The sequence below is a fragment of the Sulfurivirga sp. genome (genome assembly GCF_015490265.1).
In the GTDB taxonomy this organism is placed as follows: Bacteria; Pseudomonadota; Gammaproteobacteria; order Thiomicrospirales; family Thiomicrospiraceae; genus Sulfurivirga.
In genome coordinates, this window is sequence record NZ_WFYD01000035.1 from 1 (window position 1) to 41,338 (window position 41,338).

Annotated in this window: 38 protein-coding genes; 13 read left to right on the forward strand and 25 right to left on the reverse strand. The window is 64.3% G+C overall.

Features of this window, described 5'->3' with window-relative positions:
* The coding region (locus tag F8K16_RS02530) for a sulfite exporter TauE/SafE family protein (RefSeq protein ID WP_294946510.1) at nt 1-572 on the forward strand (572 nt) is incomplete at its 5' end.
* Here F8K16_RS02530 and msrA read toward each other — a convergent pair.
* From msrA to F8K16_RS02545, 3 genes are read right to left on the reverse strand one after another with little or no spacing between them, the layout of a single operon-like run.
* Nucleotides 558-1,037 carry a peptide-methionine (S)-S-oxide reductase MsrA gene (msrA, locus tag F8K16_RS02535; protein WP_294946512.1) on the reverse strand — a complete coding sequence of 160 codons (480 nt, stop codon included), beginning with the start codon at nt 1,035-1,037 and terminating at the stop codon, nt 558-560. The genes F8K16_RS02530 and msrA overlap by 15 nt on opposite strands.
* Before the next feature lie 4 nt (nt 1,038-1,041).
* A complete protein-coding gene (locus F8K16_RS02540) occupies nt 1,042-2,481 on the reverse strand; it encodes an NAD(P)H-hydrate dehydratase (protein WP_294946514.1) in 1,440 nt (479 codons plus the stop codon).
* The gene (locus F8K16_RS02545; protein ID WP_294946516.1) at nt 2,478-3,245 is read right to left on the reverse strand and encodes an undecaprenyl-diphosphate phosphatase; all 768 of its coding nucleotides are present in this window, start codon (nt 3,243-3,245) and stop codon (nt 2,478-2,480) included. The genes F8K16_RS02540 and F8K16_RS02545 overlap by 4 nt, the downstream gene beginning before the upstream one ends.
* Nucleotides 3,246-3,364: 119 nt before the next feature.
* On the opposite strand from F8K16_RS02545, the gene merA reads away from it, so the two are divergent.
* From merA to F8K16_RS02585, 8 genes are all read left to right on the forward strand, one after another.
* On the forward strand, nt 3,365-4,744 hold the full coding sequence (gene merA / locus F8K16_RS02550) for a mercury(II) reductase (protein WP_294946518.1): 1,380 nt from the start codon (nt 3,365-3,367) through the stop codon (nt 4,742-4,744).
* Nucleotides 4,745-4,989: 245 nt separating this feature from the next.
* On the forward strand, nt 4,990-5,343 hold the full coding sequence (locus F8K16_RS02555; RefSeq protein WP_294946520.1) for a hypothetical protein: 354 nt from the start codon (nt 4,990-4,992) through the stop codon (nt 5,341-5,343).
* 120 nt (nt 5,344-5,463) lie between these two features.
* Nucleotides 5,464-7,383, forward strand: coding sequence for a copper resistance system multicopper oxidase (locus F8K16_RS02560; protein ID WP_294946522.1), 1,920 nt, complete (start codon nt 5,464-5,466; stop codon nt 7,381-7,383).
* An 11-nt stretch (nt 7,384-7,394) separates the two neighbouring features.
* A complete protein-coding gene (locus F8K16_RS02565; RefSeq protein ID WP_294946524.1) occupies nt 7,395-8,099 on the forward strand; it encodes a copper resistance protein B in 705 nt (234 codons plus the stop codon).
* A 14-nt stretch (nt 8,100-8,113) separates the two neighbouring features.
* The gene (locus tag F8K16_RS02570; RefSeq protein WP_294946526.1) at nt 8,114-8,593 is read left to right on the forward strand and encodes a cytochrome c; all 480 of its coding nucleotides are present in this window, start codon (nt 8,114-8,116) and stop codon (nt 8,591-8,593) included.
* Between the two features lie 46 nt (nt 8,594-8,639).
* The gene (locus tag F8K16_RS02575; RefSeq protein WP_294946528.1) at nt 8,640-10,148 is read left to right on the forward strand and encodes a multicopper oxidase domain-containing protein; all 1,509 of its coding nucleotides are present in this window, start codon (nt 8,640-8,642) and stop codon (nt 10,146-10,148) included.
* A 35-nt stretch (nt 10,149-10,183) separates the two neighbouring features.
* On the forward strand, nt 10,184-10,393 hold the full coding sequence (locus tag F8K16_RS02580; protein ID WP_294946530.1) for an SHOCT domain-containing protein: 210 nt from the start codon (nt 10,184-10,186) through the stop codon (nt 10,391-10,393).
* Nucleotides 10,394-10,397: 4 nt separating this feature from the next.
* Nucleotides 10,398-12,419: a copper-translocating P-type ATPase gene (locus tag F8K16_RS02585; protein ID WP_294946532.1), complete on the forward strand. Its 2,022-nt coding sequence runs from the start codon at nt 10,398-10,400 to the stop codon at nt 12,417-12,419.
* Between the two features lie 179 nt (nt 12,420-12,598).
* On the opposite strand, the gene F8K16_RS02590 is transcribed toward F8K16_RS02585, so the two are convergent.
* From F8K16_RS02590 to def, 18 genes are all read right to left on the reverse strand, one after another.
* A complete protein-coding gene (locus F8K16_RS02590; RefSeq protein ID WP_294946535.1) occupies nt 12,599-12,910 on the reverse strand; it encodes a DUF3240 family protein in 312 nt (103 codons plus the stop codon).
* Nucleotides 12,907-15,993, reverse strand: coding sequence for a CusA/CzcA family heavy metal efflux RND transporter (locus tag F8K16_RS02595; protein WP_294946595.1), 3,087 nt, complete (start codon nt 15,991-15,993; stop codon nt 12,907-12,909). The genes F8K16_RS02590 and F8K16_RS02595 overlap by 4 nt, the downstream gene beginning before the upstream one ends.
* A complete protein-coding gene (locus F8K16_RS02600; protein WP_294946539.1) occupies nt 15,986-17,113 on the reverse strand; it encodes an efflux RND transporter periplasmic adaptor subunit in 1,128 nt (375 codons plus the stop codon). The genes F8K16_RS02595 and F8K16_RS02600 overlap by 8 nt, the downstream gene beginning before the upstream one ends.
* Nucleotides 17,114-17,115: 2 nt before the next feature.
* Complete coding sequence (locus F8K16_RS02605) at nt 17,116-18,324, reverse strand: TolC family protein (protein WP_294946541.1); 1,209 nt, start codon at nt 18,322-18,324, stop codon at nt 17,116-17,118.
* Nucleotides 18,325-18,386: 62 nt separating this feature from the next.
* Nucleotides 18,387-19,724 carry a sensor histidine kinase gene (locus F8K16_RS02610; protein ID WP_294946543.1) on the reverse strand — a complete coding sequence of 446 codons (1,338 nt, stop codon included), beginning with the start codon at nt 19,722-19,724 and terminating at the stop codon, nt 18,387-18,389.
* Nucleotides 19,714-20,388 (reverse strand): response regulator transcription factor, encoded by a 675-nt coding sequence (locus tag F8K16_RS02615; protein ID WP_294946546.1) that lies wholly within the window; start codon nt 20,386-20,388, stop codon nt 19,714-19,716. The genes F8K16_RS02610 and F8K16_RS02615 overlap by 11 nt, the downstream gene beginning before the upstream one ends.
* A 241-nt stretch (nt 20,389-20,629) precedes the next feature.
* A complete protein-coding gene (locus F8K16_RS02620) occupies nt 20,630-20,896 on the reverse strand; it encodes a hypothetical protein (RefSeq protein ID WP_294946548.1) in 267 nt (88 codons plus the stop codon).
* A 192-nt stretch (nt 20,897-21,088) separates the two neighbouring features.
* Nucleotides 21,089-21,661 carry a bifunctional 2-polyprenyl-6-hydroxyphenol methylase/3-demethylubiquinol 3-O-methyltransferase UbiG gene (locus F8K16_RS02625; RefSeq protein ID WP_294946551.1) on the reverse strand — a complete coding sequence of 191 codons (573 nt, stop codon included), beginning with the start codon at nt 21,659-21,661 and terminating at the stop codon, nt 21,089-21,091.
* Between the two features lie 4 nt (nt 21,662-21,665).
* The gene (locus F8K16_RS02630) at nt 21,666-23,117 is read right to left on the reverse strand and encodes a TrkH family potassium uptake protein (protein ID WP_294946554.1); all 1,452 of its coding nucleotides are present in this window, start codon (nt 23,115-23,117) and stop codon (nt 21,666-21,668) included.
* Nucleotide 23,118: 1 nt separating this feature from the next.
* A complete protein-coding gene (gene trkA / locus F8K16_RS02635) occupies nt 23,119-24,534 on the reverse strand; it encodes a Trk system potassium transporter TrkA (protein ID WP_294946556.1) in 1,416 nt (471 codons plus the stop codon).
* Nucleotides 24,531-25,880 (reverse strand): sigma-54 dependent transcriptional regulator, encoded by a 1,350-nt coding sequence (locus F8K16_RS02640; protein ID WP_294946559.1) that lies wholly within the window; start codon nt 25,878-25,880, stop codon nt 24,531-24,533. Before F8K16_RS02640 ends, trkA begins: the two co-directional genes overlap by 4 nt.
* A complete protein-coding gene (locus F8K16_RS02645; RefSeq protein WP_294946561.1) occupies nt 25,877-28,027 on the reverse strand; it encodes an ATP-binding protein in 2,151 nt (716 codons plus the stop codon). Before F8K16_RS02645 ends, F8K16_RS02640 begins: the two co-directional genes overlap by 4 nt.
* Nucleotide 28,028: 1 nt before the next feature.
* A complete protein-coding gene (locus F8K16_RS02650; protein ID WP_294946563.1) occupies nt 28,029-28,628 on the reverse strand; it encodes a DUF4390 domain-containing protein in 600 nt (199 codons plus the stop codon).
* Nucleotides 28,603-29,901, reverse strand: coding sequence for a 16S rRNA (cytosine(967)-C(5))-methyltransferase RsmB (gene rsmB, locus F8K16_RS02655; protein WP_294946566.1), 1,299 nt, complete (start codon nt 29,899-29,901; stop codon nt 28,603-28,605). The genes F8K16_RS02650 and rsmB overlap by 26 nt, the downstream gene beginning before the upstream one ends.
* Nucleotides 29,898-30,176: a DUF2442 domain-containing protein gene (locus tag F8K16_RS02660; protein WP_294946567.1), complete on the reverse strand. Its 279-nt coding sequence runs from the start codon at nt 30,174-30,176 to the stop codon at nt 29,898-29,900. The genes rsmB and F8K16_RS02660 overlap by 4 nt, the downstream gene beginning before the upstream one ends.
* On the reverse strand, nt 30,173-30,478 hold the full coding sequence (locus tag F8K16_RS02665) for a DUF4160 domain-containing protein (RefSeq protein ID WP_294946568.1): 306 nt from the start codon (nt 30,476-30,478) through the stop codon (nt 30,173-30,175). The genes F8K16_RS02660 and F8K16_RS02665 overlap by 4 nt, the downstream gene beginning before the upstream one ends.
* Nucleotides 30,479-30,481: 3 nt before the next feature.
* The gene (fmt, locus tag F8K16_RS02670; RefSeq protein WP_294946570.1) at nt 30,482-31,405 is read right to left on the reverse strand and encodes a methionyl-tRNA formyltransferase; all 924 of its coding nucleotides are present in this window, start codon (nt 31,403-31,405) and stop codon (nt 30,482-30,484) included.
* Entirely contained in the window at nt 31,402-31,896 is a 495-nt protein-coding gene (gene def, locus F8K16_RS02675; protein WP_294946572.1) for a peptide deformylase, read from the reverse strand. The genes fmt and def overlap by 4 nt, the downstream gene beginning before the upstream one ends.
* Nucleotides 31,897-31,942: 46 nt before the next feature.
* Here def and dprA point away from each other — a divergent pair, with 46 nt between their 5' ends.
* From dprA to F8K16_RS02695, 4 genes are read left to right on the forward strand one after another with little or no spacing between them, the layout of a single operon-like run.
* Complete coding sequence (gene dprA / locus F8K16_RS02680) at nt 31,943-33,034, forward strand: DNA-processing protein DprA (protein ID WP_294946575.1); 1,092 nt, start codon at nt 31,943-31,945, stop codon at nt 33,032-33,034.
* Nucleotides 33,035-33,090: 56 nt separating this feature from the next.
* On the forward strand, nt 33,091-35,490 hold the full coding sequence (gene topA / locus F8K16_RS02685) for a type I DNA topoisomerase (RefSeq protein WP_294946578.1): 2,400 nt from the start codon (nt 33,091-33,093) through the stop codon (nt 35,488-35,490).
* 11 nt (nt 35,491-35,501) lie between these two features.
* On the forward strand, nt 35,502-35,972 hold the full coding sequence (locus tag F8K16_RS02690) for a hypothetical protein (RefSeq protein WP_294946580.1): 471 nt from the start codon (nt 35,502-35,504) through the stop codon (nt 35,970-35,972).
* Nucleotides 35,965-36,375, forward strand: coding sequence for a hypothetical protein (locus F8K16_RS02695; RefSeq protein WP_294946582.1), 411 nt, complete (start codon nt 35,965-35,967; stop codon nt 36,373-36,375). The genes F8K16_RS02690 and F8K16_RS02695 overlap by 8 nt, the downstream gene beginning before the upstream one ends.
* Nucleotides 36,376-36,417: 42 nt before the next feature.
* On the opposite strand, the gene F8K16_RS02700 is transcribed toward F8K16_RS02695, so the two are convergent.
* The 4 genes from F8K16_RS02700 to F8K16_RS02715 all read right to left on the reverse strand — a co-directional run.
* Nucleotides 36,418-39,222 (reverse strand): EAL domain-containing protein, encoded by a 2,805-nt coding sequence (locus F8K16_RS02700; RefSeq protein ID WP_294946584.1) that lies wholly within the window; start codon nt 39,220-39,222, stop codon nt 36,418-36,420.
* Between the two features lie 126 nt (nt 39,223-39,348).
* Nucleotides 39,349-39,798, reverse strand: a complete 450-nt coding sequence (hisI, locus tag F8K16_RS02705; protein WP_294946587.1) for a phosphoribosyl-AMP cyclohydrolase — start codon at nt 39,796-39,798, stop codon at nt 39,349-39,351.
* Entirely contained in the window at nt 39,795-40,880 is a 1,086-nt protein-coding gene (locus tag F8K16_RS02710) for a 3'-5' exonuclease (RefSeq protein ID WP_294946589.1), read from the reverse strand. The genes hisI and F8K16_RS02710 overlap by 4 nt, the downstream gene beginning before the upstream one ends.
* A gap of 119 nt (nt 40,881-40,999) precedes the next feature.
* Nucleotides 41,000-41,338, reverse strand: a 339-nt coding sequence (locus tag F8K16_RS02715; protein ID WP_294946592.1) for a superoxide dismutase, incomplete at its 5' end; no start/stop codon positions are given.

The window sequence follows — 41,338 nt, forward strand, 5'->3', positions numbered from 1 at the left end:
AGTCATCCGAATATGACTGGCGTTTCGCCGCCTTCATCCTCGCCTGCGGTGTGCCGGGGGTCATCACCGGCGCGCTGGTGATCCTCTCCATTCCCGACCGCATCTCGCAGCTGGCGCTGGGCGTGCTGACCCTGGGGCTGGGGCTCTACTCCGCCTTCAAGCCGCAGCTGGGGCTGGAGAGCGCTCCGCGCAACCGCCATGCACGGGGCATGCTGATCGGCGGATTGGTGCTGTGGGCCATCGGTGCGCTCAATGGCTCGCTGACCTCCGGAACCGGTCTGTTCGTCACCCTGTGGCTGGTGCGCTGGTTTGGGCTGGACTACAGGACGGCCGTCAGCTACACGCTCATTCTGGTGGGGATCGTGTGGAATGGTACAGGCGCATTGACATTGGGGTTGCAGGGCGCGATCCGTTGGGACTGGCTGCCGGCGTTGATCGCCGGCTCGCTGCTGGGCGGCTATCTGGGCGCGCATCTGTCTATCGTACGCGGCAACCGGCTGGTCAAGCAGGCGTTCGAGGTGATGACCGTGCTGGTGGGGCTGGCGCTGATGCTGCGCTCAGTGGCAGCCTGAGGTGATGCCCCGGCGGGCGAAGTATTTCTGGTGATAGTCTTCCGCCGGCCAGAAGGTATGGCGTGCGGCATCATCGATCTGGGTGACGATGGCGCGAGAAAAGTGGGGCGTCCAGCGGGTGATGGCCTGTTCCGCCAGCATGCGCTGCACCGGCGAGGTGGTGAAAATGGCGCTGCGGTACTGGGTGCCCACATCCGGCCCCTGCCGGTTCAGCTGGGTGGGGTCGTGCATCTGGAAGAAGAGATCCAGCAGGCGCGTGTAGTCCACTTCCGTGGGATCGAACACCACCCTGACCGTTTCCGCATGGCCGGTGGTGCCGGTGCACACCTGTTCATAGGTGGGGTGATCCACATGGCCGCCCATGTAGCCAACGGTGGTTTCCAGCACACCGGGCGTCTGGTCAAAGCGCAATTGCACGCCCCAGAAGCAGCCGGCGGCAAAGTAGGCGGTTTCGGTCCGTGTCATGGCGCTATCCCGGCAGGTGTTGAATGAACGGCAAAAGCTGGGTCGGATCCAGCCCCAGCCGGCCATGCCGCGCGGTGGCCAGATCGCCGGCGGCGGCGTGCAGGCAGACGCCGCTGCGGGCGGCGTCGGCGGGTGACAGGCCCTGCGCCAGCAGTGCGGTGATCACGCCGGTGAGCACATCGCCCATGCCGGCGGTGGCCATGCCCGCATTGCCCGCGCCGCAGATGTAGGTATCCGTGCCATCGTCAATGACTGTTCCGGCCCCTTTGAGGACAATAACCCCGCCGAAACGCCGTTGCAGCGTGCGGGCCGTGCTCAGACGGTCGCCCTGTACCTGGGCGGCGGTGGTGCCCAGCAGACGGGCCGCTTCGCCCGGATGGGGTGTCAGAATCCAGTTGTCGCTGCGCGAAGGCGTGTCGGCCAGCAGCGTCAGGGCATCGGCATCCAGCACTCGGGGGCCGTCCCAGTGGAGCACCTGCCGGAACAGTTTTCGGCTCCAGTCGCTGCGGCCCAGTCCGGGGCCGATGCCGACCGCATCCGCCTGATCCAGCGGCAGGCTGTCCGCCCCGTGCAGCAGCAGGGCCGGCTGGCGCGCCAACAGCAGGGCATGGTGCGCCGCGTCCGAGACCACGCGCACGTAGCCTGCGCCTGCGCGCATGGCCCCTTCCGCCGCCAGCGTGATGGCGCCCGGGTAGTCCGGTGCGCCGCCGATGAGCAGCGCCGTGCCCGCCGTTCCCTTGTGGGCGAAGGCGGGCCGTGCGGGGCGGGGGCAGTCACGCCAGTCCGTCAGGTAGGCCCGGGGCGGGCAGGTGGCGTAGATGTCCGCCGGTACGCCGAGATCATGGAAGTGAATCTGCCCGCACAGTTCGCGGCCCGCCTCCATGTGCAGGCCCATCTTGTGGCCGATGAAGGTGGCGGTATGGGCCGCCTTGACCGCCACGCCCAGCACCTGCCCGCTGTCGGCATGCAGGCCGGAAGGGACATCCAGCGCCAGCACCGGGGTGGCGCTGGCGTTGATGGCCTGGATGGCCTCGGCGTAGTCGCCTTCAATGGGGCGGTCCAGCCCGGTGCCGAACAGGGCGTCCACGATCACGTCCGCCTCATTCAGCAGGCCAGCATCGAAGGGCAGGCCGCCCAGCCCCAGATCGGACAGTTCATGCAGCATGGTGAGCGCATCGCCGCGGATGCGGCTGACCTGCCCCAGCTGCATGATGTGCACTTCCAGCCCGGCCAGATGGGCATACTGCGCCAGGGCAAAGCCGTCACCGCCGTTGTTGCCGGTGCCGCACACTACCACGACCTTGCGTGCGTGGGGAAACTGCCTCCGCAGCACCTCAAAGGCGAAGAAGGCGGCCCGTTTCATCAGCAGCACGCCGGGCAGGCCTTGCTCCATGGCGAGGCGGTCGAGGGTGCGGCTCTGTTCGGCGGTGTAGAGCGGGGTCATCGGTAGAGCACCAGCAGCAGGAGGCCGAACAGGATGCGATACCAGCCGAAGGCGCGGAAGGTGAAGCATTCAAGGAAGGTGAGAAACAGCTTCATGGTCAGCCATGCCACCACGAAGGCGACCACGAACCCCACCGCCAGCGGGGCAAAGCCGGTGGCGGCGAAGTCCTCATAGTGGCGCAGGAAATCGAAGCCGGAGGCCGCCGCCAGCACCGGCAGCGCCAGCAGGAAGGAGAACTCCGCCGCCGTCTTGCGGTCCAGCCCCACCGCCAGCGCGCCAATGATGGACGCCCCCGCGCGGCTGGTGCCCGGAATCAGCGCGAAGGCCTGAGCGATGCCGATCCAGAAAGCCTGTCGCAGGCTCACCTGCTCGATGTCCCGCGTGCGGTGGGTGCCTTCGGTGTAGAGCGCCTCGGCAATCAGGAAGATGACCCCGCCGATGATGAACATCCACGCCACCACGGTGACGGAAAACAGTTCTTTAATCTGGTGATGAAACACCAGCCCCAAAAGCCCGATGGGCACGAAGGCCACGGCAATCTTGATCCACAGCGGCAGGTGCGCCGGGGAAAACTTGTCGCGATAATGGCTGATGACCGCCAGAATGGCGGCCAGCTGGATGATGACTTCGAATGCCTTGTTGTCGGCGTTCTGGGGCAGACCAAGCCAGTCGGCCACCACGATCAGATGACCGGTGGAGGAGATGGGCAGGAATTCCGTCAGCCCTTCGATGAGGCCCAGAATAGCGGCTTGAATGAGATCCATGTCACACTCCTTGGCGAATGACAGGATTATGGCAGGGGTCCGGGTCCATGACAATTGGAGGAAAGCACATGAGCAGCTGTTGCAGTGGAGCGGCCTGTCGGGCTGATGAAAAGACTGTCGTGATCATCGGCAGCGGGTCGGCCGCCTTTGCCGCCGCCATCGAACTGGCCGAGGCGGGCCGGCAGGTGGTGATGGTGGAGCGCAGTCCCATTATCGGCGGCACCTGCGTCAATGTGGGCTGCGTGCCTTCCAAGATCATGATCCGCCAGGCGGAGGTGGCTCATTTGCAGGCTCAGCCCCCCTTTGCCTCCATCACCGCCTGTGCCTCCCAGGTCGATCATGCAGCCCGGGTGGGTGAACTGCGGGCGAAGGTGGAGGCCCTGCGGGAGCAGAAATACCACCACATGCTGGAGATCTATCCGCAGATCAGCCTCAGACAGGGTGAGGCGCGGCTGAGGGACGCCCACACTGTGGAGATCGATGGGCCGGAAGGACGAGAGACGGTCAATGCCGGCCATATCCTCATCGCCACTGGCTCCCGTCCCCATGTGCCGGATCTTCCGGGCTTGAATGAGACCCCTTTCTGGACCTCCACCGAACTGCTGTTTGCCGAAGAGCCACCTGAACATCTGCTGGTGCTGGGGGCGGGCGTGGTGGCACTGGAGCTGGCTCAGGCTGCCGCTCGGCTGGGCAGCCGGGTCACACTCATCGCCCGCAGGCGGCTGCTGTCACACCTGCCGCCTGAGGTGGACGAAACCTTGCGTGCCGCATTGGCGGAGGAGGGCATCGAGGTGATCACCGGTTCGCCGCGGCGGGTCGATTACGCCGCCGGTCATTTCACTGTTGAGATGGAAAGTCATCAGCTCATTGGCGACCGCCTGCTGGTGGCCACGGGGCGGGTGGCCAATACCGACGGTCTCAATCTGGCGGAAGGAGGTGTGCGAACGGATGAACATGGTGCCATTGAGGTGAATGAACACATGCAGACCAACGTGCCCGGCATCTACGCCGCCGGTGACTGCACCACCCTGCCACGCTTCGTCTATGTAGCCGCGGCAGGTGGCAAGACCGCCGCGCGCCATATGCTGGGCGACTGCTGCGCCCGGCAGGATCTCGCCGTGCTGCCACAGGTGGTGTTCACCGACCCGCAGGTGGCCACGGTAGGGCTGACGGTGGAGCAGGCGGCCGCGCAGGGCATTGAGGCGGACAGCCGCCGGCTGCCGCTGGAGCAGATGCCCCGTGCTCAGGCCCAAGGCAGCCGTCACGGTTTCGTGCAGCTGGTGGCCGAGCGGGGCGGCGGTCGGCTGCTGGGGGCGCAGATTGTCGCCCCGCAGGCGGGCGAGATGATTGAAGCGGCGGCGCTGGCATTGCGGGCAGGCATGACGGTGCGCGATCTGGCCGGTGAACTGATGCCTTATCTCACCTGGGCGGAAGGGCTGAAGCTGTGCGCCCAGACCTTCTTCAAGGATGTCAGCCGCCTGTCCTGCTGCGCTGGATGATGGGGTCTCCCCCATTTTTGCAGAGTCGGGTTTTCGGCCGCACTGGCAGCAGCTGAAAATGGCAGGGAAAAAGCCGAAAAACAGCCATTACAAGCCGATCGAATGGGGTCTCCCCCATTTTTACTGGATCAATTTCCAGCCGCGCTTCAAGTGGCCGAGAAAAACCTTGCAAAACGGTGCCTGCGGCGTTATAAACAGGGTGAGGCCGCTGAAAAGCGCCGAATTTCCACGGACACGGTGTTGCCATGCGCAAGTTTCTGATTCTTCTGCTGCTCTCTCTGCTGCCCTTTGTGGCCGGGGCGGGGGAGCAGGTGCGCGCAGTATCCAATGCAACACCGGCGCATGCTGCCATGCAGATGGGCAAGGCTGCCCATGACATGGCCTGCTGTGACGGCCATACCACGCAGTGCGCTACCCATGACTGTGATCAGGGGTGTGACGCCAGCTGCTTTCTCACCCACTGCACTTCCAGCGCGCACGTCATCATGCCGATGGCTATGGCCGTGCCTGAGCTGGTGGCCCGGTCCATCGCGCCTGTACTGATCGAATCCTTCCATTCCGTTGCCGCCATTCCCGTCACCCCGCCTCCGCGGGTCTGAACCTTCCGTTGATTTTCCGCAGGATCAGTGTGTCCGTCTGATGCGCATCCCGTGCGTCCGACGCATCTGATCCGCACATGAAACCCTCTTGAATCAACCGCATGACGGAAGGAGTGCACCATGAAAGACAAGTATCTGTCCCGTCGCCGCTTCATCACTGGCGTGGCGACCGGCATCACCGCCAGCGTGCTGGGTATGCGCATTCCCAGTGTGTTCGCCGGAGAAATGACCCACCGCGGCCATCACGGCATGGGCATGCGCCCCATGGCCCGCAGCGCCCCGCGCATTCTCAATGGTGAGCATGACATGGGCCCCGCCGACATTCTCACCGGCACCGAGTTCCATCTCACAATCGACCGCACACCGGTCAATATCACCGGCAGGAAGGCCTGGGCCACCACCGTCAATGGCCGGATTCCGGGGCCGGTGCTGGTATGGCGCGAAGGGGATGAGGTGACGCTGCATGTGACCAATAACCTGGATGAGGACACCTCCATCCACTGGCACGGCATCATCCTGCCCTACGACATGGACGGTGTGCCTGGTGTGAGCTTCCCGGGCATCAGGCCGGGTGAGACCTTCACCTACCGCTTCAAGGTGCAGCAGAGCGGCACCTACTGGTATCACAGCCATTCCGGCTTTCAGGAGCAGACGGGCCATTACGGCAGTATCGTCATCCTGCCGAAGGAGCCGGAGCCCATCGACTATGACGTGGACTACGTGATCCAGCTGTCCGACTGGTCGGACGAGGATCCGGAGACCATCTACGCCCATCTGAAGAAGAAGTCGGACTACTACAACATCAAGGAGCGCACGGTGTTCGACTTCTTCCGCGAAGTGCAGGAGAAGGGCTTTTCCAAGGCCTGGGCGGATCGGAAGATGTGGAACGAGATGCGCATGTCCGACCGGGATCTGTCGGATGTGACCGGCTATACCTACACCTATCTGATGAACGGCGCCAGCCCGGCGGCCCATTTCCGCGCCCTGTATCAGCCGGGGCAGAAGGTGCGCCTGCGGGTGATCAACAGCTCCGCCATGACCTTTTTCGACTTCCGCATTCCGGGGCTGAAGATGACCGTGGTGGCCGCTGACGGTCAGCTGGTCAAGCCGGTGACGGTGGACGAGTTCCGCATCGGCGTGGCGGAGACCTACGACATCGTGGTCGAACCCGGGGATGAAGGCCCCTATCCCATCTTCGCCCAGGCCATCGACCGCACCGGCTATGCGCTGGGGTCGCTGACCACCGATCCGAAACGGCTGGCCAAGGCCCCGCCCATGGATCCGCTGCCGGTGCTCACCCATGCCGACATGGGCATGGCCATGCACGGCATGAACCACAGCGGCATGGACATGAAGCAGGGTGGCCACGGCATGGGCGGCATGCGGCACGACGGCATGCAGATGAAACACGACATGCCGGGCATGAAGCATGAGATGGGCGCCATGAAACATGGCATGGACATGGGCGATGAAAAGGTCATTCCCATGGACATGAACCCCGAGCTGCCGCAGGCCGATCTGCCCATCAGGAAGGGGCCGCACACCACCATGTGGGTGCAGAACCCGCAGTACCGGCTGGACGATCCGGGCCCCGGCCTGCGCAACAACGGCCGACGCGTGCTCACCTATGCCGATCTGAAGAACTACTACCCCACTGCCCACTGGCCTAAGCCGGAGCGGGAGATGGTGCTGCATCTGACCGGCAACATGGAGCGCTACATGTGGTCCATCAACGGCATTCCCTATGAGGAGGCCGATCCGCTGGAGTTCATCTACGGCGAGCGGCTGCGGGTGACCTTCATCAACGACACCATGATGAACCACCCCATGCACCTGCACGGCATGTGGTCGGATCTGGAAACGGGCGATGAGAACCACATTCCGCGCAAGCACACGGTCATCGTCCAGCCCGGCGCCAAGCTTAGCATCCGCGTCAATGTGGATGCGCCCGGCCGCTGGGTGTTCCACTGCCACCTGCTCTACCACATGGGTGGCATGTTCCGTGAAGTGACCGTGGTCGACATGAAGCGCAAAGCATAAGGAGGTTCATCATGAAACGGCATATTCAGGCATTCATCACCGGCGTCACCCTCATGGCCGCATCCCCCGGCAGCTGGGCCATGAAGACGGCTGACCCCTTCCTGGTCAAGTTCATGGCCGACAAGCTGGAAGTGGCCAATGACGCGGACAACACCAAAAGCTGGGACGTGCAGCTGTGGGCCGGCAAGGACTGGCACAAGCTGTGGCTCTATTCCGAAGGTGAGTCGGCAAAGGGTCAGACAGCGTCAGAGAACATGCTCGCCTACAGCCATCCCATCGCCCCCTTCTGGGACGCCCAGATCGGCTTTGGTCGGGACGAGGCGCCCGGGGCCAGCTACAACTGGGGTGTGGTGGGCGTCAACGGTCTGGCGCCCTACTGGTTCGAGACCCGCGCCCATCTGCTGGTGGGCGAGGATGGCACCGCAGGGCTGCGGGCCAGTGCTGAGTATGAGGCGCTGCTGACCCAGTTTCTCATCCTCACCCCGGAGGTAGCAGTATCCGCCTACAGCGGCGACATTGAAAAGATGGGCATAGGCAGTGGTCTGTCCAGCCTGTCTTTCGGCCTGCGGCTGCGCTATGAGATCCGCCGTGAGTTCGCCCCCTATGTGGGCGTGCAATGGTCGCAGACTTACGGCAAAACCGCAGACTTCCGCCGTGCGGAAGGTGAAAAGACGGGCGACACCACCCTTGTGGCCGGTGTGCGCATCTGGTTCTGAAAGGAGGGAATGACATGAATACAAAGCTACATACACTCACGCTGGCCACTCTTCTGGGGGCTTCCACAGTTTTTGCAGGCGGCAGTCATGATGGCGGCCATGGCGACAGCCACTGGACGGCACCGCCCGAGGCCCAGAAGTTGCAGAACCCCATGCACAGGACGAAAGACACGCTCAGTGTCGGGCGCAAACTGTTCGGACAGAACTGCGCCAGTTGCCATGGCCCATATGGTGAGGGAAATGGCCCCGCAGCCGCCAGCCTGAACCCAAAGCCCGCCAACCTGCGTGCCATGGCCGGGCAGCATCCGGATGGGGATTTCTTCTGGAAGATTGCCAATGGGCGTGGTTCCATGCCCGCCTTCAAGGGACGGTTGACGGACGCGCAGATCTGGCAGCTGGTGACTTACATCCAGTCGTTGCCATTTACCGCGCCGCAGAAACCGTCACCCTTTGACCTCAATCATGGGCATGAAATGAAAAAAGGACATCACTGACCATCAGGCCGCCGTCGGGCGGCCTTTTTGCAGGAGCCGAGAGAACATGAAAAGAAGAGACCTGATCAAACTCCTGGCCACCGGTGCTGTGATGCCGGCAGCCTCACAGGCCATGAGCGGCATGGGGCCCATGATGATGGGCGGGCCGGGTGGCATGATGGGGGCGCGCATGCACCGCACCGCCCTGACCCCCGTGTCCGGCCAGCCGTTGCCGATTCCGCCTCTTTATGAGGGAGACATGAAAGCGGGCGTGCGCCACTACCGCCTCACCATCGGTGAGGCGGAGCTGCCCCTGTTTGCGGACGCCATCACGGAGAGCTGGGCCGTGCAGGTACCCGGGACGGCACTGCCGTTTCTCGGGCCGACACTCGTGCTCAATCGGGGCGAGCAGGTGGCCCTCTCATGGCGCAATCATCTGGATACGGCCACCACCATGCATGGGCACGGCATGCATGTGCCGGGCGAAGCCGATGGCGGCCCCCATCAGTTGATTTTGCCAGGTATGGACTGGACGGCCCGTTACCGGGTGGAGCAGCCCGCCTGCGCCAACTGGTATCACCCCCACCGCATGGGGATGACCGCCGAGCATGTCTATCGGGGGCTGGCGGGACTGCTGCTGATTCGGGACGGGTCTGAGGAGGCGCTGAATCTGCCCCGCACCTACGGTGTGGATGACATTCCGCTCGTGGTGCAGGACCGGGTCTTTGACGCCGCCGGTCAGATTCATTACCGCCCCACCATGCACGATGTGCGCCGGGGCTGGTTCGGGGATGTGCTGCTGACCAATGGCGCGGTATCGCCAGTGTTCACCGCCCGGGCGGGACTGCTGCGGCTGCGCCTGCTCAATGGCAGCAACAGCGAAATCTGGCGCTTCACGCTGGACGATGGCAGCGTCATGCAGGTGATCGCCGGGGACAACGGTCTGATTGACCGGCCCATGCCGGTGCGCAGCGTCATGCTCAGCCCGGGCGAGCGGGCAGAGGTGGTGCTGGATCTCAATGGACGGGCCGGTCAGCGCCTGCGTCTGCGGGTAGAAGGTCTGATTGCCGGGCTGCGCAAAGATGCGTTGCGCATTGAAGTCGGCAAGCGTCCCGCGCCGGTCAGCCAATTGCCTTCAAGCCTGACAGCCCCTGATCCCGTACCGGCACCTTTGGCGGAACTGCCGCGTCGCCACTTCACTCTGGGCGGGATGATGAACCTGACCATCAACGGCGCCAGCATGGACATGGACGTGATCAATGAGCGGGTGCCGCAAGGCCGCTGGGAAGTCTGGCAGGTGCGCAATGAAGGCATGGGCATGATGCGCATGATGGGCATGCATCACAACTTCCATGTCCATGGCGGCAGTTTCCGTCTGCTGGCCCGCAATGGAAAGGCGCATTTCGCACCCCATGAGCGGGGGCTCAAGGATACCGTTCATCTGGCACCAGGGGATGAGGCCACCCTGCTGGTGCGCTTCCGCCACGCCGCGCCGGACAGCTCGCCGTTCATGTACCACTGCCACTTCCTCGAGCATGAGGACGCCGGCATGATGGGGCAGTTCACTGTTGCATAGGGGGCGTAGAAATGGAGTTTCACGGGTTTGGATTCATGGGCATCTGGGGCTTTCTGTTCTGGATTGTCATGTTCGTGGTCATGTTCTATCTGCTGCGTCTTTTGCTGTCTCCCTTTTTACCGCAGGGGCGTACCAGGCGGGACGAGCGGGAGGAGGCGCTTGCAATCCTGAAGAAGCGCTTTGCCCGAGGTGAAATTGACGAGGAAGAATTTATCCGGCGCAAGCGCGCACTGGAGGAGGAATAGGGCTATGAGTACGCACACCCACGAACACCACGGGCATGACAGCAGAACACAGCATGCTGTGCATGAGCATGTCGGACACGACCATGCCGCCCACATGCACGATTTTCGCCGGCGTTTCTGGTGGTCCCTGCTATTGACGCTGCCCGTGCTGGCGCTCAATGAGGATATCCAGCGCACTTTGGGATTCACCCTGTCAGCACCGATGTGGGTGGTGCCGACACTGGCTACGGTACTCTATCTTTACGGAGGAAAGCCATTTCTCACGGGCGTCTGGTCGGAGTTGAAAGCCCACAATCCAGGCATGATGACCCTGATCGCCGTGGCTATCACTACCGCCTGGGCTTACAGCATGGCGGTGGCGGCAGGAGTGACCACCGGCAAGCCGTTCTTCTGGGAACTGGCCACACTGATCGACATCATGCTGCTGGGGCACTGGATCGAGATGCGTTCAGTGCTGGGGGCGGCCAGTGCGTTGGAGGCGCTTTCCCGTCTTATGCCTGCAGAAGCCACGCGCCTGCGTCCGGACGGTGAACTGGAAACCGTGCCGGTCAGTGCGCTGCACAAAGGGGATCGCGTGGTCGTGCCGCCCGGTCAACGCATTCCCAGTGATGGCGTGGTGGTTGAAGGACGCTCCAGCGTGGATCAATCCATGCTGACGGGGGAGTCTCAGCCCGTGCCTGTGGGTGAAGGCGTGGAAGTCGTCGGCGGCTCGGTTAATCAGGAGGGGCTGTTGACTGTCGAAGTGACTCGCTTGGGTGAGGAAAGTTTCCTCGCTCAGATGAAGACGCTGGTCGAAGCAGCGCAACAACGCCGCTCACGCACACAGGACTTGGCTAATCGAGCGGCCCGATGGCTGACAGGTATTGCGTTAGCCAGTGGTGGTTTGAGTCTTGCAGGATGGACTCTGGCAGGAGCACCTCTGGCCTTTGCCGTGGAGCGGGCGGTGACGGTCATGATCATTGCCTGTCCGCACGCGCTAGGGCTGGCGGTGCCGCTTGTGGTGGCCGTTTCCACCGCGCGCGCCGCGCAACAGGGGTTGCTCATCCGTGACCGTAATGCTTTTGAGCAAGCGCGGCATCTGGATGTGGTGGTCTTTGACAAGACCGGCACGCTGACCCAGGGCGCCTTTGCGGTGACGGATGTGATCAACCTGTCTGCAGAACATGATGAGCAGACATTGCTTCAACGTGCGGCGGCATTGGAGCAGACTTCAAACCACCCGGTGGCGAAAGCACTGGTGCAGGCTTGGAGCAGGCCGCTGCCAAGTGTGGGCGAGTTTGAGCAGCTGCCTGGTGAAGGTGTGTCTGGACAGGTCTCGGGCAAGACGGTTCAGGTGCTCAGCCCAGCGAGCGTGAAAAAGCGCCTGGGGGTCGATATTGAAGCCCATGAAGCTTTCAGGCGGCTCAGTGATGCAGGCAAGACCGTAGTGGTGGTCACGGATGCGCGGCAGGTATTGGGACTGATTGCTTTGGCTGATCAGATCCGCCCCGAAGCGCGAGAAACTGTGGCGCAACTGCATAAAATGGGGGTAGAAGTGCACATGCTCACTGGTGACCATCCGGCTGCGGCATACTATATTGCCGATCAGCTGGACTTGGATGGGATCCGTGCCCAGGTGCTGCCGGCAGACAAGGCGTCCCATATCGAAGGTCTGCAGCAGCAAGGTAAAAAAGTGGCCATGGTGGGCGATGGCGTCAACGATGCCCCGGCTCTGGCTCAGGCTGATGTGGGGGTGGCCATTGGTGCAGGCACGGATATAGCCGTCGCTGCTGCGGATATTGTGTTGGTGCGCAACGATCCGACAGGCGTGTCCAGACTTATCCATCTTTCCAGAGCGACCACGAGGAAGATGGTGCAGAACCTCTGGTGGGCGGCAGGCTACAACATTCTGGCCATTCCCGCTGCGGCAGGGGCTCTGGCCTGGGCAGGTGTGATGATCAGCCCTGCAGTAGGTGCTGCGCTCATGTCGGCCAGCACCGTCATCGTCGCCCTCAATGCACAGTTATTGCGCCGTTCACCGCTCTAATAGCTTTGGATTTTATCAATCTGTTTTCGGACGCTTGATTAACTTTGGAAGGGCGGTTGGTAAAGGAACAGTGTCTTTTCTACAAGGCTACGAGCGAAAGGGGAGATGTCTCCCCTCTTTTTGTCAGGTCGACAATTTTCTCCTTCCGTCACGAGAGGAGACGAGTCCTGTAGCTGGCCTCAATCACCCAGCGTGCCCTGGTTGAGTATCGGCAGCACGCGCCAGGCGAGGGTAAGGGCGGGCAGGGCATCGCTGAGCTTTTTCAGCAATGCTTCTACATCCGCCTGCGGCAGTTCCAGTTCGAACTTGACCTTGCGCTGGGCGCCGGCCACCTGTTCGTCCGGCGTCAGCTGCTCGTGGGGCTGGCCGTAGCCGGCCAGTTCCACGGCGGTGAAGAACGGTGTGTGCCGTTCCGCCAGCAGGAAGTCGCTCAGCAGGCTGGCCTGCCCGGCGGGCGCCACCAGCTGCATCAGCACCATCTGTTCATTCATACGGCGGCTCCTTGTTCAGCCTTGCGCAGTTTGAAACGCTCCACCATGCGATAGACGATGGGCAGGATCACGAGCGTCAGGGCGGTGGAGGTGATCAGTCCACCGATGACCACGATGGCCAGCGGTCGCTGGATTTCCGAGCCGGGACCGGTGGCCAGCGCCAGCGGGATCAGACCCAGCATGGCGATGGAGGCGGTCATCAGCACCGGGCGCAGGCGGCGTCTGGCCCCTTCCACCACCACCTCGTCCAGCGGCAGGCCCCGTTCGCGCAGCTGGTTGAAGTAGCTGACCATCACCACGCCGTTGAGCACGGCGATGCCCAGCAGGGCAATGAAGCCCACCGAGGCCGGCACGGAGAGGTATTCGCCGGTGACCCACAGGGCGACAATGCCCCCGATCATCGCCAGCGGCACATTGAGCATGATCATCAGGCTTTCGGCCACCGATTTGAAGGTGGCGAACAGGATGATGAAGATCATCGCCAGGGCGATGGGCACCACGATGCTCAGGCGTTTGGCCGCGCGCTGCTGGTTCTCGAAGGTGCCGCCCCACTCGAAGTAGTAACCGGTGGGCAGTTTCAGTTGTGAGGCTTTTTGCTTGGCCTCTTCCACAAAGCCCACCAGATCCCGGCCTTCGATATAGGCGATCACCACCGAATAGCGCTTGCTCATCTCCCGCTTGATGGAGACGGGGCCTTCCACCGGCACCGCCCTGACCACTTGACTGAGCAGCACGCTCTCGCCATTGTCCAGCGGGATTTCCAGATTGAGGAAGTCACGCCGTGCCCGGGCGATGTCGCCACCGGTCTTGATCAGCAGCGGGATGCGGCGGATGTCCTTGTAGATCACACCCACCGGCAGGCCTTCCAGCTGGGCGCGCAGCAGATCCTCTATCATTTCCACATCCAGCCCCAGCCGGCCGGCGGCCATACGGTCAACTTCCAGCTTCAGATAACGGGAGCCTTCATTGACCGGCGTGTAGACATTGGCCGCGCCCGGAATGGTTTTGAGTACTTCCACCAGCTGTTTGGCCACCTCATTGAGCTTCTCCGGATCGTCGCCGAACACCTTGACCGCCAGATCGCCGCGCACGCCGGTGAGCATCTCATCCACCCGCATCTGGATCGGCTGGGTGAAGGCGTAGTTGACGCCGGGGAAGTAGGTGTCCATCACCTTCTTGATCTCCGCCTGCAGCTCGGCCTTGGTTTTCATGCGCCATTCCGATTTGGGCTTGAGCACCATGAAAGTGTCGGTGTCGTTCAGGCCCATGGGGTCCATGCCGATCTCATCAGCGCCCACCCGGCCGATCATGCTTTTGACTTCCGGCACATGGGCCATGATGGTGGCCTGAATGCGCTTGTCCAGGGCCATGGAGGCGTCCAGACTGATGGAGGCGGCCTTCTCGATCTGCAGCACGATGGTGCCCTCATCCATCTGGGGCATGAAGCTCTTGCCCACCTGGGTGAAGATTACGCCTGCGCCCACCAGTCCGGCCAGCGCCAGACTGAGGACAAGGGCCGGGCGTCGCAGCGCCTTTTGCAGCAGCGGCGTGTAGGCCGCGAGCAGCTTGCGGATCAGCCAGGGCTCCTCATGGCTCACCTTGCCCAGCAGCAGGGAGGAGAGCGCCGGGATCACCGTCAGCGATAGCACCACCGCCGCGCCCAGCGCGAACACGATGGTGATGGCCACCGGCGAGAACAGCTTGCCCTCCAGTCCCTGCAGGGTCAGCAGCGGCAGGAAGACGATCATGATGATGCCGATGCCGGAGATCACCGGCACTGCCACCTCGGAGGCGGCGCGCCAGATCAGGTGCAGCCTGGGCAGCCCGGCCCGGTCTTTCTCCATGTGGGTGACGATGTTCTCCACCACCACGACGGCGGCATCCACCAGCATGCCGATGGCGATCACCAGCCCACCCAGGGACATGAGATTGGCCGACAGGCCATACCAGCGCATCAGCACGAAGGTGAGCAGAATGGCCAGCGGCAGAATGACCGCCACAGACACCGCCGCACGCAGGTTGCCGAGAAAGACGAACAGCATCAGGATGACCAGCACGATGGCCTCGATCAGCGCCTTGCTCACTGTCCAGGTGGCCTTGTTGACCAGATCGGAGCGGTCATAGAACACGTTGAGGCGGATGCCCTTTGGCAGTGCCGGCTTGAGCTGCTCGAGCTTGGCCTTGACGCCTTCCACCACCTCGCGGGCGTTGGCCCCTTTCAGGCCGATCACCAGCCCCTGCACGGCTTCCGCCTTGCCGTCCTTGGTGACGCCGCCATAGCGGGTCAGATGGCTGACGACCACATCGGCCACATCGCGCACCAGAATGGGCGTGCCATCTTTCCCCGTGCGCACGACAGTGTTTTCAATATCCGCACGGGTGGTGAAGTTGCCGGATGTGCGCACCAGCAGCACCTCTTCACCCTCGGTGAGGCGGCCGGCGCCGTCATTGCGGTTGTTGCGCTCCAGCGCTTCCCGCAGCTGTTCGAAGGTGACCCGGTGGGCGCGCATTTTCGCCATGTCGGGGCGCACCGCCCAGGCGCGGGCGTAGCCGCCCAGTGCGTTCACGTCCGCCACCCCGGGCACGGACCGCAGTGCGGGACGGATCACCCAGTCCAGCAGATCACGCTTTTCCATGTCAGTCAGCGTGTCGCCTTCGATGGTGAACATGAACATGTCTCCCAGCGGGGTGGCGATGGGGGCCATGCCGCCGGTGACGCCCTTGGGCAGCTCCGCGCCGCTGAGCCTTTCGCTCACCTGCTGGCGTGCCCAGTAGATGTCCACGCCCTCCTCAAACTCCAGGGTGATGTCGGCGATGCCGTATTTGGCCTGAGAGCGCAGCAGGGTTTCCCCCGGAATGCCCAGCAGTTCCATTTCCAGCGGGGCGATGACGCGGTCTTCCACCTCCCGTGGCGTCATGCCCGGGGCCTTGAAGATCAGTTTGACCTGTGTGGGCGATACATCGGGGAAGGCGTCAATGGGGGTTTTGGTCATGGCCAGCCAGCCGCCGCCGACGATGGCCGCCACCATCATCAGCACCAGCAGGCGTTGTGACAGAAAGAACCGGATCAGTCGCTCAATCATCACCTTCGCCCTCTCCGCCTTCCATCATGCCTTTGAGGAAAATGGCTCCGAAGCTGACCACACGGGCGTCCGCATCCGGCTGCTCGCCCAGCGCCACAATGGCCCAGCGGCCATCCCGGTCGATCAGCTCCACGGGGCGGGCTTCGATGTGTTTGCCTTCGCGCACGAACACCGCCGGTGTCCCTTCCAGATCCACCACCGCGCGGTTTGGCACGCGCCAGGCGGGCGCAGGGGTGCCTTCCACAAAGTGAACGCGGATGAACTGGCCGGGCAACAGGCGGCCCTTGGCATTGTCAAAGCGCACATGCACGCTCACCCGCTGGGTTTCCGGGTCCGCCTGTCGGGCGATGTAGGCCACTTGCCCGTGGATGGGCAGGCCGTCGACGGTCACCGTCTGGCCCAGATGGATGTTCTTCACCTCACTCACCGGCAGAGCCACATCTGCCACCACCGGTTCGATTTCGCCCACATGGGCCAGTGGTGCGTTGGCGTCCACCCGCTGGTTACGTTCCACCTGCAGATCGAACAGCAGGCCGTCCTTGGGCGCGTGCAGAGTGAGGGTGCGCACCGGTTTTCCGCCGCCGGCCAGTGCCTTGATCTGGCCGAGGGTCAGGCCGGCATTGAGCAGGGCCTCGTAGCGGGCCAGTTTGTCGTTGCGGGCGGTTTCCAGCGCCGTACGCGCGGCCAGATACTGCTTCTGGGACAGGCTGCCGGCCTTGTAAAGGCGCTGGGCGCGCGCAAAGTTCTTCTCCGCCTGGGTCAGGCGGGCGCGGGCGTCCAGATAGGCCTGTTGCATTTGCACCAGTTCGGCGCTGTCCAGCTCGAACAGGGGTTGGCCTTGCTTCACCGGCCCGTGCACCACATGGATGCGGGCGATGCGGCCGCTGACGGGGGCGGCGACCAGATCCCGGTGCGCCAATGGAATATCCACCTGTGCCGGCCAGGCGTAGCCTTCAACCCGCGCCACCGGCTCAAAGGGGGCGAACTGCAGCCCCAGCGCCTTGACCTGTTCGGCATTCAGTTCCAGTCCGGCTGCTGCCTGATGGCCTTCTTCGGCCCAGAGGGCGGGGGCCGTGCTCAGGGTCAGCGCCAGTGCGCCAGTGATCATCCAGTGCTTCATGTTCATTCTCCTGCCTGCTGATTCAGATTGCGGATGGCTTTGTGGACGGCCAGCTCGGCCAGCGCGGCGTTGAGGGCGGCGTCCAGCTGCGCCTGCTGGGCCAGCAGCAGATCGCGCAGGGACAGTTCGCCTTGCTGCCATGCCTGTTCGGACAGTTTCAGCGCCTCGTCGGCGGCGGCGAGCTGTGCTCTGGCGGGCGCAAGACCGGTGCGGGCCTGCTCCAGTTCGGCCTTGGCGGCAATGAGCGCCTGTTTCAGGTCCCGCTTCGCCACCGCCAGGCGGGCGGCGTTCTCCCGCCGGGTCAGCGCCGCCCCAGCCCGGCTCAGCTGCAAATCGGAGGATTTGCCCAGGGGCAGCGAAATTTCCGCCACGATCAGTGTGTCGTCCGGCGTGTTGTCGGCGCTTTCCCGTCTGGCGCCCAGATAGAGTTCGTAGTTAGGGCGGGCTTCCCATGCCGCCTTGTCCGCCTGAGCGCTGGACAGTTTCAGCTGCGCCCTGAGGTGGCGGATGCGGGGGTGGCGTTCGATGATGGCAGTCAGGTTGGAGAGATCAGCGGCCCTGGGCTGTTCATTGAGAAGCGCGGTCAGCCGCTGTTCGGTCAGAGTGATGCCCCATGCCTTGAGCAGGGCGCGGGCGGCATTGAGGCCTGCTTCCGCCGCGGCGGCGCGGGCCTGTGCCTCACTCAGGCGCTGGCGAGCCAGTGCCAGATCCAGTTTGCTGCCGGCTCCGGCGCTCACCTGGCTTTCCACCAGAGAAAAAAGGCGTTGCGCCTGTTTAAGCCGTTGATGGGCATTGCGGGCGATCAGCGCCTTTTCCGCCACCGCATCCAGCAGGCGGCGGGCAATGCCGCGGGACTGCCAGGCCAGATACGCCTGCTGTGTCTGGCTCAGCTGGCTGAAGCTGTCGGCCAGCCTGCCATAGACCTCACCCTGATTGAGGCGCTTGAGTGGCAGGGTGAGGCCGGCTTCGAAGTTCATCACCCCTTCGCGGCCAGCGATCTGGCCGTTCTCGTGGTTGAGCGTCAGCGTGCTGTTGCCCAGCAGCGTGTCGCCGGCCGTACGGGCGTTCTGTGCCAGCGCATCATAGGCTTCGGTCAGGGTGCGTTCCGGCTGGTGCTGCAGGATGGTTCGGCTCCAGTCGGTCACCGTGTCGGCGAGGCTGAGGCCGGGCAGCAGCGCTGCGGTCAGCATCAGGGTCAGTCTGAATTTCATGGCCCACTCCTTGAGGATGTTGTGGGTCAGTCTATGCGGTCAAGCTGAAAGCAGGCTGAAAATCAGGCGGGAAAGGTGAGCGTGACCCTGAGGCCGCCGTGAGCGCTGCGGGAAAAGTCGAGCCGGGCGCCATACTGACGGGCGATGTCGCTGACCACGGCCAGCCCGATGCCGTTTTCCGAACGGCGCTCGTCCAGCCGGCGACCACGCTGACCCAGCTGAGGCAGCTGCTCATCCGGCACGCCGGGGCCGTCGTCTTCCACCGTCAGGGTGAGAGAGCCCTTATCATGCCGCAGGGTGAGCCAGACGGTATGCCGCGCCCATTTGCAGGCGTTGTCCAGCAGATTGCCCAGCAGTTCAAAGGCGTCCCCCCGCTCCAGCGGCAGGGTGGTGAGCGGGCCTGTGTCCAATTGCAGAACGCAGTCTGGATGGAGGCGCTTCAGGCTGTCGATGAGGCCAGGCAGGTCGTCGGTCAGGGAGAAGGCCGCCTCACCCAGGGTGCCGCCGGCCACCCGGGCCTGACGCAGGGTGCGTTCGCTGATCGCCTGCAGCCGCTCCGCCTGTTGGCGCAGCCCGTCACGCACCTGCGGGCAATGGTTCAGGGCCGGGTCCTCCAGCTGCTGAAAGAGCAGCTGCAGGGGCGTTTTCAGGCTGTGGGCCAGGTCGGCATTGGCGTGGCGGAAGCGTTCCAGTTGCTGGTGCAGCTGGCCGAGGGTCTCCCGCAGGGTGTCCACCAGTGGGGCCACTTCGGCGGGCAGGTCAGGGGGCGGCTCGTCGAGGACATGCGGCGACTGATGGGCCCGTGCGATGCGTCGCTGTACCTGTTGCAGCGGTGCGAAACCGGTGCGCAGCACATGACGCACCCACAGCAGCATGCCGGCGAGTGTGATGAGCGCCAGCAGGGAGAACAGCAGGTCGAAACGGTGCAGCGCCTGCTGAATGGGCATGTGGTTTTCCGCCACGAAGACGTGGATGGAATGGCCGTCGATTCGGGCGGGGGTGTGCAGCACCAGCACCTTCTCTTCGCCCCCGTCCGGTGCGGGGCCGAGGGTTTCATAGGGGTTGTCCGGTGGCGGCTGGGGCGTCCACAGGTGATAGCCGTTCAGCGAAGGCGAGGCGAGTCGCTGCCCGTCGGCTTCGACCACATAGTAGTGGCCGCTGCCCGGACGCAGGTAGATGGATTCGATGGCGTTCTGCTGCAGCGTGAGCCGCCCCTGCTGGAAGCGCACATGACGCAGCAGCTGTTCGGTGTCGTGTTCCAGACGGGTGACCAGATACTGTTCCACCAGTGTATGAATCGTCCAGGTGGTCGCCCCCCATAGCAGAAGCAGCAGGGTGGTGAGTGCTGCCAGCAGTCCGATCTGCAGCCGTTGTTGCAGACTGCGGCGTTCAGCGGCCATTGTCCGTCTCCGTCAGGCGGTAGCCCTGCCCGCGCAGAGTCTGGATGCGTTCAGGGCCGATCAGTTTGCGCAGGCGGCGCACATAGACTTCCACCATGTTGGTGTCCCGTGCGTCCGGGTCGTCGGTGATCGCCTCCAGCAGGGCGAGTTTGTCCACCACCTGTCCGGGGCGGCGCATGAGCGCGCGCAGCAGGGCGAATTCCGCCGCCGTGAGGGTGTGGAGGTGGCCGTCCACCTCCACTTCGCGCCGATCCAGATACAGGGTGAGGTCACCGGCCCGCAGCGTCTGGCCGTCGTCACTGTGGCCCAGGCGGCGCAGCAGGGCGGTGACGCGGGCCCGCAGTTCCTCGAAGTGGAACGGCTTGCCCAGATAGTCGTCGGCACCTGCTTGCAATCCCTCGACCCGCTCCTGCCAGGCGTTGCGGGCGGTGAGAATCAGCACCGGGGTGGTGTCGCTCTCGGCACGGCGGGTGCGCAGCAGTGTCAGCCCGTCGGTGCCGGGCAGCCCCAGATCCAGCAGCACCAGATCGAAATCCTGTTCACGCCAGTGCCACAGGCCGTCATCCCCGTCGGTGGCGGTGATGACTTCGTACCCCTGCGCTTCAAAGCGTTGTCTGAGGTGGGCGGCAATATCCGGTTCGTCTTCGATCAGCAGCAGGCGCATGGCATGTCCGGCAAGTGGAGATGGAAATATTGTGCCGCAAAGGGGCGTCGAAGTCCCGTCTCAATGGGGTCTCCCCCGATTTTGCAGAGTCGATTTTTCAAGCGTCCGGCTTGAGGCAGAAATAGCAGGAAAAGGCGGAGAAATGGTTGTCCAGGGACGCAGGAATGTTTTTGCAAGGTCGGTGTTTCGCCGCGCTGGAATGCGCGGTGAATCGCCCTGAAAAGGCGGCTGTATGGGGGTTTCAGGTGTCTGTGTAGTAGAGACGGGCGATCAGGTCGATCAGCCGTTCCAGCTGCAGCCCGAAGGCGTTGGGCGTGTCGTCTTCATTCAGCCCCTCGGTGGCCAGCAGGTCGGACAGGGCGTCCAGCAGCCTTTCCATGGTGTCGCGGTCCAGTTGCACGCCATGTCTGTCTCCTCGCAGGGGATGGGTCTTCAGAGGCATGATGCGTGTGTTGATCAGTTCAAGCTCGCTGCTGTTCAGAGTAAGCGTTGTCCGTGCAGGGTTCATGGCGTTCCTCCGGCTGCAGAAGACGGGGTCTCCCCCATTTTTGCAAGGTCGGTGTTTCGTCGCGCGCCTCGACGCCGGGAAATGGTCGCAAAAAGCGGGCAAATGGCCATTTCAGTGCGCTGGAACGGGGTCTCCCCTGATTTTACGGGATCGTGTGTCAGCCGCGCGGAACGGTGTCGGGGAAATGCGCCGTCAGGCGGGTTTTCGCGCCACCAGCCAGGCGTAGCGGCGTTTTTCGCCGTCTGTGTCTGGCAGCCAGCCTTCGCCGTGCACGTCCACCGTCCAGTCAGCGAAAACGGCAGTCAGCTCGCCGCTTTCGAGGTAGTAGTCGGGATTTTTCGGGGCGTTGGGCTGCACCGGGGCGAGGAAGGTCTGCCACAACAGCAGGCCGCCCGGCCTGACCAGCGCCCGGATGTCGTCGAAGGCGCTGCGGTCGAGCCAGCGGCTGATGGCCACCACGTCAAACTGCGCCTCGGGCCAAGGGCGCTGCTCCAGATCCACCTGCCGGGCGGTGATGGGCAGTTTGTAAGCCTGAGCATAGCGGTTGAGCAGCTCGACGGCCCGGTCGCTGATGTCCCAGGCGTCCACCTGCAGGCCGCAGCGGGCGAGAAAACGGGCGTTGCCGCCGAGGCCTGCGGCCAGATCCAGTGCCGTGCCGGTTAGCGGCAGCAGGCGGGTGTGCTGGCGCACCACCCAGGCCGGCTCGGCCAGGGTGGACAGTTCGGCGTCGCGGTATTTTTCGTTCCACTTGTCGCGAGTATGCATGGTGTCAGGCTTTCCAGAATGCGCGGGTGAAGATGACCAGCAGGGTGAACAGTTCGAGGCGGCCCAGCAGCATGGCGAAGGTGAGCAGCCATTTGGCCGCGTCCGGCAGGTGCTGGAAGTTGGCGCCGACTTCGCCGAGGCCGGGGCCGAGGTTGTTGAGCGTAGCGGCCACGGCGGAGAAGGCGGTGACGGTGTCCAATCCCAGCGCCATGAGCGCCAGCCCCAGCGCGCCGGAGATGAACACATAGAGGGAGAAGAAGCCCCACACGGCGGAGATGACGCTTTCGGGCACCACGCGACCGTTGAGTTTGAGCGGCATCAGCGCGTTGGGGTGGAGCAGGCGGACGATCTCGCGCAGGCCCTGCCGGTAGAGCAGCAGCACGCGGATGACCTTCATGCCGCCGCCGGTGGAACCGGCGGAACCGCCGATGAAGCTCATCATCACCAGCATGACGGGCACGAAGGCGGGCCAGCTGAGGTAGTCGGTGCTGGCAAAGCCGGTGGTGGTGGCCAGCGAGATGGTCTGGAAGCTGGCGTAGCGCAGCGCCGTCTGCCAGTCGGGGTAGGTGTGGGTCAGCAGCAGATAGCCGGTGCTGATGAGAATGCCGGCGCTGAGCACGAAGGCGTAGGCGCGGAACTCCGGATCCAGCAGGTAGGTGCGCAGGCTCAGATGCCGCCAGGCGGTGAAGTGCAGGGCGAAATTGACCCCGGCGATGAACATGAACACCATGGCGATGGTCTCGATGGCCACGCTGTCGAAGTGGCCGATGCTGGCGTCATGGGTGGAGAAGCCGCCGATGGCCACGGTGGAGAAGGCGTGTCCGATGGCGTCGAAGGTGTTCATGCCGGCGGCCCAGTAGGCCAGTGCGCACAGGACGGTGAGGGCTACGTAGATGAGCCACAGGGTGCGTGCCGTCTCGCTGATGCGCGGGGCCAGCTTGCTGTCCTTCATGGGGCCGGGGGTTTCGGCGCGGTAGAGCTGCATGCCGCCGATGCCCAGCATGGGCAGGATGGCCACCGCCAGCACGATGATGCCCATGCCGCCGAGCCACTGCAGCTGTTGGCGGTACCACAGAATGGCGTGGGGCAGGTCATCCAGCCCGGTCATGACAGTGGCGCCGGTGGTGGTTAGGCCGGAGAAGGATTCGAAGATGGCGTCGGTGATGCTCAGCTCCACGCCCCGGGCGAAGTGCAGCGGAATCGCACCCACCAGTCCCAGAACCGTCCAGAAGGTGATGACCACCAGAAAGCCGTCCTTGATCTTGAGATCGGCGCGGGCATGGCGGGTGAGGTACCACAGCAGCCCGCCCACCGTAAGCGTCAGCAGCAGGGTGGCGGAAAAGGAGAACAGCGCCCCGTCGCCGTAGATGAGCGCCACCACGATCGGTGGCACCAGACTGAGACTGTAGACGGTGATCAGGATGCCGATGATTTTGAGGATCATCTTCAGGTGCATGTCACAGCCACCAGTGCTTCCGTGCGGTTTCTTCGGGCGCGAACAGTTCGTAGACCGCCTCCAGGCTTGCCTTGCTGGCGGCGAACAGCACGATGTGGTCTTCGGCTTCAATCACCAGATCCTTACGGGCGAAGATGACCTGGCCCTCGCGCACGATGGCGCCGACGGTGACTTCCTCCGGCCAGGGAATGTCGATCAGGCGCCGGCCGATCACCCGTGAAGTGTTTTCGGAGCCATGCACCACCAGTTCGATGGCCTCCGCCGTGCCGCGGCGCAGGGTGACGGCGCGCACCGTGTCGCCGGCGCGCAGGTAGTGCAGCAGCCGGTTGGTGGTGATGCGGTCGGCGGAGATGGCGACATCAATCTGGTTCAGATGGAGCAGGTCCACATAGGACTGGTTGTTGATCAGCGAGATGACCCGCTTGACCCCCAGCTTCTTGGCCAGCAGGCTGGAGATGATGTTGGCCTCGTCCCGGTTGGTGACGGTGATGAACAGGTCGATGTCGTCGATGTTCTCGTCCTGCAGCAGCGCCTTGTCGGTGATGTCACCGTGCACCACGATGGTGTTGTCCAGCTGTTCGGCCAGAAAGCGCGCCCGCTGCAGGTTATGCTCGATCACCTTGACATTGTGGTCGTGCTCCAGCTGGCGTGCCAGCGCCAGGCCGATATTGCCGCCGCCGGCGATCATGATGTTGCGCGAGTCGCTGCGGCGGTTCTTCTGGCGGCGCAGCGCGCGGGAGATGGCGTCGATGTCCTGCGGACGGGCGAGGAAGAACACCTCGTCGTTTTCCCGGATGACCGTATCGCCCCGGGGCAGCACCACTTCGTTGTCCCGGTAGATGGCCACGATGCGGGTTTCGATGCCCTTGTCCAGCAGCTGCTTGAGCTCGGCGATGGTGTGGTCCACCATGCGGGCGCCGTATTCGGCGCGGAAGGCCACCAGCCGGAGCTTGCCGTCGGCGAAGTCGATCACCTGCAGTGCGCCCGGATGGCTGACCAGCCGCAGAATGTGCTCGGTGACCAGGTTCTCCGGACTGATGAGCACGTCCACCGCCAGCGCGGCGTCGTTCTCCTCACGGCGGAACAGGGCCGGGTGGTTCAGATAGGCGGTATTGCGCACCCGGGCGATCTTGGTGGGCGTGCGGTGCAGGATATAGGCCAGCTGGCAGGCCACCAGGTTGGTCTCGTCGGAGCGGGTGACGGCAATGAGCATGTCGGCCATCTCCAGCCCGGCCTCCTCCAGCACGTCCGGGTCGGAGGCGTGGCCGGTGACGGTGCGGATGTCCAGATGGTCCTGCAGCTTCTGCAGGTAGACCGTATCAAGGTCTACCAGCGTGATGTCGTTATCCGGCTCTCGGGCGAGCATCTCTGCCAGTGAAGTGCCCACCTGTCCGGCGCCGAGAATGATGATGTTCATGGCGCTTTGGGGTCGATGTTGAGTTGTTTGAGCTTGCGGTAGAGGTGCGTGCGTTCCAGTCCGGCCCGCTGGGCGGTCTCCGACATGTTGCCGCCGGTCTCCCGCAGCAGCTGGCGCAGGTAGGCCGCCTCGAAGGCCTCACGGGCTGCTTTCAGTGGCAGGCTGGTGTCAATGGCGCCGGCGGTGGGCTCCGCCTGCGGCGCCTGCAGCAGGCCCTGAACTTCCTCAGCCGTCACCGGCCCCTCTCCCTGCAGCAGACAGCGCTGGATGAGGTTCTGCAGTTCCAGCAGGTTGCCGGGCCAGCTGTGCAGGCGCAGGGCGTTGAGGGCGCTGATGTCGAAGGGCCGCCAGGTGAGGCCCTGGGTGCGCGCCAGCCGATCGGTGAAGTATTCCACCAGCTCCGGCAGGTCGTCGAGGCGCTGGCGTAGCGGCGGCACTTCGATGGTGGTCAGATCAAAGCGCTGCGCCAGCTGGGGCAGAAAATCTTCGTGGTGGGACAGGGGCGCATCGCTCAGTCCGAACAGACGCACATCCAGCTGCATGGGAGCCTCCGTGCCCGGTCGCTTGAGCGTCCCGTCCTGCAGCAGGCCCAGCAGGGTGCTCTGCCACTCGGCATCCAGCCGGTGGATGTCGTTGATCACCAGCGTGCCGCCATTGACCCGGGCCAGCTCACCCAGCTGCAGGGCGCCGTCCTCACCGGCCTGCCCCAGCCAGTGGGTCTTTTCGGCATTGAGCTGCTGGGCGTCCACCACCAGCAGCGGACGCTCCTTGCGGGGGCTCTGTCGATGCACGGCGCGGGCGAACTGGTGGCGGCCACTGCCGCGCTCGCCCAGCAGCAGCACCGGCATGGTGTAGCGGGCCAGCCGCTCGGCATCGGCCCGCAACGCCTGCATGGCGCGGCTCTTGCCGATCAGCTCGCTGTCCCAGTGGCGCTGACCGTCCAGCTGACGCTCGCGCCGGGCCAGTTTCAGGTGCTTGAGCGCCCGCTCGGTGGCCACCAGCAGGCGATTGAGAGAGATGGGTTTTTCCAGAAAATCCCATGCGCCGAGGCGGGTGGCCTCCACCGCGGTGGAGATGGTGCCGTGGCCGGAGATCATGATCACGTTGGTGTGGGTCAGCAGCCCTTCGTCCTTCATCTGCCGCAGCAGGGTGATGCCGTCGATGTCGGGCATCCATACGTCGAGAAAGACCACGTCCGGTACCTGCTGGCGCCACGCCTCGCGGGCCTGCACGCCGTTGGCGGCGGTGGTGACCCGGTAGCCCTCGTCCTGGAGGATTTCGCCGATCAGTTCGCGGATGTCCCGTTCGTCATCCACGACCAGAATGTCGCCGCGGTGACTGCTCATCGGGTGTGGGTGAGGGGCAAGGTGATCATAAAGCAGGTTCGCTGTCCGCTGCGGGTGACTTGTATCGTTCCATTATGCTCTTCGACGATTTTTTTGACAACCGCGAGCCCCAGCCCCGTGCCCTTGGGCTTGTCGGTGGCGTAGGGTTCGAAGATCCAAGTCAGCTCCTTCTCGCCCAGACCGGGGCCGTTGTCGCACACCGACAGGGTCAGCACGCCGCCTTCGCAGCGGCTGGCGAGCCACAGGGTCGGTTCGGGCTGCTGCTCGCACGCCTCGATGCCGTTCTTGATCAGGTTGTGCAGCAGCTGACGCAGGCGGTTGGGGTCCGCCTCCACCTGCGGGCAGGCGGGATCGGTGTCCAGCTGCAGGGTCAGGCCGGGGCGGGTGTAGAGCTGGATCATCTGCTCCAGCAGCGTGTTGACGTCCACCGGCTCCAGCGCCAGCTCCGGCGAGCGGGCGTAGTCGGCGAAGGCGTCCACCAGCGTCTGCATAGTGACCACCTGATCCACGATGGTGCCGGTGAGCTTCTCCAGCAGCGCCCGTTCCTCCTCGGGCAGCTGGCGTCCCAGCTTGAAGGCGAGCCGCTCGGCTGACAGGCGGATGGGGGTGAGCGGGTTCTTGATCTCGTGGGCCAGGCGCACGGCCACCTCGTGCCAGGCGGCGTGGCGCTGCGCCTGCACCAGATCGGTGATGTCCTCGAAGATGACCACATGCCCGCCGGTATGGCTGCTGGTCAGCGGTGTGCCCTGCACCAGCAGGATGCGCTCGCCCGACGGGGTGGACTGGTTCAGCTGCAGCTGCCAGTGGCCATGAGCCTCATGGATCAGCGGGGCGATCTGCTGCCAGAAGGGGCGCAGCGCCAGAAACGGCCCCTGTTCCACCAGCCGGGGCAGCGGCGTCTGGCCGGCCTCCTCCAGCGGAGCGCCCAGCAGTTGCTCGGCGCGCTGATTGAAAAGGCGGATGCGCAGCTGGCTGTCGAGGGTGATGACGCCGCTGGTGAGGCTGGAGATGATCGCCTGCAGGTAGGCGCGCTGGATCTCCACCTGCTGGTGGTTGACCCGGGCGGTGTGCTGGGCGCGCCTGAGCTGGCGCACCATGTCGTTGAAGGAGCGGATCAGCTCGCCCAGTTCGTTGTCCGGCCCTTCGTGGCGGATGGGTTCCATCTCGCCGGCGCTGACGCGGCGGGTGGCGCGGGTGAGCTGACGGATCGGGCGGGTGAAGTTGCTCACCAGCTGAATAGTGAACAGCAGGGTGGACAGCAGCGCCAGCAGCAGCACCAGCGTGAGGGAAACGGCCATGGCGGTCTTGAGCGGCTGGCGCAGATAGGCGCGCTGCTGATACTGGGCCAGCGCCGTCTGCACCGTTTCGGCCAGCTGGGTCTGTTCCGCGGGGATGGGGAAAATGGCCTGCAGCATGCGCGGGCGGGGGCCGAGCTTCAGCGGAATCATCACCCGGTAGAAGGCGCGGCGCAGTTCCCCCTTGCCCTCTTCCTCAATGGCGGCGTAGGTAAGACCCTTGCGCACCTGCTGGACGATGTTCTCCGGCGGCGGGTGGGGCAGGGCGCTGGCGGTCTGGCTGGTGGTGCTGAAGGCGATGGGTTGGCCGTCGTCGCTGAACAGGGCCACTTCCTCGGCATTGAGCAGCTTGCGCAGGCGGTCCAGCGCCAGCGCGGGAGTCTGATCCAGCTCGGTGGCGAAGGTCTGAGCGCTGGACTGGGTCAGGTTGAGCAGGGTGCGCGTCTGGTTGTCCAGCGTCATGCGGGTGAGGCTGACGGCGTTCTGCAGGGCGGTTTCCGTCTTGACGTCAAACCAGGCGTCGATGCCCTGATAGAGAAACTGCAGGGCGAACAGGTAGATGACCAGCACCGGTGCGCCCACCAGCGAGGTGATCAGCAGTGACAGGCGCAGGGTGATGCGGCTGCCTGGGCGGTGCTCGCGCACCTGGCGGATGAGCCGCCACAGGGTGCGCACCAGCAGCGCCAGCAGTACGATCAGGCCGCCTGCGGCGGTCAGCAGCAGTGTGGCATAGGTGCCGGCGAAGCTGGCCGCCTGCTGCAGGCTGCTGCTCAACAGCGCCAGCGCCACCAGCGTCACCGCCGTAAGCGCGCTGACCGGGCCGTACTGGCGCAGAAGACGGAGCGGATTCATCTCAGCGTTGCCATAGTTTGCGTTGATCCACGGATTCCTCCACCCAGCCGCTGTCCAGCCGCCAGGTCGGGTCGGTCAGGCTCTCCAGCCACAGGGCGGCCGGCAGACGGTTGCGGTCCAGCTGCAGCCGCAGGCGCAGGCGGTAGTCGATGCCAGGGTGCAGCTCCGCCTGGTCCACCAGATGAATGTCGCTGAAAGTGCCGAGAATGTCCAGCGCTTCTTCCAGGGTCTCCGCCTCGCTCTGACGGCCGTTGCGCAGATTGGTCAGCAGCCAGCGCCCTTGCAGGCGCGCCCGCTGAAGCCGCACCGGCACCTCCCGCTCGATGACCGTGCGCTGCCAGGGAATGAACCCCATCAGCGGGCTGTGCTCCACCAGGCGGAAACGGGTGATGAAGTAGAGGGGGATGTCATGTTCCAGCGCGTCCCGCTGGGTGGTGGAGAGCTTGATGCGCACCCGGGCGTCCACCATCAGCTGACGCTGTTCGATATGGTGCTGGAAAAAGAGCACCGTGACCTGCGCCAGGTGCTCGTGCTCCGCCCGGGCAGGCATCAGCGCCAGTGTGAGCAGCAGGCCGCTAAGGAGACTTTTCCAGCAGCGCATGGAAGAATCCGTCCATCTCCTGCACGCCGGGCAGCAGCTGGCAGCCGGGCGTGCCGTGGCAGGGCAGGTGATCGATGGGCACGAGGCGGGCATCCGGCGTGCGTGTCAGGAAGGCGTTGATCTGTCCTCTGTTTTCAGCCGCCAGCACCGAGCAGGTGGCGTAGAGCATCCGGCCGCCCGGTTTGAGCAGCGGCCACAGGGCGTCCAGAATGGCCGCCTGCGTGCGGGTGAGGGCTTCAATGTCTTCGGGTGTGCGGTGCCACTTGATGTCCGGATGGCGGCGGATGATGCCGGTGGCCGAGCAGGGGGCGTCCAACAGAATGCGGTCGAAGGGTTCGCCGTCCCACCAGTCGTCGGGGCGGGCGGCATCTCCCTGGCGCACCTGCGCGTGCAGGCGCAGGCGCTCAAGGTTTTCCTGCAGCCGCTCGATGCGTGCGGGGTCCTTCTCCAGCGCCAGCACATGGGTCTGATCGCGGGTCAGTTCCAGCAGGTGGGTGGTCTTGCCGCCCGGCGCGGCGCAGGCGTCCAGAATGCGCTCGCCCGGCCGCGGATCGAGCAGGTGGGCCGCCTGCTGGGCGGCGGCGTCCTGCACCGAGAACCAGCCCTCATCGAAGCCGGGCAGGCGGCGCACGTCCGTGCCTTCCCGCAGCACCACCGCCTGAGGCGCCAGCGGATGGGGCCGAGGATCGAGCGCCGCCACATCCGGCAGGGCCATGAAGGCATCACGCTCGATTTTCAGCGGATTGACCCGCAGCGTCAGCGGGGGGTCTTCGTTGTTGGCCTCAAGGATCTGCGACCAGTGGTCGGGCCAGTCCCGTTTCAGCCGGTCGATCAGCCAGTCGGGGTGGCTGTAGCGGGCGCGGTCGCAGCAGGCCAGCCAGCGGGCGCGTTCTGCTTCATCGGTGCGGGTCAGGTTGCGCAGCACGCCGTTGATCAGCCCCCGCGCCCACTGTTTCTTCTTCGGCAGCAGGCGGATGGTTTCGTTGACGGCGGCGTGGGCGGGAATGGCATCCATGAAGTGGAGCTGAAAGGCGCCCAGTTCCAGCAGCAGGCCGATGTCCGCGTCCCGTGCCTTGAGGGGCCGTTTCATCAGGGGCTTCAGCAGCGCCTGCAGGCTGCCGTGCCAGCGCAGCACGCCGAACAGCAGCTTCTGCAGTAGCGGGCGCGCCTGCGGCGGGCAGCGGGACAGCAGTTCGGACTGCACGGCGCTCAGCGAGCGCCCCTCAAGCAGAACGGCCTTCAGACCCTCGAACGCCAACGCGCGGGCATTCATGCGGCGTGTGAGTCGCTGCCGGCGGTCAGCGTGTTTTCGTACAGGTCAATGATGGGGAAGCAGAGTTCGAAGTCGTCCCATTCCAGATCCCCGTCCGTAATGCGGAAACGTGTAAAGTGTTCCGGCTCGGCATAACGGCGGATCAGAGGATTGGGATGCCGTACCAGGAAGGGAGCAAAGTCCACCTCACGGCTTTCACCCGTATTGAATGTAAGCCGCAGTTTGAGCGGTCCGGTCTGTTCTGCATGCGTGATGGCCAGATAGGGCGCGTTCATCGGATGCTACCCTCAATTTCGATGCATTTGAGCGGGCGGTGGTAGACGAAATAGTCCACCCAGCTTCTGACAATTGTATCAGCAAAGGCGTTGACGACCGTTTCGAACGCCTTGCATTTGGCTGGCGGTAGCGGGCGTTTGCCACGGACGGGCAGAATCTCGATGCTGCGGATTTGTCCATTTTCGATGTGGAAGACGGCCTTGTTTTCACAGCCCTGAAAACGGCCATGCACATGAACGGGCTCATGCTCGTTGCTGTAGAAGAAAACCAGCACCCCAAGATACCTGAACAGCTTGGGCACGGTTCAGCCTCCCAGTCGTTTACCGAGCAGGGCGTGACCGTTGGCGAAGTCGGCGGCGGGCATGGGGCGCTTGCCAGCGGGCTGAAGCGTGTGCACCCGCAACAGGCCTTCGCCGCAGGCGATGTCGATGCCGTCCCGTTCCACCAGAATGACCTCGCCCGGGGTGTCATGGTGCGGGCCGGGCAGGGCGGTGGCGGTCAGCAGCTTGAGCGGCTTGCCGTCCAGTTGGGTGAAGGCGGTCGGCCAGGGGCTGAAGGCATGGATCTTGCGGCGGATGACTTCGGCCGGCTGAGACCAGTCGATCTCACCTTCCGCCTTGGTGAGCTTTTTGGCGTAGGTGGCCTGGCTTTCGTCCTGCGGTTCGGGCGTGAGCCGGTCCAGATTTTCCAGCGCCTCGACGATGGCCTCGGCGCCCAGCGCGCTCAGGCGGTCGTGCAGGGTCTGGGCGGTGTCCTGCGGGGTGATGGGTGTGGTCTTTTTCAGCAGCATGGGACCGGTGTCCAGGCCTTCGTCCATCTGCATGATGGTCACGCCCGTTTCCGCATCGCCCGCCTCGATGGCGCGCTGAATGGGCGCGGCGCCCCGCCAGCGGGGCAGCAGCGAGGCGTGGATGTTGAGACAGCCTTTTTTCGGCGTGTCCAGAATGGCACGGGGCAGGATGAGGCCATAGGCCACCACCACCATCACTTCCGGTTCGAGGGCGGCCAGTTGCGCCCGCGCTTCGGGTGTTTTCAGGGTTTCCGGCTGAAAGACGGGCAGGCCGTGTTCCTGCGCCACCTGCTTGACGGGACTGGGACGCAGTTTCATGCCGCGGCCCGCGGGCCGGTCGGGCTGGGTGTAGACGCCGACGATCTGGTGGCCGGCGTCGATCAGCGCCCGCAGGGGGGCGACGGAGAATTCGGGCGTGCCGGCGAAGACAACTCTCACGCTTTCCGTTCCTTGCGGTATTTCTGCAGCAGGCGGTTGCGCTTGAGGCCAGAGAGGTGGTCGATGAACAGCACGCCGTTGAGATGGTCGATCTCGTGCTGCAGGCACACCGCCAGCAGGTCTTCCGCCTCGATCTCCACCGGCTGACCGTCACGGTCCAGCCCGCGCACCTTCACTTTGGAGGGGCGGCGCACCTTGGCGTAGATGCCGGGCAGGGAGAGGCAGCCCTCTTCGTATTCGATCAGCCCGTCGCTGGCGACGATCTCCGGATTGACCAGCGCAATGGGCTGGCTCTTGTCCTCGGTGACGTCCGCCACCAGCACGCGGATGTCACGACCCACCTGCGGGGCGGCTAGGCCGATGCCCGGGGCGTCGTACATGGTGTAGAGCATGTCGTCGATCAGATTGGCGATCTCGTCCGACATCTCCACCGGCTTGCACTGGGTGCGCAGGATTTCGTCAGGGTAGAGGCGGATGTCCAGCTTGTCCATGGGGCGGTGTGTTCAATTCGTTGTCCGGACGTTTATTATAGGCGCCATGGACGAGATGACCCGCATCTTCTGGCATCAGGCGCTGCAGGCTGCACTGACCGCGCCACAGGCGCAGGCGCTGTGGCAGACATGGGGGGCGACGGCGGTGGAGGTACCCGTGGCCGAACTGGTGGCGCAGGGGCTGACGGACAGTCAGGCGGCCCGTTTCCGGCAGGTGGATGATGAGGCGCTGGGCCGTTTCGAGGCATGGCTGGGGCAGGAACATCACTGGCTGATGACCTGTCTGGATGCGGACTGGCCGCCGCTGCTGGCGCAGTTGAGCGACGCACCGGCGATGCTGCTGGGGCTGGGCAGCCGTGCGTTGCTGTCGGATCCACAGATCGCCATTGTGGGGGCGCGCCATGCCAGCCGAGAGGGGCTGCGCAACGCGGAAACCTTCGCCGAGGCGCTGTCGCAGGCGGGCATCGCCGTCACCAGCGGGCTGGCGCACGGCATCGATGCGGCCGCCCATCGGGGGGCGCTGAAAGGACCGGGCGGCACCGTGGCGGTAGTGGGCACCGGGCCGGACCGGGTCTATCCGGCGGCCAACCGCGAGCTGGCTCACCAGATTGCCGAACAGGGTGCGCTGGTGTCGGAGTTTCCGCTGGGCACGCCGCCCAGGGCGCAGAACTTTCCCCGCCGCAACCGCATCGTCAGCGGCCTGAGCGTGGGCACGCTGGTGGTGGAGGCGGCCGAACGCAGCGGCTCGCTCATCACCGCCCGGCTGGCCAGCCAGCAGGGGCGGGAGGTGTTCGCCATTCCCGGCTCCATCCACAACCCCATGGCTCGGGGCTGTCACAGGCTGATCCGTCAGGGCGCCAAGCTGGTGGAGACGGCGCAGGACATTCTCGAAGAGGTCTTTCCCCAGTTGCAGGCGCGGCTGGCGCTTGATGAGACGGCGCCTGCCGTGGATACGGCATCGCTTTCGACCGAGGCGCGGCAGCTGCTGGATCAGGTGGACTTCGACCCGGTGTCGCTGGACGAGCTGGCAGTGCGCACCCGCTGGCCGGTGTCCAGTCTGCAGGGGGCGTTGCTGGAGCTTGAGCTGGCCGGCTGTGTGGAGGCGCTCCCCGGCGGGCAGTATCGAAGAATTTGCTGATCGGCGCTTGTGGCGGTGCGTTTTTCCGCTACCTTATTAAATAAACACGCAGGCGCATGCTGCGCCATGATCACTATCTGGAAGCGTCTATGAAGAATCTGGTCATTGTGGAATCGCCCGCCAAGGCGAAGACCATCGAGAAATTCCTCGGCAAGGATTTCACCGTCCGTTCCAGCTACGGGCATATCCGCGATCTGCCCAAGAAGGGGATGGGGGTGGACATTGAACACGGCTTCAAGCCCACCTATGAGATCTCGCCGGACAAGAAGAAGGTGGTGGCCGAGTTGCGCAAGCTGGCCAAGGAGGCGGAGGCCGTCTGGCTGGCCACGGATGAGGACCGCGAGGGGGAGGCCATCGCCTGGCATCTGGCCGAGGCGCTCAAGCTGGACAAGGCGACCACGCGGCGCATCGTGTTCCATGAGATCACCAGGCCGGCCATCGAGCAGGCGGTGGCCGCGCCGCGCACCATTGACATGAACCTGGTGGACGCCCAGCAGGCGCGCCGCATTCTCGACCGCATCGTCGGTTTCGAACTCTCACCCATTCTGTGGAAGAAGATCCGCACGGGGCTTTCCGCCGGTCGGGTGCAGTCGGTGGCGGTGCGCCTGATCGTGGAGCGGGAGCGGGAGATTCAGGCCTTCGAGCCGGAGATCAGCTTCAAGGTGGCCGGCGAGCTGCTCAATGGCAGCGGCGAGGTGGTGCCCGTGCGGCTGGATGCGGCCTTTGACTCCGAATCCGCGGCCCACACTTTTCTGGAGGCAGCCGGACTCAGCCGCATGACCGTGGCCAGCGTGGAGAAGAAGCCGGCGAAACGCAGCCCCAAACCACCGTTTACCACCTCCACCCTGCAGCAGGAGGCGGCGCAGAAGCTGGGCTTTTCCGTGCGTCAGACCATGAGTCTGGCCCAGCGGCTGTATGAGGCGGGCAAGATCACCTACATGCGTACCGACTCGGTCAACCTGTCGGAGCTGGCCATCGCGCAGGCGCGGGAGGTGATCAGCGCCGAGTATGGCCCTGAGTTCGTGCAGACGCGCCACTACAAGAGCAAGAGCGCCAATGCGCAGGAGGCCCATGAGGCCATCCGACCCACGGATCTGGCCGCAGAGGTCGTCTCCTCCGACCGCAATGAACAGCGTCTGTATGAGCTGATCCGCCGTCGCACGCTGGCCTCCCAGATGGCAGACGCCCGTCTTGAGCGCACCACGGTGCAGGTGACCCTGTCGGAGCGACCCGAGAAACTGGTGGCCAAAGGGGAGGTGATCCAGTTTCCCGGCTTCATGCGCGCCTATGGGGATGAGGAGGCCAAAAACACCCTGCTGCCGGCGCTGACCGAAGGGGAGGCGCTGTCGCTGGGCACCCTCAGCGCCCGTCAGAGCTTCAGCCGCCCGCCTGCCCGCTACAACGAGGCGGCGCTGGTGCGCACGCTGGAGGAGCTGGGCATCGGCCGGCCGTCCACCTACGCGCCTACCATCGACACCATTCAGCAGCGCGGCTATGTGGTCAAGGAGGATCGCGAAGGCGTCGAGCGCAGCTACCGGGTGCTGACGCTGGATGACAGTGGGCAGGTGACCTCGGAGACCCGCACTGAGACTACCGGCGCCGAGCGGGCCAAGCTGTTCCCCACCGACATCGCCGGGGTGGTGACCGACTTTCTCGTCAAGCACTTCGGCGAGATCATGGACTACCACTTCACCGCCCATGTGGAGGAGGAGCTGGATGAGATCGCCGCCGGCGAGCTGGCCTGGCGCAGGATGCTGGAAGCGTTTTACGCCCGCTTCCATCCCAAGGTGGAGGCCGCCGAGCATGTCTCCCGCGAGGAAGCGGGTCAGGTGCGTCATCTGGGCACCGACCCGAAGACCGGCAAGCCGGTGATGGTCAAGGTGGGCCGCTATGGGGCCTATGTTCAGCTGGGCGATGGGGGCGAGGATGGTGAAGAAAAGCCGGTCTTTGCCAGCCTCAAACCCGGTCAGCGCATGGACACGCTCACGCTGGAGGAGGCGCTGGAGCTGTTCAAGCTGCCGCGGGAAATCGGCCGGATGCCGGAGGATTTTTCCGTCACCGCCGCCGACGGCACCCTGTTCGAAGTGAAGAAAGGGGCGACGCTGACCGCCAAACGCGGGCCCTTCGGGCCCTATCTGGAGTTCGGCCCCAAACAGTATGCGCCGCTCAAGGGCTATGACCCGCTTTCCATGACGCTGGAGGAAGCGGTGGATGTGGTCAAGGCTCATCTGGCGGCGCAGGCGGACAAGATCGTGCGCAGTTTCCCGGGCACGAGCATCAAGATTCTCAAGGGGCGCTGGGGACCCTACATCACCGATACGGAAACGAAGAAGAACGCCAAGATCGCCAAGAACGAAGATCCCCTGGCGCTGACGCTGGAAGAGTGCCGAAAGCGCTTGGATGAAGCGCCGGAGCCGAAGCGTCGCGGGCGTCGCGTGGCACGCAGGAAATCCTGAAGGAGGGGGCCATGAAACCTGAACCGAACCGGGAGACGGAGGTCAAGCTGGACATCGGCCTTGCGGTGCTGCTCACCATGGTGGGCGTGGTATTGCTGGCGGTGCTGCTGCTGGCGCTGATGGCCTTCGCGCCGGTGATTCTGGCGCTGCTGTCGGCGTGGATCGCCTGGACCGAGTGGCGCCGCACTCGCCGGCTGGGGCTGGACCATCGGGGCTACCGCTGGCTGGGGCGGTTCTGGTTCGTGGCTTTCTGGAGTATTCTCGGCGTGGCCGGCGTGCTCATCTTCGCCGCGTGGATGGAGTATGCGCTGGTCTACAACGAGATTAGGGTGGCCATCGCGACCGCGTGGCACAAGTACACTTGGCCCTATCTGTGGACCTTCGGCGGCGTGTTCGTGCTGGTTCTGCTGGTGCTGGGCGTCGAGCGGGCGTGGATTACGGTGAGGGGGCGCTTCGAGCAGTGGGTGCGTGCCCATGAATGAACGCCGGCGGCAGATCGGCATCGGTCTGACGGGACTGATACTGTGGGCCATGAGCCTGCCGTGGGTCGTGCAGATCGTGCAATTCGGGCTGGCGCGGGGCACCGGTTCCGCCATGGACATGCTGGTGGTGGCGGCCATGATCGCCATGAGCGTGTCGGTGCTGGCATGGATCTGTCAGCTGTGCCTGCCCGGTCGGGTGGGGCGGCTGCGCTGGTGGCTGATCGGCGTGCTGCTGGGGCTGGCGGTGTATGGCTGGATCAGCGTCAATGTGCTCATGGCGCCGGAAAAGGTGTTTGACGGCATGCCGCTGTGGCAGGTTGCGGTGATGACGCTGGGGCCGGTGGGGCTGACCGGCTGGCTGCTGCTCAGTCTGCCCTATTACTGGGGGCTGTTCCGCCGCTGAGCCGGCCGGCATCGCGCTGGTCGGGCGCTGTTCCGGGGCCGGTCAGATGCTGTCGTCTGCCTGCAGGCGTGCTTCCATTTCTTCGGTCAGCAGTGGCCTGCTGAACAGGTAGCCTTGGAGCAGATCCACGTTCAGCTGGTGCAGGGCCTCGGCCTGCTCTTCGGTCTCCACACCCTCGGCCACCACTTCCAGACCCAGCGCATGGGCGAAGTTGACCGCGTGTTCCACGATGATGCGGTCCTTGTCGCTGTGGAGCATGCCTTTGACGAAGCGCAGGTCAATCTTGAGCTGATCCAGCGGCAGGCGGCTGACCAGGTCAAGGTTGGCGTGGCCGGTGCCGAAGTCGTCCAGCGACAGGTGACAGCCCATCTGGTCGAGCAGGTGGATAGCCTCGTTCACCTCCGGGCTGTCCTCAGCCACCATGGTTTCGGTCAGCTCGAGCGTGGCGTCGGCCGGAGCGATGCCGTGCTTTTCCAATGTGGGGCAGATCTGCGCCATGTAGGCGCGGCTGCGCAGCGTGGCGGCGGAGAGGTTGAACGCCAGCGAGCGGCCGCGGGTCCAGCCCTGCTGCTGCCAGCGGCTCCAGGTGGCCAGCGCCGTGTGCAGCACCCATTCGTCAATGCCGCGGATCAGTCCGGTCTCTTCCGCCAGCGGGATGAATTCCGCAGGTGAGACCCATTCCCCTTCATGCTGCCAGCGCAGCAGCACCTCGAAGCTCTCCCAGCGTCCGGTGCGGGCATTGACCTTGGGCTGCCATGCCAGCTGGAAACCGTCGGTGCGCAGGGCGTGTCGCAGCCCGGCCAGCAGGCGGCTGCGTCGGTCCAGATCCTGTGCCAGGGAGGCGTCATAGACGCGCCAGTCCTGATCGCGCACCTTGTGCTTGATGGAGAGCATGGCCGCATCGGCGGCCTTGATGAGGGTGACCCAGTCGTCGGCGTGTCGGGGCCAGGCGGCGGCGCCGATGGTGATGCCCACCTGCAGGGTCATCTTCTCGATGGCGAAGGGTTCGCGCACGGCTTCAGAAATGCGGGCGGCCAGTGTATCCGGCGTGTCGGCATCACCGGGCCAGCAGAGCAGGAACTCATCCCCGCCGTAGCGGCCGACGAAGGCATCTTCCGGCAGCAGGTTTTTCAGTCGATGGGCCAGTTCCTGCAACAGGCGATCGCCCACCGGATGGCCGAGACTGTCGTTGATGGCCTTGAAGTTGTCCAGATCAAGAAACAGCAGCCAGAAGGGGCGTTTCTGCTCAATCTGCCGACGCAGCTGCTCAATGAAGGTGTGGCGGTTGAGCAGTTCGGTGAGCGGGTCCAGCCGGCTGAGCCGCTCGATTTCGGCGCGGGCCCGTTCTTCCTCGGTGATGTCGGAGAAGATGCCGATATAGCCGATCTTTTCGCCCCGCTCGTCCTGGAGCACGGCCGCGGTGAGCCGTTCCGGGTAGATTTCGCCATTGGCGCGGCGGTTCCACAGCACCACCGAGATGCTGCCTTCGCGGCAGAGGGTCTGCCAGAAGCGTTCGTAGAAGGCTTTGTCATGGCGGCCGGATTTGAGCAGGGTGGGGCTTTTGCCCAGCACGTCTTTCTCCCGGTAGCCGGTGATTTGCTCGAAAGCGGGGTTGACGGCGACGATGCGGTTGTCGGGATCGGTGATCATGATGGCCAGCGGGGCGTGTTCGAACAGCTGGGCGTAGATGGTCAGCTGCCGTTTCTGCTGCTCCAGCTGGTCGATCTGCTCGCGGGTGCGGCTGAGCAGCTGGCTGAGGGTGCGGCTGAGCACGCCCACTTCGTCCTTACGCCGCAGTTCGGGGAGCTTGAGCGGCTCGTGCCCGGCGAGGATGCGGCGGGCGTGTTCAGTGAGTGTTTCCAGCGGATGAAAGAAATGGTTGACCAGCACGAAAAACAGCAGAGTGATGGTGGCCAGGGCGACGATGAGCACGGCGGTGCTGTTTTCCACGAAGCTCCGCGCTTCGGCAAAGGCGCTCTCCACCGGCTGGCGCACGGCGATGATCCAGTCCAGTCCGGGCAGTTCGTGGTGCGCCTTGTAGAGGAATTGAGTCAGATAGGGGCGGTTGTCGTCCGGCCAGACGGTCACACCACTCCAGCCGCCGCGCAGCACGGCCTGACGGAAGGCGGTCATGCCGTCAAAGGTCATGGCGTGGGAGGGCAGTTTTTCGGTGCCCATGAGCAGGCGGCCGGTGTGGTCCAGCACCAGAATTTCGCTGTCGCCGATGTGGCTGAGTTCGGCAATGCGGTGGCGGGCGGCGAAGGCGAAATCCCAGCCCAGATGCATGCACAGCACGCCAGCCAGCTTCCCGTTGCTGTCGAGCACGGGGGCGGAGATGTCCATCAGCCGCAGGGGCAGGTCGTCCCATTTGGGTTTGGGCATCAGCTTCGCCAGCAGAAAGGCGTCGTGCACATTGCCTAAATGCAGCCCTTTCTTCCCTTCGATGAACCATTCCCGATGGGCGACGTTCTTGCCGGTGAGCAGGTTGCCCGTGTCCACGATGATGGTGCCGTTGGCGTCGGTCATGCCGATCCAGGCGATGGTGGGGTCGGTGTCGCGTATCCGTTCGAGCAGTTTCCGCCGGTCGGCCATGGAGATGTCGGGGTCGGTCAGGCGGGGCAGCTGGCTGAGCAGTTGCACCTGATCGGCGTGGGTGCGCAGGGTGGCCACCAGCTGGTCGTTCATGCGCTGGGCGATCTGGCACAGCAGCTCGGCGGCGTGCCGGTGAATCAGCGCTTCGGTCTGGCGGGTCTGGTACTGGGTGACCCAGACGAGCATGAGCGCCAGCGCCACCACCAGTGCGGCCAGCAGTCTGAAGCGAATGGAATGGAGGTTGAAAAAGCCCACCTGTGGTTCACAGCCTCACCAAAACATGGGGTCTCCCCTGATTTTACCGGGTGGGCTCGGCACTGCTCCAAAAAAGACTGATGAATAATTGATATTTATCAGGTTTGGGGCGGTTTTTAGGGAAATTTATGACTTGTCGGTGTTTTTGGCGCCGTAGAGGGTGTTCGGGTCTATATCCGGGTCCGTGAGAATGGCGGCCGGCTCCGGCCACAGGCGGGTGTAGAAGCAACTTTTTCGACCGGTGTGGCAGGCGGGGCCAGTCTGATCCACCCGCAGGAGCACGGCGTCACCGTCGCAGTCGATACGGATCTCCTTCACATGCTGAACCATGCCGGATTCCTCGCCCTTGCGCCACAGCTTCTGCCGGGAGCGGGACCAGTAGCAGGCGCGGCCGGTGGCGAGCGTCTCGCGCAGGGCGGTCTCGTTCATCCAGGCGAGCATGAGCACCTCACCGGTGTCATGCTGCTGGGCGATGGCGGCCACCAGCCCGTTGGCGTCCCATTTGAGGCTGGCGATCAGCGCGTCCGGATTGAGCTGGGTGCCTTTGGGCAGTTTTTCCCGATCGTGCGCGTTCATGACTTCTGTTTGGCCTGGGCGAAGGCAAGCGCCAGCAGGTTGTTGCTCACCTGCGGCTCCTTCTTCTTCGGTTTCTTCTTGGGCTGGATGTCCGCCTTGCGGCCCCGCTCAAGCATGGCGTGGAACAGTTCCATGGTGGCGCGGGCATCATCCAGCGCGTCGTGGGCGTCACCCGGGAAGGGCCGGCCCAGCACCTTTTCGTAGGCATCGGTCAGTTTGGGTGTCTTGAAGAACCAGTACTGGCGCTCGCTGTGCCAGCGCATGGCGCCCACCAGGTCCCGGGCCAGTTCGGCCACGTCGATCCAGGTGGCGTAGTCCAGCTCGAAGGGCAGCTGTTTCTTGCCGGCGGTGTTTTCCAGATAGGCGAAGTCGCTTTCGGTGCTGTAGGCGAGCACGTGGTCGGCGTCCAGCAGCAGCTGGTGGAGGCGGTCCCAGATCTGGGTGGCGTAGGGAGCGTCCTGCACCATTTCGGTGGTGATGTTGTGCTTTTCGTTCTCCGGAATGTCGTAGCCCGGGTTGATCAGCTGGTTGAGCACCTCATCGCCTTTCTCATCGCACAGGGAGACCTGAATGATGTCCGCCTCCGGCTTGGTGGAGACGTCGGTGGCCTCGATGTCGATGCACAGCAGCTTCTTGCCATCCAGATCACGGGCCAGCTGCTTGAGTTTGTAGAGGGCGTCATTGCGTCGTTGGCGGATCAGCTCGATGGCCTCGCTGGCGAGGAATTCCTTCACCAGCTTTTCCACCTGCTGGCGCAGCTTGGGGATGGAGCGGCGCAGCGCCTCGCGCACGGCTTCGTCCTCGCTGGCCTGCTCGATCAGCGCATCAAGCGGCACCGGCTGCTCCGGTTCGATCTCGAAGCGGTTGAGGGTGGCCTCGACGATCTTTTTCAGGTTGAAGTCGTAATCTTCCAGCGGCGGCAGCACCAGCTGCGCCTTGAGCAGGGCGGTCTCACCCTTGGCGGGGGAGGCCATCACCTCCACGCCGCGCAGGGTGAGGCCGTCGGAGGCGGCCACGGCCACCAGATAGTCCTTGAGGGGCTGGGAGCGTTTGTCCAGCAGAATGAGTTGTGCGTTCGACATGAAATGCGGGCCCTGATGATGAGAGGGGAATTTTACGGGATCGGGCGCAGGGCTGCACGCCGGCAGAAACGAAAAAGCCGGGCTGGGGCCCGGCTTTTCGCTGTGGTCGAAAGGGTGGATCAACCTTTGGCGTTGGCGTAGTTTTCCGCCACCTTGTCCCAGTTGACCACGTCCCACCATGCCTGCAGGTAGTCGGGACGGCGGTTCTGATAACGCAGGTAGTAGGCGTGCTCCCATACGTCCACGCCAAGAATGGGCGTGCCCTTGACTTCGGCCACGTCCATCAGCGGGTTGTCCTGGTTGGGGGTGGAGGTGACCACCAGCTTGCCGCTGTCATCCATCACCAGCCATGCCCAGCCGGAGCCGAAGCGGGTCAGGCCGGCCTGAATCAGCTGCTGCTTGAAGTCGTCGAAGCTGCCGAAAGTGCTGTCAATGGCCTCACGCAGCTCGCCGGCAGG

Bases quoted from the DNA above. Each gene is read 5' to 3' on its own strand.
- F8K16_RS02540 (WP_294946514.1), bottom strand. From the start codon at position 2,481: ATGACCCCGCTCTACACCGCCGAACAGAGCCGCACCCTCGACCGCCTC.
- F8K16_RS02630 (WP_294946554.1), bottom strand. From the start codon at position 23,117: ATGCACCTGAAGATGATCCTCAAAATCATCGGCATCCTGATCACCGTC.
- trkA (WP_294946556.1), bottom strand. From the start codon at position 24,534: ATGAACATCATCATTCTCGGCGCCGGACAGGTGGGCACTTCACTGGCA.
- F8K16_RS02695 (WP_294946582.1), top strand. From the start codon at position 35,965: ATGAATGAACGCCGGCGGCAGATCGGCATCGGTCTGACGGGACTGATA.
- F8K16_RS02690 (WP_294946580.1), top strand. From the start codon at position 35,502: ATGAAACCTGAACCGAACCGGGAGACGGAGGTCAAGCTGGACATCGGC.
- F8K16_RS02640 (WP_294946559.1), bottom strand. From the start codon at position 25,880: ATGAGCAGTCACCGCGGCGACATTCTGGTCGTGGATGACGAACGGGAC.
- F8K16_RS02565 (WP_294946524.1), top strand. From the start codon at position 7,395: ATGAAACGGCATATTCAGGCATTCATCACCGGCGTCACCCTCATGGCC.
- dprA (WP_294946575.1), top strand. From the start codon at position 31,943: ATGGACGAGATGACCCGCATCTTCTGGCATCAGGCGCTGCAGGCTGCA.
- def (WP_294946572.1), bottom strand. From the start codon at position 31,896: ATGGACAAGCTGGACATCCGCCTCTACCCTGACGAAATCCTGCGCACC.
- F8K16_RS02660 (WP_294946567.1), bottom strand. From the start codon at position 30,176: ATGAACGCGCCCTATCTGGCCATCACGCATGCAGAACAGACCGGACCG.
- F8K16_RS02600 (WP_294946539.1), bottom strand. From the start codon at position 17,113: ATGAAGCACTGGATGATCACTGGCGCACTGGCGCTGACCCTGAGCACG.
- F8K16_RS02590 (WP_294946535.1), bottom strand. From the start codon at position 12,910: ATGAATGAACAGATGGTGCTGATGCAGCTGGTGGCGCCCGCCGGGCAG.
- F8K16_RS02615 (WP_294946546.1), bottom strand. From the start codon at position 20,388: ATGCGCCTGCTGCTGATCGAAGACGAACCGGATATTGCCGCCCACCTC.
- F8K16_RS02625 (WP_294946551.1), bottom strand. From the start codon at position 21,661: ATGCATACTCGCGACAAGTGGAACGAAAAATACCGCGACGCCGAACTG.
- F8K16_RS02650 (WP_294946563.1), bottom strand. From the start codon at position 28,628: ATGCGCTGCTGGAAAAGTCTCCTTAGCGGCCTGCTGCTCACACTGGCG.
- F8K16_RS02605 (WP_294946541.1), bottom strand. From the start codon at position 18,324: ATGAAATTCAGACTGACCCTGATGCTGACCGCAGCGCTGCTGCCCGGC.
- hisI (WP_294946587.1), bottom strand. From the start codon at position 39,798: ATGAACGCGCACGATCGGGAAAAACTGCCCAAAGGCACCCAGCTCAAT.
- F8K16_RS02560 (WP_294946522.1), top strand. From the start codon at position 5,464: ATGAAAGACAAGTATCTGTCCCGTCGCCGCTTCATCACTGGCGTGGCG.
- F8K16_RS02570 (WP_294946526.1), top strand. From the start codon at position 8,114: ATGAATACAAAGCTACATACACTCACGCTGGCCACTCTTCTGGGGGCT.
- F8K16_RS02645 (WP_294946561.1), bottom strand. From the start codon at position 28,027: ATGAATCCGCTCCGTCTTCTGCGCCAGTACGGCCCGGTCAGCGCGCTT.
- F8K16_RS02610 (WP_294946543.1), bottom strand. From the start codon at position 19,724: ATGGCCGCTGAACGCCGCAGTCTGCAACAACGGCTGCAGATCGGACTG.
- F8K16_RS02555 (WP_294946520.1), top strand. From the start codon at position 4,990: ATGCGCAAGTTTCTGATTCTTCTGCTGCTCTCTCTGCTGCCCTTTGTG.
- topA (WP_294946578.1), top strand. From the start codon at position 33,091: ATGCTGCGCCATGATCACTATCTGGAAGCGTCTATGAAGAATCTGGTC.
- F8K16_RS02620 (WP_294946548.1), bottom strand. From the start codon at position 20,896: ATGAACCCTGCACGGACAACGCTTACTCTGAACAGCAGCGAGCTTGAA.
- F8K16_RS02585 (WP_294946532.1), top strand. From the start codon at position 10,398: ATGAGTACGCACACCCACGAACACCACGGGCATGACAGCAGAACACAG.
- F8K16_RS02575 (WP_294946528.1), top strand. From the start codon at position 8,640: ATGAAAAGAAGAGACCTGATCAAACTCCTGGCCACCGGTGCTGTGATG.
- F8K16_RS02545 (WP_294946516.1), bottom strand. From the start codon at position 3,245: ATGGATCTCATTCAAGCCGCTATTCTGGGCCTCATCGAAGGGCTGACG.
- rsmB (WP_294946566.1), bottom strand. From the start codon at position 29,901: ATGAATGCCCGCGCGTTGGCGTTCGAGGGTCTGAAGGCCGTTCTGCTT.
- F8K16_RS02580 (WP_294946530.1), top strand. From the start codon at position 10,184: ATGGGCATCTGGGGCTTTCTGTTCTGGATTGTCATGTTCGTGGTCATG.
- F8K16_RS02710 (WP_294946589.1), bottom strand. From the start codon at position 40,880: ATGTCGAACGCACAACTCATTCTGCTGGACAAACGCTCCCAGCCCCTC.
- F8K16_RS02595 (WP_294946595.1), bottom strand. From the start codon at position 15,993: ATGATTGAGCGACTGATCCGGTTCTTTCTGTCACAACGCCTGCTGGTG.
- msrA (WP_294946512.1), bottom strand. From the start codon at position 1,037: ATGACACGGACCGAAACCGCCTACTTTGCCGCCGGCTGCTTCTGGGGC.